This is a genomic window from Streptomyces erythrochromogenes (genome assembly GCF_040684695.1).
GTDB lineage: Bacteria > Actinomycetota > Actinomycetes > Streptomycetales > Streptomycetaceae > Streptomyces > Streptomyces erythrochromogenes_C.
This window is the reverse complement of the sequence record NZ_JBFBGM010000023.1, coordinates 56,562-109,223: the sequence shown is the minus strand read 5'-3', so window position 1 is coordinate 109,223 and position 52,662 is coordinate 56,562. Positions and strand designations below refer to the sequence as shown.

Here is a 52,662-nt window from a genome sequence, read left to right as displayed (position 1 = left end):
GTTCCGCGATCAGTCGCGGGTAGCCCGAGGGGTCGGTCAGGCCGGTCGGGCGGGGGCCGGGCGGCTCGGTGCCGAAGGCCGCGCCGAGTCCGACGCCCTGCGGGCCCGCGACCGCCCGTACGTGGTCCAGGTGGTCGGCCACCGCGTGCAGGGAGTCCCCGGTGCGCGCGGTGTCGAAGGTGACCATCGCCAGGCCGTTCGCCTCGCGCAGCGCGACCAGGACCTCGTCGGTCACGTTCCCCGGATGCGGGTTCAGCGCGGCGGCCGCCGTGTTCGAGAGGATCACCGGAGCCTTCGACGCGCCCGCGAGCCGGCGGGCGACCTCCGGCTCGCAGCCCGCGAGGTCCAGCAGGATCCCCAGCCGGTTCGCCTCCTGCACCACCTCGTGGCCGAAGGCCGTCAGCGTCCCCTGCACCCAGGGCGCTCCCGCGGGCGCGAGGACCCGTACGCCCAGCGCGTGGAAGGCGCGCAGCGCGCCCAGCGAATCGGTCAGCGTCCGGCCCGGCACGGGGCCGAGGAACGAGGCGATCCGGCCGCGGTTGCGGGCGTCCGCCATGTCGTCGGCGCTGAGCGCGAGGCGGAGGCTGTCGGGGTAGCGGCGCACCAGGGTCAGGGCCGCGTCGATCTGGTCCAGGGTGTCCGAGACCACCCGGTCGCCCGCCGCTTCCTCGTGGGACCGGACCCCCGGCGGCACGAGCAGGGACCAGAACTGGGCCCCCACTCCCCCGGCGCGCAGGCGCGGGATGTCGGTGTCGACGCCCGCCTCGGGGGTTTCGATGTCGTGGTACGGGCTCTGGCGCAGGGTCCAGACCAGGGTGTTGCACCCGTCGGCGACGGGGTGGACGGACAGCAGCGCGGCGGCCCGGTCGAGGGCGCTCGCCTTCGTCTCGGGTCCGGCGGGGGCCTGGAGGTCCTGGGCCCCGACGCCCACGGAGTGGGGTTCGTCCTGCAGGTCGGCCATGGCGTTCGCTCCGGTCTCGGCGGCAGCAGGGAGAGCTGCTGTCACCGTGACACGTGCCGCGGCGCGGCCGCCCGGCAGGTGCGGCGTTCGAGTGAACCGTGGTCACACCGCGTCACCGCACCCGCCGGACCGGCGCCCGCGCCGTGCCGTCCTGCCTAGATCACCGCGTTCGACGGGCCCCGGGTCGCCGACAGGTCGCGTGCCACCGCTTCCGCGTCGCGCAGCACCCGGACCGCGTTGGACCAGGTCAGCTTGGCCAGGTCCGCCTTGGACCAGCCGCGCGCCAGCAGCTCCGCGACCAGGTTCGGGTAGCCCGCCACGTCGTCCAGGCCGGACGGGGTGAAGGCCGTGCCGTCGTAGTCCCCGCCGATGCCGATGTGGTCGACCCCGGCCACCTCGCGCATGTGGTCCAGGTGGTCGGCCACCGTGGCGGCCGTGGCCACCGGCCGCGGGCGGTCCGCCTCGAACGCGCGGTGCAGGGCCATCGCCTCGGGGGTGGTGTCGAGGTGGTGGAAGCCGTGCGCCCGCAGGTTCTCGTCGGCGGCCAGGGTCCACTCCACCGCCGCCGGCAGGATGAACTTCGGCACGAAGGTGGCCATCGCCACCCCGCCGTTGGCCGGCAGCAGCGCCAGCACGTCGTCGGGGACGTTGCGCGGATGGTCGCAGACCGCCCGCGCCGAGGAGTGCGAGAAGACCACCGGCGCGACCGAGGCGTCGATGGCGTCCCGCATCGTCGTCGCGGCGACGTGGCTGAGGTCCACCAGCATGCCGACGCGGTTCATCTCGCGGACGACCTCGCGGCCGAAGTCGGTCAGACCGCCGTGCCGGGGCTCGTCGGTCGCCGAGTCCGCCCAGTCGATGTTGTCGTTGTGCGTGAGCGTCATGTACCGCACGCCCAGCAGGTGCAGGGCGCGCAGCGTGGCGAGCGAGTTGTTGATGGAGTGGCCGCCCTCGGCGCCCATCAGCGAGGCGATCCGGCCGGTGGCGCGGGCCTGCTCCATGTCGTCCGCCGTGAGCGCCCGCACGAGGTCGCCGGGGTAGCGGTCGATGAGCTGGGCGACGGCGTCGATCTGCTCCAGGGTGGCGCTGACCGCCTCGTCGCCCGCGAAGTCGGAGCGCACGTACACGGACCAGAACTGGGCCCCGACACCCCCGGCGCGCAGCCGGGGGATGTCGGTGTGCAGGTGCGCGGACTGGTCGCCCGCGATGTCCCGCTGCGCCAGGTCGTAGCGCACCTGCTGGCGCAGCGCCCAGGGCAGGTCGTTGTGACCGTCCACGACGGGGTGCTCGGCCAGCAGCTCGCGCGCCTCCGCCAGACGCTGCGCCGCGCTCACTTGCCGAACCCGAAGGACTCCGCGTTCGCGACCTTCGTGCGCAGCCGCTTGCCCTTCTCGGTGGCCTGGTCGTTGAGCTCCTGCTGGAAGTCGCGCATCCGGGCCAGCAGCTCCGTGTCGTGGGCGGCCAGCATCCGTACGGCCAGCAGGCCGGCGTTGCGCGCCCCGGCGACCGAGACGGTGGCGACGGGAACCCCGGCGGGCATCTGGACGATCGACAGCAGGGAGTCCATGCCGTCGAGGTACTTCAGCGGCACCGGCACGCCGATGACCGGCAGCGGGGTGACCGAGGCGAGCATGCCGGGCAGGTGGGCGGCTCCGCCCGCGCCCGCGATGATCGCCTTCAGGCCGCGCCCGGCGGCCTGCTCCCCGTACTCGATCATCTCGCGCGGCATCCGGTGGGCGGAGACGACGTCGACCTCGTAGGGGATCTCGAACTCGTCGAGGGCCTGGGCGGCGGCCTCCATCACGGGCCAGTCCGAGTCGGACCCCATGACGATGCCGATGACAGGTCCTGCGGCGGTGGTGCTCATTCCGTGACCGTTCCTCTGAGGTAGTCGGCGGCGTGGCGTGCGCGCTCCAGCACATCGTCCAGGTCGTCGCCGTAGGTGTTGACGTGGCCGACCTTGCGACCGTGTTTCACGTCCTTGCCGTACATGTGGATCTTGAGCTGGGGGTCGTGGGCCATGCAGTGCAGGTAGGCCGCGTACATGTCGGGGAAGTCCCCGCCCAGCACGTTCGCCATGACGGTCCACTTGGCGCGGGGGCGCGGGTCGCCCAGCGGAAGGTCCAGGACCGCGCGCACGTGGTTGGCGAACTGGGAGGTCACGGCCCCGTCCTGGGTCCAGTGACCGCTGTTGTGCGGACGCATCGCCAGTTCGTTGACGAGGATCCGGCCGTCGGTGGTCTCGAACAGCTCCACGGCCAGGTGGCCGGTCACGCCGAGTTCCTGCGCGATGCGCAGGGCGAGGGCCTGGGCCTCGCCCGCCAGCTCCTCGGAGAGGTCCGGGGCGGGTGCGATCACCGTGTCGCAGACCCCGTCCACCTGGCGGGACTCCACGACGGGGTAGGCGACCGCCTGCCCGTGCGGGGAGCGGACGATGTTCGCCGCGAGTTCGCGGACGAAGTCCACCTTCTCCTCGGCGAGGACCGGGACGCCCGCCTTGAAGGGGGCCCCGGCGTCCTGCGGGGTGCGGACGAACCACACCCCCTTGCCGTCGTAGCCGCCGCGCACGGTCTTGAGGATGACGGGGAACCCGCCCACCTCGTCCGCGAAGGCGCTCACGTCGTCCGGATCGCTCACGATCCGGTGGCGGGGGCTGGGTGCGCCGATCTCGTCGAGCTTGGCGCGCATCACCCCCTTGTCCTGGGCGTGTACCAAAGCGTCGGGCCCCGGGCGGACGGGGATGCCGTCCGCTTCCAGGGCCCGCAGGTGCTCCGTGGGTACATGCTCGTGGTCGAAGGTGATCACGTCACAGCCGCGCGCGAAGGCGCGCAACGTCTCCAGGTCGCGATAGTCGCCGATGACGACGTCGCTCACGACCTGGGCCGCCGAGTCCTGTGGTGTGTCACTGAGGAGCTTGAATCTGATGCCGAGGGGGATACCCGCCTCGTGGGTCATGCGGGCGAGCTGACCGCCGCCGACCATGCCGACTACCGGGAACGTCACCTCTCCAGGGTATCCGCCGGTATTCCGCCATCCGGACGTGACCCTGGGAGGCGCGTGGCGCGATCCCGCGGTGTGCCGTGTGTCGCAGGGTGCCGGAAGGCACAGACGGAGCACAGGGGGGAGACTTAGCATGGGTGGGTTGACGGAGAACACCGGACGCCCCGTGCGGGGGCGGTGACCGACGGGACTGGCCTACTGATGACCACGCAGCGCGGATCGGTCCTCGAACGCGTACGCGGCCTCGTGCGCGAGGTGGCCAAGTTCGGGGCGGTCGGCGGACTGGGGGTCCTGGTCAACCTGGGTGTCTTCAACCTGATCCGGCACACCACCGATCTCCAGGTGGTCCGGGCGAGCGTGATAGCCACCGTCGTGGCGATCGCCACGAACTACCTGGGCTTCCGCTACTTCGCCTACCGGGACCGCGCCCAGAGCGGCCGCACCCGCGAGATGGCCCTCTTCGCCGGCTTCAGCGCGATCGGGCTGGTCATCGAGAACGGCGTGCTCTACACCGCCACCTACGGCTTCGGCTGGGACGGCCCGCTCGCGAGCAACGTCTTCAAGTTCATCGGCATCGGCACGGCCACCGTCTTCCGCTTCTGGTCCTACCGGACCTGGGTCTTCAAGGCCCTGCCGCCGGTGACCGCGCCCGCGGCCGCCGAACCGGCGGCGGAGCAGCCGGCGCCGGTGCCCCGGCCGGAGCGCAGGACCGAGCCGCTGCCGGAGCCTGAGCCCGCGAACAACTAGCGCGGACGCGGCCCGGACGGCCTAGCGGACGGTCTTCTCCCGCTCGGCCGGCTCGGGGGCCGTACGGCTGAGGAACAGCGCGAACACCGGGGGCTGCGTCTGGAGCAGCTCCAGACGGCCGCCGTCCGCCTCGGCGAGGTCGCGGGCGACCGCGAGGCCGATCCCGGTGGAGTTGCGGCCGCTGATGGCCCGCTCGAAGATCCGGTTGCCGAGGTCGGGCGGGACGCCCGGTCCCTCGTCCGTGACCTCCAGCACCGCCTGGTTGCCGATCACCCTGGTGCGCAGGGCGACGGTGCCGCCGCCGTGCATCAGGGCGTTCTCCACGAGGGTGGCCAGGACCTGGGAGACCGCGCCGGGGGTGCCGACGGCCCGTACGCCCTGCTTCCCGGAGCGCACGATGGCCCGGCCCGCGCTGCGGTAGGCCGGCCGCCACTCCTCCACCTGCTGTTTGACGACCTCGTCGAGGTCGAAGGGGACCGCGGAGCCCGTGCGCGGGTCGCGCGAGTTCGTGAGCAGCCGCTGTACGACGTCCGTGAGCCGCTCCACCTGGGTCAGGGCGATCGTCGCTTCTTCCCGCACGGTCTCCAGGTCGTCGGTGACCGTGATCTCCTCCAGCCGCATCGACAGCGCCGTGAGCGGGGTGCGCAGCTGGTGGGAGGCGTCGGCGGCGAGGCGCCGCTCGGCGGTGAGCATCCGGCCGATCCGTTCGGCGCTGGAGTCCAGCACGTCCGCGACCCGGTCCAGCTCGGGAACCCCGTACCGCTTGTGCCGGGGCCGCGGGTCGCCCGAGCCGAGCCGCTCGGCGGTCTCGGCGAGGTCGGTGAGCGGGGAGGCCAGCCGGTTGGCCTGCCGTACGGCGAGCAGGACGGCCGCGACGACGGCCAGCAGGGCGACCGCGCCGACCACGGCCAGGGTCCGTACGACCTCCCTGGTCACGGTGGAGCGGGCCTCCTCCACGACGACGATCTCGCCCTGCTCGCCGCGGGCGGTGCCGCGTACGACGCTGTCAGGGATCGACGCGCCCACCTCCACGGCCGCCTGCCCGGGGACGGTGATCCGCGCGTAGTGCCCGGCGTCGAGCAGTTCGGCGAGGTCGGAGGGGTCGGTCGGCTTCTTCTCCAGGACGTTCGCCTCGACGACGCTCACCAGCCGCAGCGCCTCGGACTCGACCCGGTCCTGGGCGCTGCTGGTGATGGTGCGGGTCTCCACGATGACGAGGGAGACCCCGAAGACGGCGATCACCACGAGCACCACGGCGAGCGTGGACTGGATGAGGCGGCGGCGCATGGGCTGGGGCCGGCCTTTCTTGCCCTGGGGGTCAGCTCTTCTCGAAGCGGAAGCCGACGCCGCGGACGGTGGCGATGTAGCGGGGGTTGGCGGCGTCGTCGCCCAGCTTCTTGCGCAGCCAGGAGATGTGCATGTCGAGGGTCTTGGTGGAGGACCACCAGGTGGTGTCCCAGACCTCGCGCATGAGCTGGTCGCGGGTGACGACCCGGCCGGCGTCGCGCACCAGGACGCGCAGCAGGTCGAACTCCTTGGCGGTGAGCTGGAGCTCCTCCTCGCCCATCCAGGCGCGGTGCGACTCGACGTCGATCCGCACGCCGTGGGTGGCGGGGGGCTGGGCGGTCTCGGTGGCGCCGCGCCGGAGCAGGGCCCGGACCCGGGCCAGGAGTTCGGCCAGGCGGAAGGGCTTGGTCACGTAGTCGTCGGCGCCCGCGTCCAGGCCGACGACCGTGTCGACCTCGTCCGCACGGGCGGTGAGGACGAGGATCGGGAAGCCGTGGCCCTCGGCGCGCAGCCGGCGGGCCACCTCCAGGCCGTCCATGCCCGGCAGTCCCAGGTCGAGGACGACGAGGTCGACGCCCCCCTGGAGTCCCGCGTCCAGGGCGGTGGGGCCGTCCTCCCGGACCTCGACCTCGTACCCCTCCCGGCGCAGGGCGCGGGCCAGGGGTTCCGAGATGGATGCGTCGTCCTCGGCGAGCAGTACACGCGTCATGTGGGTGATGGTAGTCCGCGGCGACTGAATCGAGAGGCCTGCCCGCAGACCCCTTCCGATCTGGGTTTATCGACTACTAAGCGCCTTCGAATATGGTCGAACGGTTCCCGACTCGCCTTGTGATCCATCTCTCAAGTCCTTTCATATGCCGCAGTGTCGTGTCGTATGGTGGCGAGACGCCTGATGCAATACCTCAGGGACCTTTGTGCCGAAAAACAGCACATAGGTCTCTCTTTCTGTCCTGAACCGGATGGGCGGTCTTATCGAGGACCGACCCGGCCGGCCATGACGACAGTGAATGACCTGTTGGCCGGGCCCCTCGCGTGATGGTGCGCGGGCGGGCGTGGATCCCGGTTGCGGATTCCCTTCACCCCCTCTTCGACGGGGCGAGACCCCGAGGCGTGGGGCGGGACTCCGTTCGCCGGTGCCGGCCACCCCCCACCGGGCGCGGATGAGCTCACGAAGCCGAAGCGTCCCGAGCAAGCAAGGATCGACCATGGCTTCCAGCCTGACGACGGCTTCACCGAGCCCCGCTCACGAGAAGACCGTCCTCGGCCACCCGATCGGCCTGGCCACGCTGTTCATGACCGAGATGTGGGAGCGCTTCTCCTACTACGGCATGCGTGCGCTTCTCGTTCTGTACTTGGTCTCCGGCGGCGTCGACGCCGCGACCGGCAGCCAGGGCGGTGGCCTCGGCTTCACCGCGGCGACGGCCACGGCGATCTACTCCGTGTACGTGGCCATGGTCTACCTGATGGCCATGCCCGGCGGCTGGTTCGGTGACCGTGTCTGGGGCGCCCGCAAGACGGTCGCCATCGCCAGCTTCGTCATCATGGCGGGCCACGTCGCGCTCGCCGTCCCCGGCCAGCTCGCGTTCTTCGTCGGTCTGCTGCTGGTCGCGGTGGGCTCCGGTCTGCTGAAGGCCAACATCTCCACGATGGTCGGCCACCTGTACAAGGACGCGGACGACCCGCGCCGTGACAGTGGCTTCACGATCTTCTACATCGGCATCAACGTGGGTGCCTTCGCGGCGCCGATCGCCATCGGCACCATCGGCGAGACGATCAACTGGCACCTGGGCTTCTTCCTCGCCGCCGTCGGCATGGGCATCGGCCTGGTCATCTTCCTGCTGGCCGGCCGCACGCTGAGCCCGAAGAGCAGCATCGTCCCGAACCCGCTGAGCCCGGCCGAGCGCAAGGCCGTGATCACCAAGGCCCTCGCCGTCCTCGCCGTCGTCGCCGTCTTCTACGGCGCCGTGGTCGCGGCCGACATGTTCACCATCAAGTGGGCGCTGTACCCGATCACCATCGCCGGTCTGATCATCCCGGTCGCCGTCCTCACCCGCATCAAGCGGGACAAGGACCTCACCGCCGGCGAGCAGACCCGGATGAGCGCCTACATCTGGTTCTTCGTGGCCGCCGCCGTCTTCTGGATGATCTACGACCAGGGCGGTTCGACCCTCTCGCTGTTCGGTGACAAGAACTCCGAGCGCGCGCTGTTCGGCTGGGAAGTCCCGACCACCATCTTCCAGTCGCTGAACCCGCTCTTCGTGGTGGCCCTGGCCCCGGTCTTCGCCGCCGCGTGGGTGGCCCTGGCCCGCCGCAACCGCGAGCCCAGCACCATCGTGAAGTTCTCGGTGGCCCTGGTCATCGTCGGTGCCTCGTTCTTCGTCTTCGCCATCCCGCTGAGCCAGACCGCGGGCAACGACACCAAGGTCACCATGTGGTGGCTGGTGCTCATCTTCCTGATGCACACGCTCGCCGAGCTGTGCCTCTCCCCGGTCGGCCTGTCGGTCACCACGAAGATGGCGCCGCAGAAGTACGCCTCCCAGATGATGGGCGTCTGGTTCCTGGCCGTCACCGCCGGTGACTGCATCACCGGTCTGCTCGGCCTGGCCGAGGTCCAGATGAACGGTGTCGGCGTGATCCTCTTCCAGGCGTTCGCCGCAGTGCTCGCCGGTGTCGCGATCTTCATGTACCGCAAGAAGGTCAACGCGCTGATGGGCGGCATGAACTGACCCGTTCCGCTCCGGCGGAGCAACGGCCCGGCACACCGCGAGGTGTGCCGGGCCGTTCCCGTGTCAGCGGGTGCCGCGCAGGCGGCGCCACGGGGTGAAGGTGAACACCGCGCCGCCGAGCAGGATCACCGTGCCGGCGACGAGGGCGAGGGCCTTGATGCCGCCCTCGTCCTCCGCGCCGGTCTCGGCGAGGCCGCCGCCCGCGGCGGCGGCGCCGCCGGTGCTGGTCGAGGAGCCGGAGCCGCCCGGCTGGGCGGTGGTGTCCAGCTCCAGCGAGACGCCGCTGCTCGTCGCCTTGCAGGGCACGTTGATCGGCGTGGAGCCGGGGGCCATCGTGACGTCGATCGTCAGCCGGTCCGGGCTGAGCGTCACCTTGCCGGACTTGCCGGGCTTGTAGGTACCGGTCATGTCGCTGAGGCTGACCGGTGCCTTGTCCGGGATCGGTTCGGCGTTGGCCGGGCCGGAGACCTTGACCGTGCCGCTGTCCGCCCCGCCGAGCTTGACGTCCATGGAGGGCTTGAGGGCGCCGGCGGGCAGGGCCATGGGCGCCGCCATCGCGCCCTTGGCGGTCTTGACGGTGAGGTCGTAGCTGCCGCCGTTCTTCTTGGCGTTGATCGTGACCGGTGTCTTGATGCCGCCCGGGACGACCGCTCCGCAGTCGAAGGCCACCTCGACCGCCTTGCCCGGGAAGTCGGTCTGGCCGCCCCCGCCGCCGCTGCCGCCCGAGGCGGTGGTGCCGCCGGTGGTGGTGCCGCCGGTCGTCGTGCCACCCGTGGTGGTGCCGCCCGTGGTCGTGCCGCCGGTCGTCGTACCGCCCGTGGTCGTACCGCCGCTGGAGCCGCCCGAGACGTCGATGGTGGCCCCGCCCTTGACCTCGCCGACCGGCGCGCACTTGGTGACGAAGGTGCCGAAGGAGAAGCTGACGGCCACGTCGTACTTGCCCGGGGTCAGGGTGATCTTGCCGGCCTTGGTGAGCTTCAGCTTGCCCTTCATCGTGGACATCTGCATGGGGGCCTTCTTGGGGATCGGCGGGTTCTTCTTCTCCCCGACGACCTTCAGCTCCCCGCCACCGCCGCCCACGGTGATCCAGCCCGTGGGCTGGACGGAGTCCTGCGGGATGTCCATCAGGTCCGTGTTGTTCGAGGCCGGCTTGACCGTCTCCCAGGACACGTCGACCTCGTCGCCGACCTTGGCCGTGGCCGGCGCGGTGACCTTGGCCGTGGTCTCGCCCTCCACCGGGGAGCCGCCGCCGGCCGGCGGTACGCACTTGACCTTGAACGTGGCCTCGGCGGCCTGGGCGGTAGGAGCCGTGATGGCGAGGCCCGCGCCGCCGAGCAGCAGCGCGACCAGGGCCGCGCTCACCCTCCGTCGGTTCTTCACGATGGTCCCTTCGTCGTCGAACGGTTCTCAGACGGTGCGGACGTCTGTGGTGCTGTCTCCGGCGCGCTGTCCGGGGTGAACCACGGCAGGACCGCCGTGGTGGTCGCAGGGGGCTCCGCGGGCCGCTCCGTACGCGCGGCCGTACGCGGGACCGGGCGGGCCGGGAGTCCGGGCAGCCGGGGCAGCCGGGCGGTGACGGCCGTCGCGGCCTCGGCGGGCCGTACCCCACGGTGGCGTCCGGCGCCGCCCCCGGTGCGCGGCCGGATCCTGTCGACGACGGCCATGCCGACGCGGAAGACCGCGGCGGGGATCACCACGAGGAGCAGGCCCCAGAAGAGCAGGACCCCGTACGGGCGGGCCACGCCCCAGGGCTGGGTGGCCACGACCGTCTCGCCGTACTTCAGGGAGATCGTGTAGTCGCCGTGGGCGCCCGCGGGGAGGGTGACGTCGAGGGTGACCTCCGCCTTGCCGCCGGGCGGGACGGTCCCCTTCCAGCGGGCCTCCTCCCACACCGGCGCGAACACGCCGTGGGCGGTGCCGAGCTGGAAGACGGGGTCCTTGACCGGGGCCGTGCCGAGGTTGCCGACGGTGACCTTGAACTTCCGGGCGGCCGGGGCGCCGAACCAGGTCAGGACCCCGTCCTCGCCCTCCAGTCGGACCCCGGTGAGCATGGCGAGGCGGCCGGTGCCGGATTCGGCGGGCAGCTCGGCCACCGGATGGTCGGTGATCTTCAGGGGCGCGGCGACGGTGGACCGGTCCCCGTTGACGGAGGTGACGTTGACGACGCAGGGGCAGGGCTTCGGCGGCGCCGCCACCGGCAGCCGGGCCGTGAAGCGCCCGTCCTCGCCGACGGAGACGGCCGCCCCGTCGGCGTTGGCGCAGCTGTTGGTGCCGCCGATCATGTTCTGCCCGCAGACGAGCAGCATCACCAGGGTCTTGGGCCCCCAGCCGGTGCCCGTGACGGTGATCTCGGTTCCCTTGGCGGCCTCCTGGAGGGAGAGGGCCGCGGTGGGTTCGGCCTGGGCCGCACCGGACGGGGCCGCGGGCAGGAGTGCGAGGGCGCACGCCGCCAGCCCCACCAGGAGGGACCGGGCGCTACCGCCGGCCTTGCCGCCGACCTTGGCTCTCACCTGGAGGCTCCCGTCAGTTCGTGTTCCGGTGCGGGGTTCGTCTCCGCGGGCTTCCCGGACGGTCCGCCGTCGGCCCCGCCGGTCCGGTCGGTCCCGCCGGTCGCGCCGTCCGCCGGTTCCCGTCGCGGGCGCCGCCGGCCGCGTACGAGGAACAGCGCGGCGAGCGCCGTCCCGCCGAGGCCGAGCAGGCCGGCGCCCGTCCAGCCGGCGGCCCGCCACGGCACGAACCAGGCGGTGGCCGAGGCCGCGGCCTCGGCGCCGTCGGGAACGGCCACGGTGACGGTGACGCGGACCCGGTCGAGGACCGGCGCTCCGGGCCAGGGTTCGGTCAGCTCGACCCGCCCGCCGGGGAGCAGTTCGACCGGCTCGGCCCGCCGGCCGCCGACCGGGACCTCGCCGAAGGCGCCCTCGGCGCGCAGGGCCGGCCGGGGGGCGAGGGCGACGTTGCCGCGGTTGACCAGGGTGTACGCGACGACCGCGGACGCGCCCCGGCCCCGTACGGCGACGTCCTCGACGGTGAGGGCGGTCAGGGTGGGGCCGCTGACCCGCAGGTGGACCCGTACGCCGGCCTCCCGGCCCGCTTCGGTGGCGATCACGGCGGCGGGATGGTCGCCGGGCGGTGCCGCGGGCGGCACGGTGACGGTGAAGGGGACCACCGCGCGGGTGCGCGGCGGGATCGTCACGGTGGCTGCGGCGCCGAAGCTGAACCAGGAACCGGCGTCGCCCGCGCCGGGGCCGGGAGCGGCCGGGCGCACCGCGACGGCCCCGTCGGCGGTGTTGCCCGCGGCGGCCCCGCGCAGGGTGACGGTGCGTTCCCGATCGGTGGTGTTGGTCAGGGCGAGGCGGTCCTCCAGCACGGCGGCGGGGGCGCCCTCCAGGTAGAAGTACGGTCGGGCGCCGCCGGGTCGGGCCGCGGCCGTTCCGGCGGCGGGCTCGGCGGTCCAGCCCGGTTCGTCGGCGGCTGCGGGGGCGGCGGGCACCGTGTGCAGCGCGGCCGTCGCGAGCAGGACCAGGAGGAGGCGGGCGTCCCGCCCGGTGGTGTGGAGCAGGGGCATGGCCGGGGGCGCTCCGTTCAGGACCCGGCCTGCCGGCCGCGCCGGGTCAGCCAGAGCACGCCGGCCGCGCCCGCGAGCATCACGGTGCCGCCGAGGGTGCCGAGGGCGAGGGCGGAGTCGGTGGGTCCGGTCTGCGGGAGGGTGTCGGGAGGGGAGTCGCCGCCGGAGGGCGTGCCGCTCCCGCCGCCGCCCGCGGCGGTGACGTCCAGTTCCAGGGAGGGGCCGGGGCCGTTGCCGGGGGTGCAGGTGGTCGTGGTGCCCATCGCCTTGATGGTGAGCACGCCCGCGGTGAAGGTGACCTTGCCGCTCTTCTTCGGGGTGTAGGTGCCCGAGAGGTCGGTGATCTTGATGGGGGTGTCCGGGGGCACGGCCTCGGGGTTGGACGGGCCGGAGACCGGTACGGACGCCTTCTCGGCCCCGCCGACGACGATGACGGCGCTGGGGCTCATGGCGCCCTTGCCGAGCTCGATGGGGCTGGACGAGACGCCCTTCTGGAAGGACATCGTCAGCTTGTAGCCGTCGCCCTCCTTGACGGCCTTGATGTCGATGGGCGACACCGCCGACTTGTCCCCGATCGGGGTCTTGCAGTCGTAGGCCACGTCGACGACCGCGGCGTGGGCGGTGGGGGCGGTGAGCAGCACCGCCGATCCGGCCAGCGCGGAGGCCAGCGCGAGCGCGGTGGAGCGTTTGCGGTCGGACACCTTCGTCTTCCCCTCGGGCCACAAATACCTGACGGAACATCAGATCGGTGGCTCAAGGTACGCCCGGGGCCTTACGGAGGGAAGACAAAGGACAGGCCCGAATTGACCGTTCGTCAGTAGGCGCGGACGCCCTTCTGCCACACCGCGGAAACGAGCGGTACACCCGGCCGGTAGGCCAGGTGGACGTGGCTGGGGGCGTCCAGCAGGGCCAGGTCGGCGCGGGCTCCCGGGGCCAGGACGCCGATGTCGCGGCGGCGCAGGGCGCGGGCGCCGCCTGCGGTGGCCGACCACAGGGCCTCGTCGGGGGTCATCCGCATGTCGCGGACGGCGAGCGCGATGCAGAACGGCATGGAACTGGTGTAGGAGGAGCCGGGGTTGCAGTCCGTGGACAGTGCGACGGTCGCGCCCGCGTCGATCAGGCGTCGGGCGTCGGGCCACTGGGCGCGGGTGGAGAACTCGGCGCCGGGCAGCAGGGTGGCGACCGTGGTGTCCGCCGCCTGGGCGAGGGCGTCGACGTCGGCGTCGGTGAGGTGGGTGCAGTGGTCGGCGGAGGCGGCCTCCAGTTCGACGGCGAGCTGCACGCCGGGGCCGTACGAGAGCTGGTTGGCGTGGACGCGCGGGATCAGGCCTGCGGCGGCGCCGGCGGTGAGGATCGCGCGGGCCTGGTCGCCGTCGAAGGCGCCCTTCTCGCAGAAGACGTCGACCCAGCGGGCGTACGGGGCGCAGGCCGCCAGCATCTCGCCGGTGACGAGGTCGACGTAGCCGGCCGGGTCCTCGGCGTAGTCCGGGGAGACGATGTGCGCGCCGAGGTAGGTGACCTCGTCGGTGTGGGCGGCGGCGATGCGCAGGGCGCGGGCCTCGTCGGCGACGGTGAGGCCGTAGCCGGACTTCGTCTCGAAGGTGGTGGTGCCCTGGCGGCGGGCCTCGTCGAGGTGGCGGACGAGGTTCGCCTCCAGCTCGGCGTCGGAGGCGGCGCGGGTGGCGGCGACGGTGGTGCGGATGCCGCCGGCGGAGTAGGCGCGGCCCGACATGCGGGCGTTGAACTCCTGGGTGCGGTCGCCGGCGAAGACGAGGTGGGAGTGCGAGTCGACGAAGCCGGGGATGACGGCCCGGCCCTGCGCGTCGAAGACCTCGTCCGCGGCCGGGGCCTGTGCCGTCGGGCCGACCCAGGCGATGCGGTCGCCGTCGATGACGACGGCGGCGTTCTCGATGAGGCCGAGGGGGCTGCCGTCGCCGACGGCGGGGTCGTTGGTGACGAGGCTGCCGATGTTTGTGATGGCGGTGGTGGTCATGGGGTCCTCTCAGGGCTTGCTCGTCCCCCACCCCGCCCCTTCCCGAAACCGGGCTCCGCCCGGACCCGGTCCTCAAGCGCCGGACGGGCTGGTAAATCCAGCCCCGCCGGCGATTGAGGCGCGGGGTCCGGGGCGGAGCCCCGGGAAACGGAGAAAGGGCGGGGTGGGGGAAAGGCCCGCCGCAGGCGGCACGGTCAGGAGCGGAGGGCGGCGATCGAATCGGCCAAGGCGGACGGGACGTCCCCGACCAGGGTGTGGTGGCCGTCGCGGACGACGTGGCGGCCGGCGACCACCGTGTGGCGGACGTCGGAGGCGGTGGCGGCGAAGACGGCCGTCTCGGCGCCGAGCCGCGGCAGCGGGCCGGCCGTGCGGACGGAGTCCAGGGCGACCGTGGTGAAGTCCGCGAGCGCACCCGCTTCCAGGCGGCCCGCGTCCGGCAGTCCGAGGGCGGCGTGGCCGTCGCCGGTGGCGGCGGTCAGCAGGGCGTTCGCCGTCCAGTGGCCCCGGGTGCGGCTGCGCAGGCGCTCGTTCAGCTCCATCGCGCGCGCCTCTTCGAGCAGGTCGATCACCGCGTGGCTGTCGCTGCCGAGGGAGAGCGGGCTGCCCGCCCGCTGCAGGCGGGTGGCCGGGCCGATGCCGTCGGCGAGGTCGCGTTCGGTGGTGGGGCACATGCAGGTGCCGGTGCCGGTGCCGCCGAGCAGCGCGATGTCCGCGTCCGTGAGGTGCGTGTTGTGGACGCCGGTGGTGCGCGGGCCGAGCACCCCGTGGTCGGCGAGGAGCTGCGTGGGGGTGCGGCCGTGGGCGGCCTGGCAGGCGTCGTTCTCGGCGGTCTGCTCCGAGAGGTGGACGTGCAGGGGCGCCCGGCGCTCCTCGGCCCAGCGGGCCACGGTGGCGAGCTGGTCGGCGGGCACCGCGCGGACCGAGTGGACCGCCGCGCCGATCAGGGCGTGCGGGCGGGGCTTGAGGGCGCTTACGCGTTCGGCCCAGGCCTCGGCGGTGCCGTCCGAGAAGCGCTGCTGGTGGGCGTTGGGGGCTTCCCCGAACCCGGACGAGAGGTAGGCGGTGTCCAGCAGCGTGATCCGGATGCCGGCCGCGGCGGCGGCCTCGATCAGGGCCTCGCCCATGGCGTTGGGGTCGGCGTACGGGGTGCCGCCGGGCGCGTGGTGGACGTAGTGGAACTCGCCGACGTTGGTGATGCCGGCCAGGGCCATCTCGGCGTACACGGCGCGGGCGAGCGCGAAGTAGGTGTCCGGGGTGAGGTTCTGCGAGGCCCGGTACATCAGCTCGCGCCAGGTCCAGAAGGTGCCCGAGCCGACCTGGACGGCCCCGCGCAGGGCCCGGTGGAAGGCGTGGCTGTGGGCGTTGGCCAGACCGGGCAGGGTCAGGCCGCGCAGCACCTCGGCGCCCGGCGGCGGGGTCTCCACCCCGGTGCGCAGGGCGCCGATCCGCCCGTCCTCGGTGACCGGGAGGGCCACGCCCGGCTCGACGTGGGTGCCGAGCCAGGCGTGCTCCAGCCAGTACGTCGTCAGCGACATGCCAGGCCTTCCAGTACGTCGGCGAGGGCGAGGACGCCGGCCACGCAGTCGTCCTCGGCGGCGAACTCCCGCGGCGAGTGGGAGACGCCGGTGGGGTTCCGCACGAACAGCATGGCGGTCGGCACGGCCGCGGAGAGGATCCCGGCGTCGTGTCCCGCCCCGGTGCCCAGGACGGGGACGGACCCGCCCAGGATCCGGTTCATCTCGTCGCGCAGGGCGTGCTCGAACTCGACGACCGGGGTGAAGGACTCCCGGACGATGTCGAGGTCGATGCCGTCCTGCTCGGCGCGCTCGCGGGCGGCCTTCTCGATGGCCGTGACGACGGTGTCGAGGGTGGCCTGGTCGGCGGCGCGGGAGTCGAGCCAGCCGCGCACCAGCGACGGGATGGCGTTGACGCCGTTGGGCTCGACGGAGATCTTCCCGAAGGTGGCGACGGCCCCGGCGAGGGCCGCCTCGCTGCGGGCGGCCAGCACGGTCGCCGCGTACGTCAGCATCGGGTCGCGCCGGTCCACGAGGCGGGTGGTGCCGGCGTGGTTGGCCTCGCCGCGGAAGTCGAACCGCCAGCGGCCGTGCGGCCAGATCGCGGAGGCGATGCCGACGCGGTCGCCGGACAGGTCCAGGGCGCGGCCCTGTTCGACGTGCAGCTCGACGAAGGCGCCGATCCGTCCGAGGCGTTCGGGGTCGGCCCCGATGGCCTCGGGGTCGTATCCGGCGGCCTCCATGGCCTGGGGCAGGGAGATGCCCTCGGCGTCGCGCAGCTCGTAGGCCTTCTCCTTGGTCAGCTGCCCGGCCGCGAGCCGGGAGCCGACGCAGGCGAGCCCGAAGCGGGCGCCCTCCTCGTCACCGAAGTTGGTGATGGCCAGCGGCCTGGAGAACTCCGCGCCCCTGCTGCGGAGTTCGTCCAGGGCCGCGAAGGAGGACACCACGCCGAGGGGGCCGTCGAAGGCCCCGCCGTCGGGGACGGAGTCCAGGTGCGAGCCGGTGACCACGGCGTCCCCGGCGAGGGGGTCGCCGAGCCAGGCCCACTGGTTGCCGTTGCGGTCGGTCTCGTACGTGAGCCCGCGCGCCTCGGCCTGCTCCTGGAACCAGGTCCGGCAGTCGGCGTCGGCCCCGCTCCAGGCGTAGCGGCGGTAGCCGCCGGTGTCGGCGTTGCGGCCGATGGGCGCGAGCTCGGCCCACATCCGGTGGAAGGTCACGCGTCGTCGCCCTCACGCATGGGGACGCGGACGCCGCGCTCGTCGGCGACCGTCTCGGCGATGTCGTAGCCGGCGTCGACGTGGCGGATGACGCCCATGCCCGGGTCGTTGGTGAGGACGCGGCGGATCTTCTCGCCGGCCAGCGCGGTGCCGTCGGCGACGGTGACCTGGCCCGCGTGGATGGAGCGGCCCATGCCGACGCCGCCGCCGTGGTGGATGGAGACCCAGGAGGCGCCGGAGGCGACGTTGACCATGGCGTTGAGCAGCGGCCAGTCGGCGATGGCGTCGGAGCCGTCGAGCATGGCCTCGGTCTCGCGGTACGGGGAGGCCACCGAGCCGCAGTCGAGGTGGTCGCGGCCGATCGCGAGCGGCGCGGCGAGGGTGCCGTCGGCGACCATCTCGTTGAAGCGCTCGCCGGCCTTGTCGCGCTCGCCGTAGCCGAGCCAGCAGATGCGCGCGGGCAGGCCCTGGAAGTGGACGCGCTCGCCGGCCATCTTGATCCAGCGGTGCAGGGACTCGTTCTCCGGGAAGAGCTCCAGCATCGCCTTGTCGGTCTTGTGGATGTCGGAGGCCTGGCCGGACAGGGCGGCCCAGCGGAAGGGGCCCTTGCCCTCGCAGAACAGCGGGCGGATGTAGGCCGGGACGAAGCCGGGGAAGGCGAAGGCGCGGTCGTAGCCGGCCAGCTGGGCCTCGCCGCGGATGGAGTTGCCGTAGTCGAAGACCTCGGCGCCGGCGTCCATGAAGCCGACCATGGCCTCGACGTGCTTGGCCATGGACTCGCGGGCCCGGGTGGTGAAGCCGGCCGGGTCCTTGGCCGCGTAGGAGGCCATGTCGTCGAAGTCGACGCCGACGGGCAGGTACGACAGCGGGTCGTGGGCGGAGGTCTGGTCCGTCACGATGTCGATCGGGGCACCCTCGGCGAGCATCTGCGGGAGCAGCTCGGCGGCGTTGCCGAGCAGGCCGATGGAGAGCGGCTTGCGGGCGTCGCGGGCCTCGGTGGCCAGCTGGAGGGCGTGGCGCAGGTTGTCGGCCTTGACGTCCAGGTAGCGGTGCTCGATGCGGCGGTCGATGGCGCGCGGGTCGACGTCGATGCAGATCGCGACGCCGTCGTTCATCGTGACGGCCAGCGGCTGGGCGCCGCCCATGCCGCCGAGGCCGGCGGTGAGGGTGATGGTGCCCGCGAGGGTGCCGCCGAACTTCTTCGCGGCGACGGCGGCGAAGGTCTCGTAGGTGCCCTGGAGGATGCCCTGCGTGCCGATGTAGATCCACGAGCCGGCGGTCATCTGGCCGTACATGGTCAGGCCGAGGTGCTCCAGGCGGCGGAACTCCTCCCAGTTGGCCCAGTCGCCGACGAGGTTGGAGTTGGCGAGCAGGACGCGCGGCGCCCACTCGTGGGTCTGCATCACGCCGACGGGGCGGCCGGACTGGACGAGCATCGTCTCGTCCTGCTTGAGGGTCTGCAGGGTGCGGACCATCGCGTCGTACGAACGCCAGTCGCGGGCGGCCTTGCCGGTGCCGCCGTAGACGACGAGCTTGTCGGGGTGCTCGGCGACCTCGGGGTCGAGGTTGTTCTGGAGCATCCGCAGAGCGGCCTCCTGCTGCCATCCCAGGGTGCTGAGCTCGGTGCCGCGCGCGGCGCGTACGGGGCGGGGTCCTGACATGGCGGGTGCCTCCTCCGATGTTGTTAATTCCATTCACATACTCGCCCGCTGAATAGATTCAGTCAACAGCTGCGGGCGGCCCCGTCGGATGATGGGATGGCGGACATGGCCGCAACCACGCAGGGCGAGGGCGCCGCCGAGCGCCGGGACCGGGTCGTACGGGCCGCCGTCGAGCAGGGGCTGGTGGGCGGGACGGACCCCTCGCAGCCCCTGGTCTGCCTGCTGGACACCGACGGGATCCGGGCCTCCGCCGCGGCCCTGACCGCCGCCTTCGCCGGCGCCCTGGCGCCCGGCACGCCCGTCCTGCACGCCTTCGCCGTGAAGGCCGCCCCGCTCGTGCCGGTGCTGCGGCTGCTCGCGGACGCCGGGCTGGGCTGCGAGGTCGCGAGCCCCGGCGAGCTGGCGCTGGCCCGCGCCGCCGGGGTGCCCGCGGCCCGGACCGTCCTGGACTCCCCCGCCAAGACGACCGCCGAACTGCGCGGGGCGCTGGCGCTGGGCATCGCCGTCAACGCCGACAACCGCCAGGAGCTGGAGCGCCTCGACGCCCTCGTCGCCGCGGCGCCCACCACCTCCCCGATCGGGATGCGGATCAACCCGCAGACCGGCGCGGGCGCCATCGACGCGCTGTCCACGGCGACGTCCACCTCGAAGTTCGGCGTCGCCCTGCGCGATCCCGGGGCGCGCGAGTGGCTCGTACGGGCCTTCCTGGACCGGCCGTGGCTGACCCGGCTGCACATCCACTCGGGCTCGCAGGGCGTCCCCCTGGAGCTGATCGCGCAGGGTGTGCGGGAGCTGCACGCGCTGGCCGAGGAGATCAACACCGCGGCCGGGCGGCGCCGCGTCGACACCCTCGACATCGGCGGCGGGCTGCCGGTCGACTTCACCTCCGACGTGGCGGCCCCGACGTACGCCCAGTACGTGTCCGCCCTGCGCGAGGCGGTCCCGGCACTCTTCGACGGCTCGTACGGGCTGGTCACCGAGTTCGGCCGGTCCCTGCTGGCCAAGCACGGCCTGGTGCTGGCCCGGGTCGAGTACACCAAGTCCAGCGGCTCCCGGCCGATCGCGCTCACCCACGCGGGCGTCCAGCTGGCGACCCGCACCGCCTACGCGCCGGCGGCCTGGCCGGTGCGGATCCTGCCGTACGACGCGAAGGGCGCCCCGAAGACCGGCGACCCGGCGGCCCAGGACGTCGCGGGGCCGGCCTGCTTCGCGGGGGACCTGCTGGCGACGGCCCGGGAGCTGCCGCTGCTCGCTCCCGGCGACCTGATCGGGGTGCCGGACACCGGCGCGTACTTCTTCACCGCCCACTACGGCTACAACAGCCTGCCGCGCCCGGCGGTCCACGGCTTCACGGTGACCCCGCAGGGCCGCGTCCGCTTCCGCCTGGCCAGGCCCGCGCAGTCCGCGGCGGACATCGTGACGGAGGCGGGCGGCGACCTGCGGGACGCCCTGCTGTGACGGCCCGGGGCTCCGGATCCACCACCGCGTCGCCGACCCCTACCGCGCCGCCCGGCGGCGGATGACCCCGGTCGCGACCACCCGCAGCCGGGCCCTGCGCGCCGTGCGCAACGCCCTGCTGCCCGTCCTCGCGCGCATCCCGGCGCTGCGCACGCGCCTGGCCACCGGGCCGGCGGAGCTCAGGTACCGCTGAGGCTCACTCCACGAACAGCCCGCGGGCGGCCGCACGGGTGTCGAAGGCCTCCAGGCGGGCCTGTGCGTCCGGCAGGGCGTCCGCCATCGCCTCCAGCAGCACCCGGCCGAGCAGCATCGGCGCGCACGCCGTGTCGAAGGCCAGGCCGGTGCCGACCGGGGCGGGGATCAGCAGGTCCGAGTGGCGGGCCACCGGCGCGAAGGCCGAGTCGGCGACCGTCACCACGGTCAGGCCGGCCTTCCGCGCGCGTTCCAGCGTGTCCACGACCTCCCGCGGGTGCCGGGGCAGCGCGAAGCACAGCAGCGCCGTGGCCCCTTCGTAGAGGGCCGCGTCGATGCGGTCCTCCATCATCGAGCCGCCCTCGTCGAGGAGCCGTACGTCCGGATGCACCTTGGCGGCGAAGTACGCGAAGCCGCGGGCCTGCGAGGACGCCGCCCGAAGGCCGAGCACGGGCAGCGGGGTCGAGGCGGCGAGGATCCGCCCCGCCTCCTCGACCGGCGCGGGGTCGGCGAGCATCTCCGCGAGCCGGCGCAGGTTCTCGATCTCGCCCAGGACGGCCTGCTGGTACTCGTTGGACGAGTCCTGCCCCGGTGCGGCGGCCCGCTCGGCCGGAGCCACCTCGCGCAGGTGCTTGCGCAGGGCGGGATAGCCGTCGAAGCCGAGCGCCACGGCGAACCGGGTCACCGACGGCTGGCTCACCCCGGCCAGCTCGGCGAGTTCGACGCTCGACAGGAACGGCACCTCCGCCGCCCCGCGCACCATGCAGTGCGCGATCCGCCGCTGGGTCGGCGTCAGCCGGTGTCCCTCGAACAGCGCCTGGAGCCGCGCCGCCGGGCTGTCGCTCATGCCGTCCCCCTCCGTCCCGGTGGTTTATTCAGTCACGGAGCACTCTGCATGCGGTTATGCAGCGGGGCAAGCCGGTGCCCGCGATGCGGATACGGGGGCTAGCCCCAGTGCCGGGGCCTGCGGCGCTTCCTACGGTGAGGGCATGGACGCCCACGCCCAAGAGCTGAAGAAGGAACTCGACGCGACGCTGAAGGCCCGGCGGGACCTGGGCCCGGAGTACGAGGCCGCGCTGGTGGACTCGTTCGTCGAGAAGGTCGACACCCAGGTCCGGCGCCGACTCGCCGAGGAACGCCTGGCCGCGGCCCGCGGCGAGGGCCCGTGCGCCGGCCCGGCGGACGGGAACTTCGGCGAACGCTTCGGCTTCGCGATCATCACCCTGGTCCTGGCGGTCCCGCTGTCGGCCATCGCCGCCGTGCAGACGGGCTTCAAGGGACTGGTGGTCACCTGGGTGGGCATCGTGGGGGTGAACTTCATCCACGCCACCCGCCTGCGGCGCGCCCGGCCGGACGACATGGGCTGACCGCCCCCGCTCGGGAATCCGCGCCCGTGCCGCGCCTGATCTGTGAACCGAGCCCCAAATAGGGACTGTTTGCGCGGGGACCGCCGCACCCTCGCGGGCGAGGGGCGGGACGACGGCGGTCCCCGCGGTGGACACGGCCGGGTCAGGGCCGTCCGCGTCCATGGTGTCCGCGTGTCCGGGAGCCGCTCCGGAGGTGTGCGAACACCGTCGGTGGTGCCGGCCTGGTCCGGTTTCCCGGGCTCCCTGCCGACAACCACCACTGTGCCGGAGCCGTGTTAAGGCCGTGCTGCTGTCACGTGTCCGGCCCGTACCGTTTGCGCGACGGCCGGAAAACGCCGGTGCCCCGGGCGGGCGTCGGGCCAGGGGCCCGCGCGCCCCGTCCCCGGGCGGGCAGCGGGCTACTTCGCGGACTTCGCCAGGAAGGCGAGGAGGTCCTGGCGGCTCACCACACCGGTGGGCTTGCCCTCGACCAGCACGATCGCCGCGTCGGCCTCGCCGAGCACCGACATCAGCTCGGAGACCGGCTCGCCGGAGCCGACCTGCGGCAGCGGGGAGCTCATGTGCTTCTCCAGCGGGTCGGTCAGGGAGGCGCGCTGCGCGAACAGTGCCGCGAGCAGCTCCTTCTCGACGACGGAGCCGATGACCTCGGCGGCCATCACGTCGGGGTGGCCGGCGCCCGGCTTGACGATCGGCATCTGGGAGACGCCGTACTCGCGCAGGACCTCGATGGCCTCGCCGACGGTCTCCTCGGGGTGCATGTGGACGAGGGAGGGGATGCCGCCCTCCTTGTCGTTCAGCACGTCGCCGATGCGGGCGGCGGGGCCCGCCTCCTCCAGGAAGCCGTGCCCGGCCATCCACTCGTCGCTGAAGATCTTGCTCAGGTAGCCGCGGCCGCTGTCCGGCAGCAGGACGACGACCACGTCGTCCGGGCCGAGGCCCTCGGCGGCCTTGAGCGCGGCCACGACGGCCATGCCGCAGGAACCGCCGACGAGGAGGCCCTCCTCCTTCGCCAGCCGGCGCGTCATCTGGAAGGAGTCCTTGTCGGACACCGCGATGATCTCGTCGGTGACGTTCGGGTCGTAGGCGGTCGGCCAGAAGTCCTCGCCGACACCCTCGACGAGGTAGGGGCGGCCGGAGCCGCCGGAGTAGACCGAGCCCTCGGGGTCGGCGCCGATGACCTTGACTTTCCCGCCGCTGACCTCCTTGAGGTAGTTGCCGGTACCGGAGATCGTGCCGCCCGTGCCGACGCCGGCGACGAAGTGGGTGATCTTCCCCTCCGTCTGCTCCCACAGCTCGGGACCGGTGGTCTCGTAGTGCGAACGGGGGTTGTTCGGGTTGCTGTACTGGTCGGGCTTCCAGGCGCCGGGCTCGCGCGCGAGGCGGTCGGACACGTTGTAGTACGAGTCCGGGTGCTCGGGGTCGACGGCGGTCGGGCAGACCACGACCTCCGCGCCGTACGCGCGCATGACGTTGATCTTGTCCATGGACACCTTGTCAGGGCAGACGAAGATGCACTTGTAGCCCTTCTGCTGGGCCACGATGGCGAGTCCTACACCCGTGTTGCCGCTGGTCGGCTCCACGATGGTGCCACCGGGCTTGAGGGCTCCGCTCTGCTCGGCGGCCTCGATCATCCGTACGGCGATCCGGTCCTTCACGGATCCGCCGGGATTGAAGTACTCGACCTTCGCAAGGACGGTGGCCTGCAGGCCTTCGGTCACACGGTTGAGCTTCACCAGCGGGGTGTTGCCGACGAGGCTGATCATCGAGTCGTGGAATTGCACCATGTTCTCCAAGGAGTGGACTCCACGGGTTCTCCGGGAGGTCCGGCCAGGGTATGCGGAAAGGGATTGACCGACCGCTCGTACGGGGCAGGTAGGGGTCAACGAGACGCGAGGAGGTGGCCTGAAGGATGTCCAGGGCGAGAACAGCCCGCCGGATCGCGGCGGGGGCAGCGTACGGCGGAGGCGGCCTCGGACTCGTCGGGGCCGCCGCGGTCGGGCTGGTACTGGCGGAGGTGCAGTTCGCCAAGCGCACGGTGGGCACCGGGCTGGGCGAGCCGCCGCGCGCGGACGGGCTGTACGGGAGCGAGTTCGGCGGCCCGGAGCAGAGCCCGGGCCCGCTGCGGCTGGGCATGCTGGGCGACTCCACGGCCGCGGGGCTCGGCGTGCGGCGGGCCCGGCAGACCCCCGCGGCGCTGATGGCCTCGGGGCTCGCGGCGGTCGCGGAGCGGCCGGTGGAGCTGCGCAACGTGGCCCTGTCGGGTGCCATGTCGGACGACCTGGACCGCCAGGTGGGGCTGCTCCTGGACCGGGACGGGCCCCCGCCCGACGTCTGCGTGATCATGATCGGCGCGAACGACGTGACGCGCCGGATGCCGCCGACCCAGTCGGTGCGGCTGCTGACGTCGGCCGTGCGCCGGCTGCGCCTGGCGGGCGCCGAGGTCGTCGTGGGCACCTGCCCGGACCTGGGCACGATCGAGCCGGTGTACCAGCCGCTGCGCTGGCTCGCGCGCCGCGTGTCCCGGCAGCTGGCCGCCGCGCAGACCATAGGGGTGGTCGCGCTGGGCGCCCGTACGGTCTCGATGGGCGACCTGCTGGGCCCCGAGTTCGCCGCGAACCCGCGCGAGATGTTCGGCCCCGACTCCTACCACCCGTCGGCGGAGGGGTACGCGACGGCGGCGATGGCCGTGCTGCCGACGCTGTGCGCCGCGCTCGGCCTGTGGCCGGAGTCGGACCGGCTGGACGTGTCGCGGGACGAGGACATGATGCCGGTGGCCAAGGCGGCGTCCGCCGCGGCGGGCCAGGCCGGTACGGAGGTCACGGCGGCCCGCGGCCCCTGGGTCCTGCTCAAGCACCGCCGGCGGCGGCGGGTGCCGGGCGAGGACCCGGCCCCCGCGGCCCCGGACGCCGCGGGGCTCGCTCCGTAGCCGCCCGGGTCGCGCTGTTCCCGCGGTTCCCGCGGTTCGCGGCCGGGGAGGAGCACCCTTGGGGGTGCGGCCCCGGCCGGCCGGGCCGGTGGGAGCGACCGGCATCACACCCCCGGGCCGGTGACCTCGACCGTACGGGGCGGTAACTTCGCATCCGGTCCCGCAACGACGCACCCCTTGGAGTCCCGATGCCCGAAGCCGTCATCGTTTCCACCGCCCGCTCTCCCATCGGGCGCGCCTTCAAGGGATCCCTCAAGGACGTCCGCCCGGACGACCTGACCGCGACGATCATCCAGACCGCCCTCGCCAAGGTCCCCGAGCTGGACCCGCGCGAGATCGACGACCTGATGCTGGGCTGCGGCCTGCCGGGCGGCGAGCAGGGCAACAACCTGGCCCGCATCGTGGCCGTGCAGATGGGCATGGACTTCCTGCCGGGCACGACCATCACCCGGTACTGCTCCTCCTCGCTGCAGACCTCCCGCATGGCCCTGCACGCCATCAAGGCGGGCGAGGGCGACGTGTTCATCTCCGCGGGCGTGGAGACGGTGTCGCGCTTCGCGCGGGGCAACTCGGACTCCTGGCCCGACACCCACAACCCGCTGTTCGGCGACGCGGAGGCCCGTACGGCCGCCGTCGCCGAGAGCGAGGGTTCGTCCTGGCACGACCCGCGCGAGGACGGCCTCGTCCCCGACGCGTACATCTCGATGGGCCAGACCGCGGAGAACCTGGCCCGCCTCAAGGGCGTGACCCGCCAGGACATGGACGAGTTCGGCGTCCGCTCCCAGAACCTGGCCGAGGAAGCCATCAAGAACGGCTTCTGGGCCCGCGAGATCACCCCGATCACCACCCCGGACGGCACGGTCGTCTCCACCGACGACGGCCCGCGCGCCGGCGTGACCCTGGAGGGCGTGCAGGGCCTCAAGCCCGTCTTCCGCCCCGACGGCCTGGTGACGGCCGGCAACTGCTGTCCGCTGAACGACGGCGCCGCCGCGCTGGTCATCATGAGCGACACCAAGGCCCGCGAGCTGGGCCTGACCCCGCTGGCCCGGATCGTCTCCACCGGCGTCACCGGCCTCTCCCCCGAGATCATGGGCCTGGGCCCGGTCGAGGCGTCGAAGCAGGCCCTGAAGCGGGCCGGCCTGACGGTCGGCGACATCGACCTGTTCGAGATCAACGAGGCCTTCGCGGCCCAGGTCATCCCGTCGTACCGGGACCTGGAGATCCCCCTGGAGAAGCTGAACGTCAACGGCGGGGCCATCGCCGTGGGTCACCCCTTCGGGATGACCGGCGCCCGCCTGACCGGCACCCTGATCAACAGCCTGCAGTTCCACGACAAGCAGTTCGGCCTGGAGACGATGTGCGTGGGCGGCGGCCAGGGCATGGCGATGGTCATCGAGCGGCTGAGCTAAGAAGTAAGGGCTCTTGAGCCGAGACGGTTCGCAGCCCTCGAAACCCCGCCCGCACGTAGCCGAAAGTAGGGTTCCGGTTACTGGATCATGGGCGGGGCCAGGCGCCCCATGGATCCCGCCGGATCCCTTGGCCCGTACTGACGCCGGTTCTAACCCCGTCGCGGCCGACCTGTGACCGAATCTCCCCCAGGATGTGACCTATGTCCTGGGGGATCGGTGTTTACGCAGGTCAGAACCTGCACAGGGGTGCAGGGTGTGACGAAAGCCCTGTCCATTTCGTGACGTAATGCACTGCACGCCATTCCCAGGCCGGGACACTCTGATGTAGGAAGTCGGGGGATCGAATCACCTCAGGAGTTAGTCAGTGAGCGCCATGTCTCTTGCCCTGCTGCTGACCACGGCCGCTGCCACGGCCGTGGGCGCTGCTGCTCTGCACGCCGTCCACGGTCTGCGCAAGCAGGTCGCCGCCCTCCGCAGTGAGCTGGCGGTGCCGGTCCACGCCCGCGGCACGACCGTCCCGCACGCCCGCAACGCCGCCGAGTCCCCCGCGGCGGAGATACGAGCCGCCGTCGCCGAGGCCCTGGCCGAGGAGCGCGAGCGGGAGCTGGCCGAGGCGCGCGCCTTCTGGGCCGCGCAGGAGGCCCGCGACGCCGCCGACGCCCCGTCGCTGCTGGGCGGTCTGCCCGGGCTCGGCGAGGACAGCCCGGTCTTCCTGCCCCGGCAGGCCGACCTGGTGGGCCTGGAGCCGGTCATGGGCGAGGAGGCTCTGGACGAGCTCCCCGGGTACCCGGAGGACTCGCCCGAGCTGGCCGCCGCCCGCCGGCGCCACCCCTCGCACCCCGACTTCGTACCGGTCCAGGCCGCGCACCCCGGCGCCGACCACGAGCGCACCGTGAACCGCCTGGAGGAGCTCGCCGAGGCCCGTACGGCCCTCGCGGACGTCCGTCCCGGCCCGCTGGGCACGCTCGACGTGTACGTCTTCACCGACGGCACGACGCTGTGCATGACCCCGGGGCACCGGGAGACCGCGGAGCGCCTCGCCGAGGCCCTGCGCTCGGGCACCGCCCCGGTCCTGCTGGGCGGCTCGGGGATCTCCGGCGCCTACGCGCTGACCTTCTCCTGCGGCGACTCCGAGGATCCCGACAGCAACGTCTACATCCTCGCGGACCGCGTCATCGCGTCGCTCTGACCTCCGCCTGCTCCACCAGCGCCACGGCCTCGTCCAGGATCTCGGACGGGGCCTTCGCGCTTTCCCGGGCGCCCGGCCGCTCGCGCAGGGCCTCGGCCAGGTCCCGCCCGGCCACCGCCACTTGGTCCCCGACGACGAAGATGCCCGCGTCCGGCATCTCCCGCGGCGCCGTGCCGGGCGCCTCCAGCCCCTGCGCCCGTACGGACAGCTCGCGGGCCAGCTCCAGCGCCACGGCGGCCGCCCCCTGTTGGAGGCGGCTCTGCGGGGCGGCCCGCAGCCGGTCGGCGAAACGTTCCACGGCGGCGCTCAGAGGCGAAGTGTCAAGCACCCGGCCGACCCTACGCGCCGCCCGGGCACCATTGCCAACGGGCGAACTCTCCGGCACGGTGGCGTGAAGAGAACAGCACGGCAAAACCTCCGGAGGCGCCCATGTCCGTAGAGTTCTCCGAGCAGACCCACCGCAACATGATCGACAGAATCCCCCTGACCACCGGTCGTGAGGTTTCCGACTGGCTCCGCACCGTCGACGAAGGCCCCTCCCTCGTCCGGTTCGAGGAGAAGGTCAGCTGGCTGCGCGGCGCGCACGAGCTGTCGTACGGCCAGGCCAAGGCGATCATCCACGAGTACGACCTGCGCAGAGCCGCCCGCCGGTTCGGCTGACCCCTCCCCCGACCCCGCATCTCCCTCCACATGCGGGAAGGCCCCGCGAGCTGTCGCTCGCGGGGCCTTCCCCGTGCTGTGGTGCGCGCCCTGCGGGCCGGACGGCCCGCGGGTGCTGCTAGTCGTCGCCCGAGAGGATCGAGAAGATGCGCAGCATCTCGACGTAGATCCACACCAGGGTCATGGTGAGGGCGAAGGCCGCCAGCCAGGACTCCTCGCGGGGGGCACCGTAGGTGATGCCGTCCTCGACCTGCTTGAAGTCCAGGGCGAGGAAGCAGGCGCCGAGGATGACACCGATGGCGCCGAACAGGAGGCCGAGGCCGCCGCTGCGGAAGCCGAGGCCGTCACCGCCGCCGAAGACCGCGAACAGCGTGTTCACGAGCATCAGCAGGATGAAGCCCAGCGTCGCCGCCATCACGAAGCCGTAGAAGCGGCGGGTGACGCGGATCCAGCGCATCTTGTACGCGAAGAGCACGGCGGCGAAGACGCACATCGTGCCCATCACGGCCTGCATGACCACGCCGGGGCCGAGGTAGGTGCTGACCGCCGCGCTGATGACGCCGAGGAACACGCCCTCGAACGCCGAGTAGGCCAGGATCAGGCCCGGGACGGGCTTGCTCTTGAAGGACTGGATCATCGCGAAGACGAACGCGACCAGGGCGGCGCCGATGCCGATGGCGTACGACGTGCCGAGGTTCTCCGGGTCGACCGGCAGCAGTACCCAGGAGAGCGTCGCCGTCACGATGAGCGTGCCGAGCGTCATGGCCGTACGGCTCACGACGTCGTCCATGGTCATCGCGTTGGTGCGCGCCGGCGCCTGCGGCATACCCGTGGCCGGGTCGGTCGCGTAGGGGTTCGTCGCGTACGGGTTGGTCCCGGCCTGCTGGTGCTGCTGCGCGTCAAAGCCCGCGTAGCCACCGTTGTCGCGGCTGAACCCCCGTCGCGAGAAGACCGGGTTACTGCTCCTCATCTCACTCCTCCGTGGCCACCGAGCGCGGCCTTGCAACAAGAGTAATGCGCTCGCAAAGAAAGCACCCTACTGCTGGAGGAGGATCTTAGGAGAAGGCATGGCGAAGCGCAGGGGATAAACGGCGAAGCCCTGCCGCAACCGCGAGGAGGACCTCGCCAGAGCTGCGGAGTGCCCGGAGCCGGACTTGAACCCGACCCGTTAGGGCCTCTGACCTGGGCGTATGCGATGACCTGCACGTCTCGGCCCGTCTCAGCCCGCCCCGTCCCGCCCTGCCCCGCCTGCACCCGCCTCTGTGTTCCCGCGGGAACACCGGCGGGAACACGCCGTGACACCCGGTCAGCTGGCCTTGCGCCCGTGCTGCACGCCGGGCGGCAGCTGCTCGCCGAGGCGCCGCAGCACTTCTTCACGAACGCGAGCGGGCAGGCCGTCGAGGATGGTGAGGATCGCCTCGACCTGAGGATCCGAGGACGGGGCGAGCGCCGGCTCGGGCGCCGCAGGGATGGGCGCCTCGGCCACGACTGCAGGCTCTCCGCCGGCCTCGGCCACCTCGAACGCCCCGGTCTCCCACTGCAACGCGCGCTCGAGGCCGCGGCGAGTGAGATCACTTCCGGCCTGCTCGCCCTTGCGGATCGCTCGGAGGGTCTCGTACGAGATGCCCGCCTGCTCTGCGAGCTCACGCCAGGTAAGCCCGCGGGCTTGCCTCCGCCTGTTCATCGCGCCATCGAGCCCCGACAGCTCCGGCATCCCTACACCCTTCCACCCGACAGATTCAACGCAGATTAGCGCAGGCGCCTGCGGCCCGTATCAGTACCCGTAAGGGCTCCCGCTGAATCTCCACAGATGCACCTGCACAGATCTGCGCAGATCTGTTGCCACCCCTCTGGAATCTGCGTTAATCTGCGTCGCATGCCACAGAAAGCCGCAGGGGCAACCGCCCTCCGACGTCTCGGCCCGGGGCCGACGCTTCGGCGCCGGCGCCTCAAGCTCGGCCTGACCCTGGTGGAGCTCGCCGACCAGTGCGCCCAGGCCGAAGCGCCGGTTTCCCACTCCCACCTCAGCAAGCTCGAGCGCGGTATGTACGCGCCCCGGCCGCGCCTGCGGTCCGTCCTCATCCGGCTCCTGGCCCTGGACGAGGACCACTTCGAAGCCGACTCCGACACCCCGGAAGGGACCACGGGATGAGCCTTCGGCCGTACAGCATCGAGCACCTGCAGAACTACTCGCTGGAGCAGACGGCCGAGATCCTCGGGTGCCTGCCGCGCTTCCTCGAGGACAACCTCAAGCGCCTCCCGCACCAGAAGATCGGCGCCGCGAAGCCGGTGTTCGCGGCCGAGGACATCCTCGAGATCAAGGCGATGCACCGCGTTCAGCCGGCCCTCGTCGCGGGTGCGCCCGCGCCCACCGCCGGGTCCCTCGCGCAGATCCGGCCCAAGGGCCGACGCCGCGTGAGCTGACCGCCCCGCCTCTCAGCACCTACCCCATGCAAAGGGGCCGCTCCGACTTCCCGGCCCGAGCGACCCCCCGGCATTCCTCAACCCATCGAACCGAGGAACACCATGAGCAACGACAGTACCCTCCCCACCACCGCCGGCCCGCCCCGTACGGCGCAGTCCGCGGTCCTGCTGAACAGGCTGGTCCTGCGCGCCGAGCGCGACCGCGACCTGGCCGTCCTCTTCACCGCTCTGTACTGGACCATCTCGCCGGTGGGCCCGTGGGCCCTGAGCGGCACCCTGTACCCGTACTCGCCGACCCCGAGCGAGGACCACGGCCGGCGCCTCCTGGACCTGGCCGCCGGGCTCTTCGGCGGGACCGCCGCGGAGGAGAGCGAGCGGTACGACGACAAGTACGCATGGCACCAGCTGGAGTTCACGTACGGCGGGCAGCTGGTCAAGCTCCGCGCGGCGGTGCACGTCGAGTCCGTCGAGCAGCAGCTGCGGGCGCGCATCGCCGAGCTGGAGGCGGCCGCCGCCGCAGGCCCGGCGGCATCCCAGTGAGCGGCGTGCTGCGGGTCCGGCACGCGGCCGGCAGGCTGCGCGCCGCGATGGAGCAGGGACTCATCACTCCCGAGGACTTGGCCCAGGCGCTGGAGGACTGCGGGCTGCTGCAGTCCCCGGAGACCGTGCGCGTCGGGGCCCGTGTGGTGCGGCCCGCGACCCTCGTGGAGCGCCACATCGTCGCCTCGGGCGTCGGCGGGGACTCGCCGGCCGCCGCCCTGGCGCGGCGGCTGCGCGAGTCGCAGCCGGACGTCATCGGCACCAACGTGCTGACCGCGTCGGACGTGCAGGTCACCGTCCGCCCGCAGTCGGGGGACTGCCTGCTCTGGTGGCTCGGGCGCTTCAAGGCGGACCCCGAGACCGGGACCGACCAGGGCGGCAACGTGTACGCCGTGCGTGGTCACCACGAAGACGTAACGGTCCACCTGGTGATCATCGGTGACGCCGTCGCCGCCTGGGACGGGACGGTGCGCCGTGCCTCGTGAGCTGCCCTTACTGCTGTTCGCCCTGATCTGCCTCGCCGTGCTGCGCCAGGTGTACCGCGCGACCCGGCGGCTGGAGCGGCAGGAGCCCGGGCGGTTCCCGCCGGTGCCCCTGCCGGCCACCGACTGGTCCAACCCCGGCAGCGGACGACACCGCCGCAACGGCCCGGACGCCTGGGTCGCCTGCCACACCCTCCGCTGCGCCCACCTCACCACCCGCCACACCCACACCCCGGCCGGCCTCGTCTGCGACGAGTGCGGCACCACCAACACCGGAGGGCCCATGGACGACGACTACACCGAGTACGCCGACGGGGTGGACTACCCCACCCGCGAGGAGGAGAAGGCGGCCGAGATCGCGTTGGACGTCGCCGACGAGGAGCGCTGGGCGGCCGAGGAGAAGGAGGCCGAGATCGCTCGTATCAACGCGGAGGAGTGCGGCGCCGAGTTCATCGACGGGTCGTGGACGTACTGCGGGTGTGAGGACTGCGTCGAGCGCAAGGAGCGAGAGGAGTCGGACCTGTGAACGGGTGGTTCGCGTCGCGACGACGCCTGCAGACCGAAGTTGCCTACCTCCGTGCGCAGTTGGAGGAGGAGAGGGCCAAGCCGCGGCTCACCGTCCGGCCCGGGCCGCCCCCGGTGCCCGTCGAGACCACGACCCCGGACGCCATGGAGACCCTGCTGCGCCGGCAGATCCGCATCCTGCGGCAGATGACCACGGTCCCCGGGGCCACGGAGCTGGCCGTCGAGCTGCGGACGTGGCGGGAGCGGGCGGGCAGGCTGGACGCTCTGCTCCTCGCGGCGCAGGCCGCCAACGAGTCGCTGACGCGGGAGCTCGCCGCCGCGCGGGCGCCCGTGGCGCCGTTGCCGGCCCAGAGAGAGCCCGGGCTGGGATGAGCGGCTACCTGCCCGCTCTGGTCCTCCTGGTCCTGCTGTTCACGGGCGTCCTGGCCTGGGCCGTCGGCCTCCTGCTGCTCCTGGTGGTCACGGCCCGCGCCGTGGTGGCCGGGTGGCGGGCGGCCGTGGCCCTGGCGGCCCGCCGCCTGTGACCCGGCGGCCCCCGGCCTGTGAGGCAGCGCTTCTGCCTCACAGCCTGCAGCCCGCCCGCCTGTACCCGTGCGGGTGGCGCTGCGCCCGGCACACCCCCAACGCCCTGGCCGGGCGGCCCGAGACGCCGCCCGGCCCGGGCTGGCCCGCCGGCTCCTACCTCAACCTCCAGACCCCCGCTCCCGACCCGCACCCGCCTGCCCCTCCGGAGGACTGACCATGCCCGCGCCCACCCCGGCCGACCTCGCCGCCTGGATCGTCCGCCCCCCTGTCCTCGCCGGGAGCCACAGGCGGTTCCGCGGCCACTACCTGCAGGCCATCCGCGACGCCCGACTCATCCCTCACACCAAGCTCGTCGGCCTGGTCCTCGGGGCGTACGCGAGCCCCGACGGGCTGATCCCGCCCGGCCGCCAGCCCGGGGTCGCCGGCCTCGTTACGGCCACCGGCCTCACGCCGGGTCTGGTCGTCCTGCAGCTGGGCCTGCTGGAGCAGCGCCAGTGGCTCCAGCGCATCCCCGGCGGCCGGTACGAGACGGAGCCGCTGCGCCTGTCGATCCCGGCCGTCGCAATGGCCCGGATCCGTAGCCGCCAGTGACCCCGCGCCCGCCCGTACTGCAGCACCACCCCAACCCCGAGAGGCTCCCGTGTCCGACGACGAGCAGCCCGACCACAAGAGCGGAGGCGTTCCGCATGCGTACCGGAACGCCATCTTCTGGCGGTGGACGCGCTCGATGCCTCGCACGCTGAAGGGCCCGTTCCTCACCCTGCTCTACGCGTTGGGGGCGGCCGCGAGCACCGATGGCTACATGCGCTTCCGTGACGGCAAGAGGATCCGTATCCAGGACATCGCCGCTGGCGTGGGCTCGAACGAGAAGGACTGCCGCCGGTACCTGAACGCTGCGATCGCGGCCGGTGTGGTGGTGGTGGAGGGCGAGCGCGGCCACGGCCGGCAGGCCCTCTACCGGATCTTCATCCATCCGAACCCCGACTGGTCCGCAGCCGTGGCATCCCTCGCCGAGTCGCAGCCCAAGCCCCGCAAGACGCCCCGCAAGCCAGCGCCCTGGCAGGACCAGGAGAACGGGTCCCCGACACCCGAACCTGAGGCCGCAAGTTCGGGTGACCGACACCCGAACTCGGCTGGCGAAAGTTCGGGTGACCGACACCCGACCGAGTTCGGGCCCCCGACACCCGAACGGTTCGGGTGCCCGACACCCGAACACCCCAGGGTTAGCCAGGTACTACCCCAGGAATCGGCCGCTGTTGGTGACCACCTGACCCTGGGGGGCGCTCCCGACGAGCTCGGCGAACCGCCCGAGTACGACGACCCCGACCCCCCGCCGGCCGAGGCCGATCCCTTCGACGTCGACCCGCCGGCGCCCGCACCACCGCAGTTGACCCTCACGACCCAGCAGCGACGCGACGCGCGAGCCGCTGAGGTCAAGACGAAAAGCGCCGCCAGCAGAGGCCAGATGCCGCTCCTGCTGTCGGTACGCGAACCCGAGCACGTGGCCACGGTCGCCGACGTACGCGCGGCCGCCGAGACCGACCCCGAGGCCGTACGGCGGGCGATCCGCACGCTCGGCCGGACCGAGGCCATCAAGGTCTACGGCTGGCGCCTGGTCTCCCCGCACCTCCGCAACGACAACCCCGACACCGACACCGCCTGAGAGGCCACCCGCCATGCTGACCGCCCTCAACGCCCTGGAGCTCGGCCCGGAGTGGGCCGACGACGCCCACCCGGTGCCCTACGCGGCCCCCGACCCGGTCCCGGCCGCCCGCAGGGCCGCCGACGCCCTGGCCGCCGAGGGCAAGCACGTCCACCTCGTCTCCAACCACCAGGTGGAGTGCCTCAACCACCGCAACTGCGTCCCGCTCCCGGGCATCTGAGGAGGCATCCCGATGCCCAGTGACCACGGTGTCGTCGCCTGCACCAGCTGCCTGCAGGCGATCCGGTGGGCCATCACCGTTGCCGGCCGCCGCCAGGCCGTGAACGCCGAGCCGAACCCGCTCGGCAACGTGGCCGCCTACCGCGACGGCGTCGGCACCCTGCGCGCCCGCACCCTGACCACCGACCGGCCCGATGTCGAGTCGTACGAGCGCCGCTACATGCCGCACGCCGCCACCTGCAGCGCGCCGCCCCGGCCCGGGCGCAGCGGCCGCGGTGCGCCCCGGGAGCGGTCCGGTGTCCGGCCGGTGCGCTGGCAGGGGTGGACGCGGTGAGGCGCCGGCGGATGGGCGTGGTCGCCGAGGCGGTCGCCGCGGTCATCGCCGCGCAGCTGCAGCAGGACCTCGACCACCTCGGCCACCCGGTCCCCGACTCGGTCGCCGCGCTCCTCGCCCGGAACGCCACCGCCGCCGTCCGCGAGGACGGCTGGCACATCTCCCCCGCCCCGCTCGACTCCACCACGACCAGGAGCCCGAAGTGATCATCAACCTGACCGGCAAGCCCGTCCGCGTGTACGGGCCGGACGCCCCCGACGTCATCGCCGACGACCAGCTGGACGGATGCACGGTGTTCCCCGCCGAGGTCCCGCCGGCCCGTATGGCCATCGAGGTCCTCGACGCCGGACAGGAGGCCCTGCACGGGATCCGCACCGTGCCGCTCTACCTGGTCCGTCACAACGTCGCCGGCCTGCCGCCCCGCCGCCCGAACACCCACCTGATCGTCGAGCCGATCGTCGGGGTCGTCAGCCACGGGCGGGCCGACCTCCTCATCCCCCTCGACGAGGTGCACGACGCCACCGGCGCGGCCGTCGGCCACCGCTTCCTCGGCAGCCCCTGCTGACCGTGAGCAGCATCAGCCACGACCACGTCGACGTACTCGCCTCCGCGCTGGAGGAATACCGGGTCCTGGTCCCACCGGACCGGCAGACTCCCGCCGCGGCGGCCGACGTCATCGTCGACTACCTCGCCGACCAGCGTCTGGCCATCCACCCGCCCGGCGACCACACCCGCCTGATCGCCGCCTCGCTGGAGGACTTCCGGGTCCTGGTCCCGCCCGGCCGCCAGACGCCCTCGGCGGCGGCCGCCTTCGTCGCCGAGTACCTGATCGGCTCCAGCCTCACCATCCACCCCGACCCCGCCGACGCCGGCGCTTGAGGAGGTCCCGATGTCCACACTCGTCAGCAACCCCCGCAGCCGCCCCCACGCCGACACGGAGCCCGCCGCCCACTGGGCGGAGCTCGCCCGGTGCCTCAACCGGCGCGCTGACTTCGAGGCGAGCGAGGTCCGTGCCCGGGCCATGTGCGCGGCCTGCCCCGTCAAGATCCAGTGCCTGGACGAGGCCCTGCAGGAGGAAGGCACGTCCGCCCCGGGGTACCGCTCGGAGATCCGGGGCGGCCGCACCCCCCTGGAGCGCGCCGTCCTCGCCGGGTACGTGAGGCCCGCGGCCGCCCCCTCCGGACGGATCGCCGGCGACATGGACAAGGCCGAGCAGTTGCTGCGCGCAGGCCGCAGCGACCGAGAAGTCTCCGATGCCACCGGCGTGGGCCGCCGCTCCGTCAGCAAGCTGCGCAACAAGCTGGGCGTGCCCCCCATCGTCGACCACCGGGGCGCCACCCCGGCGGAGCGGCTCGCCGAGCGCACCCGCCCCGGCCCGGATGGCCACCAGCTGTGGCACGGCAGCGAACACACCCACATCGCCGGGCACAAGATCCGGGGCATCCGCCTCGCCTTCGAGGTGGGCCACGGCCGGCCCGCCGTGGGGGCCGTGAAGCGGCTTTGCGGCACCGAACTGTGCGTGGCCTGGCAGCACCTCGCCGACCGGCCCATGCGTGACGCCCTGGCCGCCCGCAGCGGCGCCCACGCTGTCCCCGCCGGGGCGCGGCCGTGAGCGCGGGAACGCCCCGCATTGGCTCCTGGTGCACCGGCTACGAAGGCCTCGACATGGCCGTCCAGGCCGTATACGGCGGCGAACTCGCCTGGGTCTCCGACATCGACCCCGGCGCCTCCAAGATCCTCGCCCACCACCACCCGACCGTCCCCAACCACGGCGACCTCACCACCACCGACTGGGCCGCCGTCGAACCCGTCGACATCGTCTGCGGCGGCTACCCCTGCCAGCCCTTCTCCACCGCCGGCAAACGGAAAGGAACTGCGGATGAGCGCCACATCTGGCCCCACATCGCGAGCGCCCTTCGCGTACTACGACCCCGAATCGCGATCTTTGAGAACGTCGCAGGGCACCTTCGACTTGGATTTGCCGACGTCCTTGCCGACCTTGCCGGCCTCGGGTTCGATGTCGAGTGGGCGTGTGTACGCGCGTCGGAGGTCGGCGCTCCCCACCAGCGGAACCGCCTCTTCGTCCTCGCCGTCAATCCCGACGCCCCGGGCTCGGGACGCCCGGGGCAAGGGCTTCGAGGACGCCCTGCCGAACGTCGTGGCGCTGCTACCGACACCCCGCACCTCGGACATGAAGGGCGCGGGCGCGCACGGGACCGGGGGGCTGGACCTGCGGACCACGGTGACCCTGCTGCCGACGCCCACCGCCACGCCCTACGGGAACAACCAGTCCGACAGCCCAGGGGCGGCGGTACGGCCGTCACTGAACTCGCTGGCCCCCACCCTGCTGCCGACGCCGAGGGCATCGGACGGCGCGAAGGGCGGCCCGAACCAGCGCGGTTCGAAGGGGGACTTGGCGCTGTCGGCGGCAGTGGTGCGGCTCCTTCCGACACCGACCGTGGCCGACTCGCGGGGCACCCGGAACGCGACTGCCGGCCGGAGGACGCACAACCCGAACGTGCACCTGGGCTGGACCCTCACGGACGTGACCCACTCGGGACAGCTGGATGGGGCCGCTACACCCCCGCCGTGCAGCGTTGGGAGTCCGTCACCGGACGACGTGCCCCCTGGGCAACTGACGATCGGAATCGGCTGAGCCCCGCGTTCGTCGAATGGCTCATGGGGCTCCCCGCCGGCCACGTCACCGCTGTCCCCGGCCTCACCCGCACCCAGCAGCTCCACGCCCTCGGCAACGGCGTCGTACCCCAGCAGGCCGAGGCGGCCATCCGGCTCCTCGCCGAACGGGCCACGGCCGACGCCGCGTTCTGACCGCCCACACCGCCTACCAGCAGGCCCGCAACCGCGCGGGCATCTGACACCACCCAGGAGACCCCATGGCCACCGAGCCCACGCCCGGCACCGTCTACCTCGCCCCGTTCGGCGACACCGTCCTCGTCGCCGGGACCACGCTCACCCACATCACGGCCGTGCCCGTCACGACGCCGCTCAACGCCCTCCGCAGGCGGCCGGCGCAGCCCGCCGGTGACGTCCGCGTGAGCGTGCCGCGGGGCGGAACGGCCGCTGTGTCGATCCCCCGCCGCGCCTTCGCCCTGTACCAGCCCGTCGGCATCGCCCGGCCCGCCTGACCTCGCCGCCGGTCGTCCCGCAACCCGGGACGGCTGGCCCCATCCGCACCGAAGGAGCACCCACCGTGTACGAGTACCGCGACGAGAACGGCACCCGGCTCACCGCCAGCCCGATCGTCTCCTCCGACAGCGACCGATACGTCCGCCTCACCATCACCGAGTGCTGCGCCGCCAGCGTGGACATCAACGTCGACCACATTGAGGAGGCCATCGCCGGGCAGCGCGACGCGGCCCGCCAGACCGGGCCCCGCGCCTCGGAAGAGCAGGCCGCCGCGCAGGAACCCGACTTCGGGCCCTCGCCCCGCCGCTTCCACATGTACCGCCACACCGACGTCTCCGGCGTCTCCGGGACGGGCGTGGTCGCCGACGGCGTGCTGTGGCCCGACGGGACCGCCTCGGTCCGCTGGCGCGGCGACCACCCCAGCGTCGTCTTCTGGGACCGCGGCCAGGTCAGCGTCGACCACGTCCACGGGCACGGCGGCGCCACCGAAATCGTGTGGCTCGACGGGGCGCAGGCCTCCAAGCCCGCCGCCTACACGCTCCACTTCGACACCGCCCCGCTCGCCGACACGATCCGCAACATCGCCCGGCGCGGGCCCGGCGAAGCAGGGATGACGCTGTGACCGACCTCCTCGCCCCCTTCATCGTCTGGTGCGCCATCAGCGCCCTCGCCGGCCTCGTCCTCGGCTGCCTCGGCTACCGCGCCAACCGCCACAAGGACGCTGCCACGGCCCCCGATAGGGGCGGACGCCACACCGCCAGCACCATCACCGACGACGCCCTCGACGCCCTGTACGACCGCATCGACTACCTCGCCGGGTCCACAGCCGCCCTGGAGACCTACGCCGCCGAGCAGCGCGAGCGCGCCGAGCAGGCCGGGGCCGAGCTCGCCGCGTTCCACGAGGGCGAGGAGCCGCAGCCTGACTGGCGCGCCACGTCCACGCCGGCGCAGTGGATCTGGCTTTGGAACCGAGCCACGCTGGAGCAGCGCCTCGACGTCGCTGCCCGGTTCGCGGCCAACGGTGCGACGGCCCAGGAGTGCGTCCTCATGAACCACAGGGCGACCGTTGAGGAAGTCCGCCGGATTCGGGCCGCCGTCGCCCGCGTCCGCGCCGCGCATCCGGAGACCGCTGACGGCCGGTGCGGCGACTGCCTCGTTCCCTGGCCCTGCCCGGACATCTGTCGCCTCGACGGCCCGCCCGGCTGCCGCAACTGCGGCGAGTACCACACCCCGATCACCGACCGCCCCCAGGGGCTCTGACGTCCCCTCCCTGCCCAGCTGAACGGAGATCCCTCATGACCCAGCCCGCCACGTCGATGGTCGCCGTCGACGGCACCGACGCCCTTGCCTTCGTCATCATCCGGCCCGGCTCCACCGAGGGCGGGGTGTCCATCGAGGCCGCCGCCAAGGGCATGGGCAAGGCCGCGGCCGCCTACGTCCTGCGCCACGTCGCCGACTGCTTCGAGAAGGAAGCCGCCGCCGAGGACGCCATCCGCAGCACCCAGCCGAACGGGAACAACCGATGACCACCTGCCTGTGCCGTACCGAGCTGCGAGACGGCTTCCTGTGCGCGCGCTGCCGCAGTGCCACCGCGGGCCGCCTGCGCCGGCTGCCCGTCCTCTACCGGCTCCTGCAGCCCGAGCTGCAGCCCGCGGCCGGAGCTCCCTCGTACGGCAGGGTCCGCCTCGTCGAAGCCCCGATGCCCGCCATGGGCCTCGTCCTGAGCCTGCGTGGCCCGGGCGGCATCGTCAGCGTCCTCGAGGACTGGTGGAGCGCGATGCAGGCCTCACGCAGCGGCTCGGCGCCCGTCATCACCGGCACGTACGACGAGCGCGCCATCCGGGCCGCCAAGCAGCTGACCTTCCACCTCGACTACCTGGCCAACGACTGGGACCAGGGCACCCAGTTCGCCAAGGAGATCCGCTCACTCGACGAGACGGCCATGGACATCGTCTGCCCGCACGACACCCTCGAGCGCGGCACCCTGCTCGGCCCGTGCCCGGCCGAGCAGGCCGACGGCACCGTGTGCGGGGCCACCCTGCGGCACTACCGCAGCAGCATGAGCCGGGTCACCTGCCCGTGGTGCAGCTCGGTGTACCCCACGCACTCCTGGGCCCGCCTCAAGGCCTGGATCGACCACGACCGCGAAGACCGCGAGCAGGAGGACCAGGAGCTGCTCGCCGGATAGCCCGCGCCCCACCCCGGCCGGGCCTTCCGCGACCGCGACAGGCCCGGCCCCGACCGCGACAGGAACACCCATGACCCGCCCCACCGCCGCAGCTGTCGCGCAGCGTCGCGCACGTGTCGCGGAGCTGACCCGCGACAACAGCCGCACCATCCGCGACATCGCCGCCGAGCTCGGTGTCCACAAGGACGTCGTCTACCGCGACAGGCTCGTCAACGCCGCGACAGCGGCCGCGACAGCCACCACCCCTGACCGCGACACCCCCGCCAGCACCGCGACACGGCGCGCCCTCTACCGCGACAAGGCAGGTCAGGCCGCCGACGCCATGGCGGCGCTGCGCGCGGCAGTGACCGCGACAGCAGCCGCCCGGCCGGCCTACCAGATCCTCGTCGACGACGAGACCGCCGCGCACTGGATCGCCCAGCTCCGCGAGGACGTTGCGACACTCGCCGCTGTCGCGGACAGCTTCCGCGACTATTACCCCTACCTGACCGACCCGACCGCGACACCACCCAGCAGCCAGACGACAGGATGACGACATGGCTCTCGTGCAGTTCCTCCGCGCACGCCTCGACGAGGACGAGCAGATCGCGCTGTCCCACCGCCAGTGGTCCCCGGACTGGTACTTCGACGACACGGCAGGCGAGATCCGTGACTCCGTGAACAGGGGAACCGTGGCGTTCGTTCCAGCTGAGCTGGACGCAACCCACATCGCCCGCCATGATCCGGCGCGCGCTCTCGCCGAGGTCGAAGCCAAGCGGCGCATCATCGCCGACTACGAGCGCTACGTTGCCGAGCGCCGCCGCGCCATGGGCGGTTGGGATTCCTACCCTGGCGAGTCACCCATCCTGGCCGCACTGGCTGCCGTATACGCCGACCATCCGGACTACCGCGACGACTGGCGGCCCAGCACCTGACCGCGGTACCCGGGCATGTCAGACCCCGCCCGTACCGTCGAGGCATCCCATACGCGCGTGCGTGGCTGCTGGCGCTACTCGGGACCGAGGCCCCGCCCGACCACCATCGGGCGGGGCTTCCTGCTGCACCTTGGCCACGTCCGCCGGCCGCTCGGCGAGACTGGTCCGCATGGAGTACCTAGCCCTTCCGCCCGGACTGGTCACCACGACGACTGCCGCCCTCGCCTGCGGGGTGCGGCCAGCCACCATCCGCGACTGGGTGCGCCGCGGCCTCCTCACCCGGGTCGGCGGCACGCCCAAGCGCCCCATCTACCGCCTGGCCGACGTCCTCGCCGCCCATGCCGCGCCCAAGCCCAGCAGGCCCGGACAGCGGGCCGTTGATCATGTCGCTTGACACTCGAACATTGGCGCGCCACGATTTGCGCGTACAGCCATGCCCAGATGCAGGCTGACCAGGACACACACGAGGCCTCGACCACGCAATGCGGTCGGGGCCTTTGCCATGCCCTAGGAGGCTGGGATGCACGCTGGCTACCCGGATCGTGACCGCGCACTGCGACACGTTCACCGCACGCGCGCCACATACCTGTACGCGCGCTTCCCTCAGCGGCACATCCTCGGCATGCCGTGCTGCGATCGCGGCTTCCTGACGCTGGGCAACGACCACGACAACACCTGCTTTGCGGCCGTCAAGCGCCTACAGGGAGCTGTCGAGCAGATGGCCGGCAGGATCCGCATGGCCTATGAGGGCCACGGCGTTCCCCATACCTACCGCGTATGAGGAAGGCCATGCAGGTATGCCCAACGCCTGGCTGTCCCACCCTCACCCCCCAGGGTCGTTGCCCCTCATGCCGAGCCAAGGCCGAGGCAGCCAGGCCAGCGCACAAGGATGCAGGACGTAACACGCGGTGGCGCAACGCCAGCGCGCTGTACCTCGTCGACCATCCGTACTGCGAGTGCCCGGCCTGCTCTCTACTCCCTCCCTTGCAGCGCGACATCGCGACCGAGGTGGATCACATCGACGGACTCGGTCCGCTCGGTCCGCGTGGCTTCGACCCCGAGAACTGGCAGGCCATGAGCAAGAGCCATCACAGCAGGAAGACCGCTTATGAAACTTGGGGATTCTGATCACAATTTGTGACCGACCCAGGGGGGTGACTCCGGCCGGCCCCGGGGGGCCCAGACGCGGGGGAGGGCGCCGGGTGGTCCGTCAGGTTCAAAGGGTCCCCAGCCGTCACGCAATGTGACGTCGATCGGTGCCGTGCAACGCGGCCGAGGAGTGATCAACATGCCCCGTGGTGGAGCTCGCGCCGTGTCCGGCCCGGCACCCGACCCGAACGCGCTGCGGCGCGACCGGAAGACCGACGCCGCCGGCTGGCGGACCCTGCCCGCCGACGGCCGGGTGGCCGAGGTGCCGGACTGGCCCCTGACCGAGGCCACCGACCGGGAACACGAGGTGTGGCTGGACCTGTGGGAGAAGCCGCAGGCCCTGATGTGGGAGGAGCTCGGCCAGGCCCTCGAGGTGGCGCTGTTCGTCCGGACCCTGGCGGAGGCCGAGCAGCCGGACGCGCGGGTCGACGTCAAGAAGATGGTGCGCGGCTACCTCGACAGCCTCGGGCTGAGCGTGCAGGGCATGCTCCGCAACCGGTGGAAGATCGCCCCGGCCGTCCCGGTGCCCGTCGAGAGCAGCGACGCTCCCGCCGTACGGCGGCCGTCGGCCCGCGACCGCCTCAAGGTCGTGCCCAGTGGCCCGGGCGGCTGACGCGGCCGCCGAGTTCGTCGTCGACTTCCCCACCCTGTGGGTCGTTGCGGACTGGATCGAGGAGCACTGCCCCGTCCCGGACGGGTTCCGCCGCGGCGAGCGCATGGAGATGTACCCGTGGCAGCTGTGGTGCACCGTCAATCACTACCGGGTCAAGCCGCGGGCCCGTGTGGGTCAGCTGGCGCCGGCGTTCCACTACCGCCGCTCGCAGGTCGTCGCGCCGCAGAAGACGGGCAAGGGTCCGTGGTCGGCGGCCCTGGTCCTGGCCGAGGCTGCGGGCCCGGTGGTGTTCGCCGGGTGGGCCAAGGGCGGGGAGCGGTACGAGTGCGCGGATCACGGCTGTGACTGCGGCTGGTGGTACGTGTACGGCGCGGGCGAGCCGATGGGTACGCCGTGGCCGACGCCGCTGATCCAGCTGACGGCTACCTCCGAGGACCAGGTCGCGAACGTCTACCGGCCGCTGCAGTCGATGGTGAAGCTCGGCGCGCTGGCGGGGCGGATGCGGGTGGGCGAGGAGTTCACCCGCGTCGGCGACGAGGGCCGCATCGACGTCGTGACGTCCTCGGCGCTGTCCCGGCTCGGCAACCCGATCATCTTCGCCCTGCAGGACGAGACCGGCCTGTACAACACGGCGAACAAGCTGCGCCGCGTCGCCGAGACTCAGCGCCGCGGCTGCGCCGGCATGGGCGGCCGGTCCATGGAGACGACGAACGGCTGGGACCCGTCGGAGAACTCCGTCGCCCAGACGACGTCGGAGGCGAAGGCCCGGGACATCTTCCGGTATCACCCGCAGGCCCCCAAGTCCCTGTCGTACAGGGACAAGCGGCAGCGTCGGAAGATCCACAGCATCGTCTACGCCGGGTCCACGCACGTCGACCTCGACGCGATCGAGGCCGAGGCCGCCGAGATCATGGAGAAGGACGAGGCGCAGGCCGAGCGGTTCTTCGGCAACCGGTGCGTGGCCGGGTCGGCGTCGTGGCTGGACGTCGCGAAGTGGGCGGCGAAGGAGAAGCGCCGGCGGGTCCGGCCGACGACCCGCATCGTGCTCGGTTTCGACGGCTCGGACTCGGACGACTGGACGGCGATCCGGGCCGAGACGATGGACGGCTATCAGTTCACCCCGCTGTACGGGCCGGAGGACGAGCCGACCATCTGGAACCCGGCTGACTACGGCGGCCAGGTCCCGCGCGCCGAGGTCCGCGCCGCGATGGACCAGCTGATGAACCGCTACGACGTGGTCCGCCTGTACGCGGATCCGCCGTACTGGGACACCGAGATCGACGAGTGGGTCGACCTGTACGGGGAGGAGCGCGTCATCCGCTGGCACACCCGCCGCATCGTGCAGATGCACTCCGCCTGCGAGCGGCTCAAGACCGACGTGATCAAACGCAACAGCGCCGGGGCCTCGTTCACGCATGACGGGTGCGAGATCACCGCCGGGCACCTGGCGAACGCGCGCGCGGCCGCCCGCCCGATGGACCGGTACGTGCTTCGCAAGGCGTCACCGCCCCAGAAGATCGACGCGGTGATCCCGTCCGTCCTGGCGCACGAGGCCCTCGGCGACGTGATCGCGGCGGGCCTGGCCGAGCGCGAAGAGTCCTACTACTACGGCAGCTGAGGAGGGCCAGGTGGCCACAGAACAGGAAGCCCTCCGGCTGGTCGCGCTGCTGGAGAGCGAGCTCATCCGGCGGCGCGGCGCGATCGACATGCACAACGGCTACTACCGCGGGGACGGCCGGCTGAAGTTCGCCTCGAAGGAGTTCGCCAAGTTCCACGGCGAGCGCTACAAGGACTTCTCCGACAACTGGGTGCAGGTCGTCGCCGACGCCCCGGTGGAGCGGCTGGTCGTCACCGGGTTCGTCGCCGACGGGGAGCTGTCGGCGGACAAGGACCTGTGGAAGGTGTGGCAGGTCAACGGGTTGGACGCCGACTCGCAGCTGGGGTTCCTCGGCGCGATCACCGGCGCCCGCACGTTCGTCCTGGTCTGGGGCGACCCGGACAACCCCGACATGCCGGTGGTCACCTTCGAGGACGCCTCACAGTGCGTCATCGCCTACGAGGCCGGGTCGCGCCGCAACCGGCGGGCCGCGCTCAAGCGCTGGCAGGACGGCGGCGACGACTTCGCGACGCTGTACCTGCCGGACCAGGTGTGGAAGTTCCGCCGGCCCCTGCAGCGGCAGGACAAGTCGCCGCAGATGGCCGACGTCGACGAGGAGCTCAAGCGGTGGCAGCCGCGGGAGATGAGGGACGAGCCGAACCCGCAGCCGAACCCCATGGGCGTGGTACCGATGGTGGAGCTCCCCAACAAGCCGATGCTGGTGGAAGACCCGATCTCCGACGTCGCCGGCGTGATCGCCATGCAGGACGCCATCAACCTGGTGTGGGCGCAGCTGTTCACCGCCTCCGACGCGGCGTCCTGGCCGCAGCGCGTCATCATGGGCGCCGAGCGGCCGACCATTCCCAAGCTGAACGCGGCCGGGGAGATCGTGGGCAAGCAGCCCGTCGACCTGGAGAAGTTCCAGATCGACCGCGTCGCGTGGATCACCGGCAAGGACGCCCGGATCGCCGAGTGGCAGGCCGCGAACCTGGCGATGTACACCGGGATCATCGAGGTCGCCGTCGGCCACGTCGCCGCCCAGTCCCGGACCCCGCAGCACTACCTGATCGGGAAGATGGCGAACATCGGGGAGGGGACGCTCCTCGCCGCCGAGACCGGTCTGGTCAAGCGGTGCGACGAGAAGACGCTGTGGTTCGGGCAGGGCCTGCGGGAGATGGCCCGGCTGATCGCCCTGGCCAAGGGCGAGGACGCCAAGGCCGAAGCGATGCGCTCGGGCCGGGTGCTGTGGGCGGAGACCGAGTCCCGCAGTCACGCGCAGCTCGCGGACGCGCTGCTGAAGTTGAAGCAGCTGGGGTTCCCCTTCGAGTGGCTGGCCCTGCGCTACGGCCTCACGCCGACCGAGGTCGCGGCCGTGATCGGCATGAAGGCGCAGGAGCTGGAGGCGGACCCGGTCGCGGAGATCACCCGCATGATGACCGGGCAGCCCGGCCCGGCCGCGGCCGCCGAGCCGGCCGACGAGGAGGAGCAGGAGCAGGACGAGGAGGACGACCGTGCCCCCGTCGGCTGAGTCCGCCGCGCACATGGAGGCCCGGGCGAGGCTGGCCGCCGCGACGTCGCGGGGCGTGCGCGCGCTGTGGGGCCGGGTGGACCGCGACAACATTCACGCCTCCTGGCTGGAGCTGCTCCTGAATGTGGTGTCGGTCGTCTCGGGCGGGCAGCTGGCCGCGGCCTCGACGACCGAGCCGTGGCTGCAGTCCCTCCTCGGCGACGACCCGGACCGCGCGAGCTCCGACCGGCTGGTGCCGTCCTCCCTCGTCGGCGTCACCGGCAACGGGCTGCCGCTGGCCGACGTCCTGATGTCCCCGATGTGGTCGGCGCTGCGGCTGGTCACCGCCGGCGTTCCCGTCGTCCACGCGCTGGCCCGCGGGCAGGCCCTCCTCGACCTGATCGTCCGGACGACGATCGCGGACACCGGGCGGGCCGCCGACTCGGTCGGCATGATCTCCCGCCCGGCTGTCACCTCCTACGTGCGGGTCGTCGAGGCCGGCGCCTGCAACCGGTGTGTGATCCTCGCCGGCCGCGAGTACGGCGTCTCCTCCGCGTTCGCCCGCCACCCGCGCTGTCACTGCAGCATGGAGCCGGTCACGCGCGAGCACCGGCCGACACCGACCAGCCCCGCCGACGTCTACGCCAAGATGACCGACGCCCAGCGCCGCAAGACGTTCGGCGAGGCCGCGGTGAAGGCCATCGCCGCCGGCGCCGACATCGCCCAGGTCGTCAACGCCCGCCGCGGCATGACCTCCGCGACCGTGTACGGGCGCACCGTGCAGGCCACCACCGAGGGCACCACCCGCCGCGGCCTGGCCGGCCAGCGTCGGAAGAACTTCGAGAAGCTGCCCGGCAACCGGTACCGCACCGCCAGGACGCCTCGGCTCATGCCCGAGGAGATCTACCGCCAGGCCCGTGGCGATCGCGAGCACGCGATTCGGCTGCTGCGGCGCAACGGCTACCTCACCTGACCCGCGCCCGCGCGCAACGCGCACGCGCAAACCCCCGCAACGGGAGCTCCCATGCAGCGATCCACCCTGCCCCGCCACGCCCGCGCGCACGCGCCCGGCTGGGCCCACCCCTACGCGCCCGGCCTGTTCTCCCCCGTGTTCTACGCCGACGGCGACGAGGACGGCGACGGTCAGGAGGGCGGCGGCCAGGACGGCGAGGAGACCGACGACGGCGACGGCGGCCAGGACGGCGACGATGGCGGGCAGGACGCCGATGACGCGGACCCGGCCGGCGCCGACGCGCTCGGCGACAAGGGCAAGCGCGCGCTGGCCTCCATGAAGGGGAAGTGGCGCGCCGAGCGGGACCGGGCCCGGGAGCTGGAGCAGCGCCTGGCGGAGAAGGACGGCGCCGACGAGGCCGCGGCCGTGCGCCGGCAGGCCGAGCAGGACGCCGTCGCCAAGGCCAACACGCGGATCATCCGGTCCGAGGTGAAGGCCGCGGCCAAGGGCGTACTGGCCGACCCGGCCGACGCCTTCAAGTTCCTCGACCTCGAGCAGTTCGAGGTCGACGAGGACGGCAACCTCGACGAGGACGAGGTCGCCGAAGCGATCCAGGACCTCATCAAGACCAAGCCCTACCTGGCAGCCGCACCGGCCAAGAGGTTCCAGGGCACTGGCGACGGCGGAGCGGCGCGCAAGGCGTCCCGGCCGAAGCAGCTCACCCGAGCAGACCTCAAATCCATGTCCCCCGAGGCCATCGACCGTGCCCGCGAAGAGGGCCGGCTCGACGACCTCATGGACGGCAAGTAGGCCAGGAGGCCACCATGAGCACACGGAACTTCGTTCCCGAAATCTGGAGCAGCAAGCTCCTCGTCGCCACCCGCAAGGCCCTCGTCTACGCGGCGCCGAACGTCGTCAACCGCGACTGGGAGGGCGAGATCGGCGACGCGGGCGACACCGTCCGCATCACCTCCGTGTCGCGTCCGGCTATCGGCAACTACGTGCCCGGGTCCACCGTGATCACGCCGGAGAAGCTGACCACCGGGCAGCGCACCCTCGTCGTCGACCAGGCCAAGTACTGGGCGTTCTCCGTCGACGACGTCGACAAGCGGCAGATGAAGGGCGCCCTGGTCCCGCAGGCCATGAGCGAGGCCGCCTACGGGCTGTCCGACGTGATGGACCAGTACGTCGCCGGCCTGTACACGCAGATCCAGGCATCGAACTTCCTCAACGTGGTCGGCTCCCCGATCGACACGTACACCAACCCGACGCACTTCTACGACAAGATCCTGGTGCCGCTGCGGACCAAGCTGACCAAGGCCGACGTGCCCAAGGCCGGCCGGTACGTCATCGTCCCGCCCGAGGGCTACGCCTCGCTGCTCCTCGACGAGCGGTTCATCAAGGCCGACAACGCCGGCACCGACGCGGGCCTGCGCAACGGCCTCGTCGGGCGGGCCGCCGGGTTCGACATCTACGAGTCGAACAACTGCCCCGTGCCGACCGGGGACACCACCGTCGTCATGGCTGGCGTGAAGGAGGCCATCACCTTCGCCGAGCAGCTGAACAAGACCGAGGCCTACCGGCCCGAGTCCTCGTTCTCGGACGCGGTCAAGGGCCTGGCCCTGTACGGCGCGAAGGTCATCCGGCCCGACCACCTGGCCGCCGCGTTCATCAACCCCGCCGCCTGATCGGAGACATGAGTCATGGCGACAACACAGCTCAGCTACTCCAACCTCGCCCCCAACAGCAGCCTCGCGCAGCCCGCGGGGACGGCGCTGGTGGCGGCGCCGACGAACAACATGCAGCTGGCGAACGCGTTCCCCGAGCTGACCGTGCTGCGCGTGTCCAACACCGACGACGACACCAACCTGACGCTGACGGTGAAGGCCGGCGACAACCCGCCCGCGCTCGCCGCCGGGCAGGGCGACCTCGCCGTCACGGTCGCGTTCGGCACCGTGCAGCTGATCGGCCCGTTCGAGTCCGGCCGGTTCGTCCAGTCGGACGGCTCGATGATGATCGAGTCCTCGACGACCACGGGCACGATCACCGCCCTCAAGGTCCCGAGGAACACCTGACATGGCCGAGACCATCTACGTCCGCGGGGAGGGCGGGGCCATCATCGCGATGGACCTCCCCCTTCCCGAGGGCATCGCCGAACGCTACGAGCGCGGGCAGCTGCCCCGCGTCCACTCCGACGGATCCCCGTACACGCCCCCGGCACCGCGCGCGCCCGCGCCCACCCCGCAGGCGCCCGGCCCGGGCGGTGACGGACCGCCGGACCCGGACCCGGGCACGGGCACGGAGCCTGCGGCGCCGCCGACTGCACCGCCGGCTGCACCGCGGGGTGCGGACCGCCCGGCCGTCAACGCGCCCAAGGCGGAGTGGATCGCGTACGTCGTCGCGTCCGGGCTGCACTCCGCCGAGGACGCGGCGAACTACACCAAGGCCGACCTGATCGACATGGTCAGCTGAAAGCCGGGAGGCCCCCATGGCACTGACCCTTCTCGCCGGTATCGAGGATCTGTCCAAGCGGGGCCTGGCCATCGAGCCGGAAGAGACCGCCATCGTCGAGGTCTACCTCGACGTCGCGTCCACGGCCGTACGGGAGGCGGCCGGGACGCCGATCAGCGCGGCCACCTCGACGATCACCGTCGAGGGGGAGGCGGGCCCGTGGCTGCGGCTGCCGGGCCTGCCCGTCGCCTCCGTCGCCACGGTCAAGGTCGACGGCACCGCGGTGACGGACTGGCGCCTGCGGTCGGGGATGCTGTGGCGGGCCGTGGGCTGGACCGGGAGCGACGGCCCGGCCGAGGTGGAGGTGACCTACAGCCACGGCCTGGCCGTCGTCCCCGCCGACATCATCGACCTCGTCTGCAGGATGGCGGCCGCCGCCCTGGTCTCCTACCGGGCGCAGGAGGACGGCAGCGGCCTGGCCGCCGGGAAGATCATCACCTCCGAGCGGCTCGGCGACTGGGCCGTCACCTACGCCGCCGACGGCCGGCTGACCGAGATGGAACTCTCCCCGGCCTGGACCGAGCGGCTCGCCGCCCGGTTCGGCGGCGGGATCTCCCTGGCCCGGTCCCGGTGATCAGCCCCGGCCGGCACCTCAACCGGCGCCTGCAGGTGTGGCGGCCGGTCACCGCCGACGACGGTGCCGGCGGCCAGGACACCAGCCTCGCCCTGCAGGGCACCGTCCGCGCCAAGGTCGACCAGCCCTCCAACGCCGACCGGATGCTCGCCGCGCAGGCGGGCAGCCGCCACGACCACACCGTGTTCCTCATGCCCGGCGCCGACGTGCGCCGCGGCGACGAGCTGCGCGGAACCGACCAGCTCGGCCAGGACCAGCGGCTGCGGGTGCTGTCCGTGGTCGCCCCCTCCACCCCCGTCTACCGCCGGGCAGCCTGCGAGCTGGTCCAGCGGGAAGGAGCCTGACGTGGCCGCACTCGGCCTCACCACCATCCCCGTGGCCGGAGGCGCCACCCTGGACACCAGCGCCGTCGCCGCGGCCGGAGGCGGCGACAGCGCCCCCTGCGGCCCGGGACGGTTCCTGTACGTCTTCAACGGCGACGCCTCCCCGCACACCGTCACCATCGCCACCCCGGGCACCGTCAACGGCGTCGCGATCGCGGACGTCACCGTGACCGTCGCCGCGGGCAAGACCGCGGCCATCCCCCTGTCGAACATGTTCCGGGGCGCCACCGGCCGCGCCGCGATCACCTATGACGGCGTCACCTCCGTCAAGGTCGGCGCGTTCGAGCTGGGCACCTGATGAGCGCCCCGCCGGAGAAGCCGGCCGATGACGCCCAGGTCTGCCTCGCCCGCGCCGAATACCAGATTCACGCCGGCGACAGTGCGGCGGCCGCGGCCTGGGCGTTGATTGCGGTGGCTCGGGAACTGGCCTCGATCCGGCGCGACCTGCGCAAGAGGAGGTAGCCGTGGCCGTGACCGTGAGGGTGACCGGCATCGAGGAGCTCGCCCGGCGGCTGGACGAACTCCCGGAGGAGATCAAGGAGGCGCTGCGGCGCGCGGTGAAGGACTCGGCGGAGGCGGTGAAGAAGGACACGCAGCAGGCCGTCCGCGTCGACACCGGCAACCTCCGGGAGAAGGTGGACATCACCTACTCCGAGTCCGGGCTCACTGCCCAGGTCGGATGGACCGACCCGGACACCGCCGCCTACGCCGCCCTGCACGAGCACGGCACCCGCAAGATCACCGCCCAGCCGGCGCTCGGCCCGTCGCTGGAGATCGAGCGGACCCGCATCGTGACCCGGATCACCGACGAGGTCCGGCGCGCAACCGGGGGCGGCGGGCGGTGACCGCGCCCACCGCCCTCGGCCCCGTCCAGCAGGCCGTGTACGCCCGCCTCACGGGCGACGCCGAGCTCAAGGCGCTGATCACCGGGGTCTACGACTACGTCCCCGAGGACGTCGTATTCGACTACGTGACGATCGGCGAGGCCACCGAGATCCCCGACAACCGCCACGGCGGATTCGGCCGGCAGACCACCATCACCCTGCACGTGTGGACCCGGTACCGCGGGCACTCGCGCGGCCACCGCATTACGGCCCGCATCGTCGAGCTCCTCGACCACCAGCCGCTGACGATCGCCGGCCTGCACCACGTCAGCACACGGTTCGAGTTCGCGCAGACCCTCACCGACCCGGAACCGCCCGGGGACATCCGGCACACCCCGATGCGGTTCCGCATCGAGACCGAACAGGAGTAGACCCATGGCAGGACTTGACGGATTCGGCACCCAGTTCCAGCGCGGTGACGGCGCCGGCCCGGAAGTTTTCACCGCCCTGGCCGACGTCACCAACGTCTCCGGTCCGGGCCTCTCCCGGGAAACGATCGACGTCACCAGCCACGGGTCCCCGGACGCGTGGATGGAGTTCATCGGCGCCCTCAAGGACGGCGGTGAGGTGAGCCTCGACGTCAACTATGACCCGGGCAACCACGACGCGCTGATCGACGACTTCGACGACGACGCGCCCCGCAACTACCGGATCGTCTTCCCCGACCCGGACACCACGACCTGGGCGTTCAAGGCCGTGATGACCGGCTTCGAGCCGGAGGCCCCGTACGACGACAAGCTGGCCGCGACGATCAGCTTCAAGGTCAGCGGCAAGCCCACCATCTCCTGACCCCCCACACCTCCACCCCGCCAGAGAAGGGCTCACACCGTGGCTCTGCTGACCCGCGCACAGATCGACGCCGCCGAAGACCGGATCTACGAGGACGTCGAGGTCCCCGAGTGGAAGGGCACCGTCCGCCTCCTGGCCCTGTCCGGCACCGAACGCGACGCCTACGAGGCCTCCATGGTCCGCGTCGGCACGACCGGCAAGGTGGCCGGCGTGAACCTCCTGGACGCCTCCGCCCGCCTCCTCGCCAAGTGCATCGTCGACGAGGATTTCCAGCGGCTGTACACCGACAAGGAGGTGCAGGCCCTCGGCGCCCGGAACGGCAAGGTCATCAAGCGCCTTTACGGGCAGGCACAGAAGCTGTCGGGGCTGGGCAAGCAGGCCGCCGAGGACGCGGCGGGAAACTCCGAAGCCGCCCCGAGCGGCAGTTCTACTTCCGACTAGCCCTCGCCAAGGGGATGTCCGTGGCCGAGCTCCTGGCCACGCACTCCTCGGCGGAGCTCACCGAGTGGATCGCCTACGAGCAGATCACCGGCACGATCGGCCAGGCCCGGGACGACCTCCTCATGGCCATCCTCGCGGCCACGGTCAGCAACGCCAACCGCGGCAAGGGCCGCAAGGCGAAGATCACCGACTTCCTGCCCAAGTGGGACCGCGCCGGCGGGCGCCCGCGCATGGACTGGACCGAGATGCTCGCCGCCGTCAAGACCATGAACCGCCGCATGGGCGGCCGCGACCTCACCAGGGAGGGCCAGCCCGATGGCGCAGACACTGGCCGAGCTCCTCGTCGAGCTCGGGATCAACAGCGATGAACTGACCCAGGGCGCGCAGGGCGCCGCCGATCAGGTCGACCAGTCCCTCGCCGGGATCGGC

At 72.4% G+C, this 52,662-nt stretch carries 72 protein-coding genes and 1 pseudogene (2 of these 73 running past the window's edge); 54 read left to right on the top strand and 19 right to left on the bottom strand.

Annotation, left to right across the window (positions count from 1 at the left end; all coding sequences use genetic code 11):
• The 4 genes from AB0O53_RS28580 to AB0O53_RS28565 form a co-directional block, all read right to left on the bottom strand.
• Positions 1–961, bottom strand: the 5' portion of a protein-coding gene (locus AB0O53_RS28580; RefSeq protein ID WP_365199380.1) for a membrane dipeptidase. It extends 119 nt beyond the left edge of the window; 961 of the gene's 1,080 nt are visible here — the first part of the coding sequence; the start codon lies at positions 959–961; its stop codon lies off the left edge, out of view.
• 155 nt (positions 962–1,116) lie between these two features.
• Positions 1,117–2,295 (bottom strand): dipeptidase, encoded by a 1,179-nt coding sequence (locus AB0O53_RS28575; RefSeq protein WP_351001674.1) that lies wholly within the window; start codon positions 2,293–2,295, stop codon positions 1,117–1,119.
• The gene (purE, locus tag AB0O53_RS28570) at positions 2,292–2,828 is read right to left on the bottom strand and encodes a 5-(carboxyamino)imidazole ribonucleotide mutase (RefSeq protein WP_183069179.1); all 537 of its coding nucleotides are present in this window, start codon (positions 2,826–2,828) and stop codon (positions 2,292–2,294) included. Before purE ends, AB0O53_RS28575 begins: the two co-directional genes overlap by 4 nt.
• Positions 2,825–4,096 (bottom strand): 5-(carboxyamino)imidazole ribonucleotide synthase, encoded by a 1,272-nt coding sequence (locus AB0O53_RS28565; protein WP_403138359.1) that lies wholly within the window; start codon positions 4,094–4,096, stop codon positions 2,825–2,827. The genes purE and AB0O53_RS28565 overlap by 4 nt, the downstream gene beginning before the upstream one ends.
• Positions 4,097–4,162: 66 nt before the next feature.
• On the opposite strand from AB0O53_RS28565, the gene AB0O53_RS28560 reads away from it, so the two are divergent.
• Positions 4,163–4,708, top strand: a complete 546-nt coding sequence (locus AB0O53_RS28560) for a GtrA family protein (RefSeq protein WP_351001670.1) — start codon at positions 4,163–4,165, stop codon at positions 4,706–4,708.
• Positions 4,709–4,729: 21 nt separating this feature from the next.
• Here the strand turns inward: AB0O53_RS28560 and AB0O53_RS28555 are convergent, their stop codons facing one another.
• The gene (locus tag AB0O53_RS28555) at positions 4,730–5,995 is read right to left on the bottom strand and encodes a sensor histidine kinase (protein WP_351001668.1); all 1,266 of its coding nucleotides are present in this window, start codon (positions 5,993–5,995) and stop codon (positions 4,730–4,732) included.
• Between the two features lie 31 nt (positions 5,996–6,026).
• Positions 6,027–6,704, bottom strand: a complete 678-nt coding sequence (locus AB0O53_RS28550; protein WP_136232295.1) for a response regulator transcription factor — start codon at positions 6,702–6,704, stop codon at positions 6,027–6,029.
• Positions 6,705–7,200: 496 nt separating this feature from the next.
• Here AB0O53_RS28550 and AB0O53_RS28545 point away from each other — a divergent pair, with 496 nt between their 5' ends.
• The gene (locus tag AB0O53_RS28545; protein WP_365199375.1) at positions 7,201–8,721 is read left to right on the top strand and encodes a peptide MFS transporter; all 1,521 of its coding nucleotides are present in this window, start codon (positions 7,201–7,203) and stop codon (positions 8,719–8,721) included.
• 63 nt (positions 8,722–8,784) lie between these two features.
• Here AB0O53_RS28545 and AB0O53_RS28540 read toward each other — a convergent pair whose 3' ends face one another.
• The 8 genes from AB0O53_RS28540 to hutU all read right to left on the bottom strand — a co-directional run bounded on the left by AB0O53_RS28540 (position 8,785) and on the right by hutU (position 18,671).
• The gene (locus AB0O53_RS28540; RefSeq protein WP_351001664.1) at positions 8,785–10,101 is read right to left on the bottom strand and encodes a hypothetical protein; all 1,317 of its coding nucleotides are present in this window, start codon (positions 10,099–10,101) and stop codon (positions 8,785–8,787) included.
• On the bottom strand, positions 10,098–11,231 hold the full coding sequence (locus AB0O53_RS28535; RefSeq protein ID WP_351001662.1) for a neocarzinostatin apoprotein domain-containing protein: 1,134 nt from the start codon (positions 11,229–11,231) through the stop codon (positions 10,098–10,100). The genes AB0O53_RS28540 and AB0O53_RS28535 overlap by 4 nt, the downstream gene beginning before the upstream one ends.
• Positions 11,228–12,286 (bottom strand): COG1470 family protein, encoded by a 1,059-nt coding sequence (locus AB0O53_RS28530; protein WP_351001661.1) that lies wholly within the window; start codon positions 12,284–12,286, stop codon positions 11,228–11,230. Before AB0O53_RS28530 ends, AB0O53_RS28535 begins: the two co-directional genes overlap by 4 nt.
• A gap of 17 nt (positions 12,287–12,303) precedes the next feature.
• Positions 12,304–12,987, bottom strand: coding sequence for an LPXTG cell wall anchor domain-containing protein (locus tag AB0O53_RS28525; protein ID WP_351001659.1), 684 nt, complete (start codon positions 12,985–12,987; stop codon positions 12,304–12,306).
• 113 nt (positions 12,988–13,100) lie between these two features.
• On the bottom strand, positions 13,101–14,279 hold the full coding sequence (gene hutI, locus AB0O53_RS28520) for an imidazolonepropionase (protein WP_365199370.1): 1,179 nt from the start codon (positions 14,277–14,279) through the stop codon (positions 13,101–13,103).
• A 194-nt stretch (positions 14,280–14,473) separates the two neighbouring features.
• Complete coding sequence (locus AB0O53_RS28515; protein WP_365199367.1) at positions 14,474–15,814, bottom strand: formimidoylglutamate deiminase; 1,341 nt, start codon at positions 15,812–15,814, stop codon at positions 14,474–14,476.
• Positions 15,805–16,995 (bottom strand): allantoate amidohydrolase, encoded by a 1,191-nt coding sequence (locus AB0O53_RS28510; RefSeq protein ID WP_350994623.1) that lies wholly within the window; start codon positions 16,993–16,995, stop codon positions 15,805–15,807. The genes AB0O53_RS28515 and AB0O53_RS28510 overlap by 10 nt, the downstream gene beginning before the upstream one ends.
• An 11-nt stretch (positions 16,996–17,006) precedes the next feature.
• Positions 17,007–18,671 (bottom strand): urocanate hydratase, encoded by a 1,665-nt coding sequence (hutU, locus tag AB0O53_RS28505; RefSeq protein ID WP_350994184.1) that lies wholly within the window; start codon positions 18,669–18,671, stop codon positions 17,007–17,009.
• 105 nt (positions 18,672–18,776) lie between these two features.
• On the opposite strand from hutU, the gene AB0O53_RS28500 reads away from it, so the two are divergent.
• Both AB0O53_RS28500 and AB0O53_RS28495 read left to right on the top strand, forming a co-directional pair.
• Positions 18,777–20,129: a type III PLP-dependent enzyme domain-containing protein gene (locus AB0O53_RS28500; RefSeq protein WP_365199364.1), complete on the top strand. Its 1,353-nt coding sequence runs from the start codon at positions 18,777–18,779 to the stop codon at positions 20,127–20,129.
• A 61-nt stretch (positions 20,130–20,190) separates the two neighbouring features.
• Positions 20,191–20,322, top strand: a complete 132-nt coding sequence (locus tag AB0O53_RS28495; RefSeq protein WP_365199361.1) for a hypothetical protein — start codon at positions 20,191–20,193, stop codon at positions 20,320–20,322.
• Positions 20,323–20,325: 3 nt separating this feature from the next.
• On the opposite strand, the gene AB0O53_RS28490 is transcribed toward AB0O53_RS28495, so the two are convergent.
• Positions 20,326–21,168: a MurR/RpiR family transcriptional regulator gene (locus AB0O53_RS28490; RefSeq protein ID WP_350994192.1), complete on the bottom strand. Its 843-nt coding sequence runs from the start codon at positions 21,166–21,168 to the stop codon at positions 20,326–20,328.
• 142 nt (positions 21,169–21,310) lie between these two features.
• On the opposite strand from AB0O53_RS28490, the gene AB0O53_RS28485 reads away from it, so the two are divergent.
• On the top strand, positions 21,311–21,688 hold the full coding sequence (locus tag AB0O53_RS28485; RefSeq protein ID WP_350994194.1) for a hypothetical protein: 378 nt from the start codon (positions 21,311–21,313) through the stop codon (positions 21,686–21,688).
• A gap of 398 nt (positions 21,689–22,086) precedes the next feature.
• On the opposite strand, the gene AB0O53_RS28480 is transcribed toward AB0O53_RS28485, so the two are convergent.
• Complete coding sequence (locus tag AB0O53_RS28480) at positions 22,087–23,469, bottom strand: cystathionine beta-synthase (RefSeq protein ID WP_350994625.1); 1,383 nt, start codon at positions 23,467–23,469, stop codon at positions 22,087–22,089.
• A 128-nt stretch (positions 23,470–23,597) separates the two neighbouring features.
• On the opposite strand from AB0O53_RS28480, the gene AB0O53_RS28475 reads away from it, so the two are divergent.
• The 3 genes from AB0O53_RS28475 (at position 23,598) to AB0O53_RS28465 (ending at position 27,212) form a co-directional block, all read left to right on the top strand.
• Positions 23,598–24,614, top strand: a complete 1,017-nt coding sequence (locus tag AB0O53_RS28475; RefSeq protein ID WP_350994196.1) for an SGNH/GDSL hydrolase family protein — start codon at positions 23,598–23,600, stop codon at positions 24,612–24,614.
• Between the two features lie 188 nt (positions 24,615–24,802).
• Positions 24,803–26,023 carry an acetyl-CoA C-acetyltransferase gene (locus AB0O53_RS28470; RefSeq protein ID WP_350994198.1) on the top strand — a complete coding sequence of 407 codons (1,221 nt, stop codon included), beginning with the start codon at positions 24,803–24,805 and terminating at the stop codon, positions 26,021–26,023.
• 373 nt (positions 26,024–26,396) lie between these two features.
• Positions 26,397–27,212, top strand: a complete 816-nt coding sequence (locus AB0O53_RS28465; protein ID WP_350994627.1) for a hypothetical protein — start codon at positions 26,397–26,399, stop codon at positions 27,210–27,212.
• Here the strand turns inward: AB0O53_RS28465 and AB0O53_RS28460 are convergent.
• Positions 27,196–27,540, bottom strand: a complete 345-nt coding sequence (locus AB0O53_RS28460; protein ID WP_365199357.1) for a hypothetical protein — start codon at positions 27,538–27,540, stop codon at positions 27,196–27,198. The genes AB0O53_RS28465 and AB0O53_RS28460 overlap by 17 nt on opposite strands.
• Before the next feature lie 101 nt (positions 27,541–27,641).
• Between AB0O53_RS28460 and AB0O53_RS28455 the strand changes: the two genes are divergently transcribed.
• Entirely contained in the window at positions 27,642–27,872 is a 231-nt protein-coding gene (locus AB0O53_RS28455) for a DUF4287 domain-containing protein (RefSeq protein ID WP_030036969.1), read from the top strand.
• A 118-nt stretch (positions 27,873–27,990) separates the two neighbouring features.
• Here AB0O53_RS28455 and AB0O53_RS28450 read toward each other — a convergent pair whose 3' ends face one another.
• Both AB0O53_RS28450 and AB0O53_RS28445 read right to left on the bottom strand, forming a co-directional pair.
• Complete coding sequence (locus AB0O53_RS28450; protein WP_350994201.1) at positions 27,991–28,842, bottom strand: Bax inhibitor-1/YccA family protein; 852 nt, start codon at positions 28,840–28,842, stop codon at positions 27,991–27,993.
• A gap of 336 nt (positions 28,843–29,178) precedes the next feature.
• Positions 29,179–29,586: a helix-turn-helix domain-containing protein gene (locus AB0O53_RS28445; protein ID WP_365199354.1), complete on the bottom strand. Its 408-nt coding sequence runs from the start codon at positions 29,584–29,586 to the stop codon at positions 29,179–29,181.
• A gap of 162 nt (positions 29,587–29,748) precedes the next feature.
• Here AB0O53_RS28445 and AB0O53_RS28440 point away from each other — a divergent pair, with 162 nt between their 5' ends.
• From AB0O53_RS28440 to AB0O53_RS28220, 45 genes and pseudogenes are all read left to right on the top strand, one after another.
• Positions 29,749–30,024, top strand: coding sequence for a helix-turn-helix domain-containing protein (locus tag AB0O53_RS28440; protein WP_365199351.1), 276 nt, complete (start codon positions 29,749–29,751; stop codon positions 30,022–30,024).
• Positions 30,021–30,296, top strand: a complete 276-nt coding sequence (locus tag AB0O53_RS28435) for a hypothetical protein (RefSeq protein ID WP_365199348.1) — start codon at positions 30,021–30,023, stop codon at positions 30,294–30,296. The genes AB0O53_RS28440 and AB0O53_RS28435 overlap by 4 nt, the downstream gene beginning before the upstream one ends.
• A gap of 102 nt (positions 30,297–30,398) precedes the next feature.
• A complete protein-coding gene (locus AB0O53_RS28430; protein WP_365199346.1) occupies positions 30,399–30,836 on the top strand; it encodes a hypothetical protein in 438 nt (145 codons plus the stop codon).
• On the top strand, positions 30,833–31,321 hold the full coding sequence (locus tag AB0O53_RS28425; RefSeq protein ID WP_365199343.1) for a hypothetical protein: 489 nt from the start codon (positions 30,833–30,835) through the stop codon (positions 31,319–31,321). Before AB0O53_RS28430 ends, AB0O53_RS28425 begins: the two co-directional genes overlap by 4 nt.
• On the top strand, positions 31,311–31,844 hold the full coding sequence (locus AB0O53_RS28420) for a hypothetical protein (RefSeq protein WP_365199340.1): 534 nt from the start codon (positions 31,311–31,313) through the stop codon (positions 31,842–31,844). The genes AB0O53_RS28425 and AB0O53_RS28420 overlap by 11 nt, the downstream gene beginning before the upstream one ends.
• A complete protein-coding gene (locus AB0O53_RS28415) occupies positions 31,841–32,215 on the top strand; it encodes a hypothetical protein (RefSeq protein ID WP_365199337.1) in 375 nt (124 codons plus the stop codon). Before AB0O53_RS28420 ends, AB0O53_RS28415 begins: the two co-directional genes overlap by 4 nt.
• Positions 32,212–32,367, top strand: coding sequence for a hypothetical protein (locus AB0O53_RS28410; protein ID WP_365199334.1), 156 nt, complete (start codon positions 32,212–32,214; stop codon positions 32,365–32,367). The genes AB0O53_RS28415 and AB0O53_RS28410 overlap by 4 nt, the downstream gene beginning before the upstream one ends.
• Before the next feature lie 217 nt (positions 32,368–32,584).
• The gene (locus tag AB0O53_RS28405; protein ID WP_365199331.1) at positions 32,585–32,959 is read left to right on the top strand and encodes a hypothetical protein; all 375 of its coding nucleotides are present in this window, start codon (positions 32,585–32,587) and stop codon (positions 32,957–32,959) included.
• A gap of 136 nt (positions 32,960–33,095) precedes the next feature.
• On the top strand, positions 33,096–34,031 hold the full coding sequence (locus tag AB0O53_RS28400) for a hypothetical protein (RefSeq protein WP_365199328.1): 936 nt from the start codon (positions 33,096–33,098) through the stop codon (positions 34,029–34,031).
• Positions 34,032–34,044: 13 nt separating this feature from the next.
• A complete protein-coding gene (locus tag AB0O53_RS28395; RefSeq protein WP_365199325.1) occupies positions 34,045–34,251 on the top strand; it encodes a hypothetical protein in 207 nt (68 codons plus the stop codon).
• A gap of 12 nt (positions 34,252–34,263) precedes the next feature.
• The gene (locus AB0O53_RS28390) at positions 34,264–34,584 is read left to right on the top strand and encodes a hypothetical protein (RefSeq protein ID WP_365199322.1); all 321 of its coding nucleotides are present in this window, start codon (positions 34,264–34,266) and stop codon (positions 34,582–34,584) included.
• On the top strand, positions 34,572–34,790 hold the full coding sequence (locus AB0O53_RS28385; RefSeq protein WP_365199320.1) for a hypothetical protein: 219 nt from the start codon (positions 34,572–34,574) through the stop codon (positions 34,788–34,790). Before AB0O53_RS28390 ends, AB0O53_RS28385 begins: the two co-directional genes overlap by 13 nt.
• Positions 34,787–35,149, top strand: coding sequence for a hypothetical protein (locus AB0O53_RS28380; protein ID WP_365199318.1), 363 nt, complete (start codon positions 34,787–34,789; stop codon positions 35,147–35,149). The genes AB0O53_RS28385 and AB0O53_RS28380 overlap by 4 nt, the downstream gene beginning before the upstream one ends.
• Before the next feature lie 2 nt (positions 35,150–35,151).
• Entirely contained in the window at positions 35,152–35,463 is a 312-nt protein-coding gene (locus AB0O53_RS28375; protein ID WP_365199315.1) for a hypothetical protein, read from the top strand.
• A 10-nt stretch (positions 35,464–35,473) separates the two neighbouring features.
• On the top strand, positions 35,474–36,196 hold the full coding sequence (locus AB0O53_RS28370) for a WhiB family transcriptional regulator (protein WP_365199313.1): 723 nt from the start codon (positions 35,474–35,476) through the stop codon (positions 36,194–36,196).
• Positions 36,193–36,675, top strand: a pseudogene (locus tag AB0O53_RS28365) (DNA cytosine methyltransferase); the annotation flags it as partial. The gene AB0O53_RS28370 and the pseudogene AB0O53_RS28365, both read left to right, overlap by 4 nt.
• A gap of 588 nt (positions 36,676–37,263) precedes the next feature.
• Positions 37,264–37,413 (top strand): hypothetical protein, encoded by a 150-nt coding sequence (locus AB0O53_RS28360; protein WP_365199413.1) that lies wholly within the window; start codon positions 37,264–37,266, stop codon positions 37,411–37,413.
• A gap of 65 nt (positions 37,414–37,478) precedes the next feature.
• On the top strand, positions 37,479–37,730 hold the full coding sequence (locus AB0O53_RS28355; protein WP_365199312.1) for a hypothetical protein: 252 nt from the start codon (positions 37,479–37,481) through the stop codon (positions 37,728–37,730).
• Positions 37,731–37,795: 65 nt separating this feature from the next.
• Positions 37,796–38,353: a hypothetical protein gene (locus tag AB0O53_RS28350; protein ID WP_365199309.1), complete on the top strand. Its 558-nt coding sequence runs from the start codon at positions 37,796–37,798 to the stop codon at positions 38,351–38,353.
• Entirely contained in the window at positions 38,350–38,991 is a 642-nt protein-coding gene (locus AB0O53_RS28345) for a hypothetical protein (protein WP_365199308.1), read from the top strand. Before AB0O53_RS28350 ends, AB0O53_RS28345 begins: the two co-directional genes overlap by 4 nt.
• Before the next feature lie 35 nt (positions 38,992–39,026).
• A complete protein-coding gene (locus AB0O53_RS28340) occupies positions 39,027–39,257 on the top strand; it encodes a hypothetical protein (RefSeq protein ID WP_365199305.1) in 231 nt (76 codons plus the stop codon).
• Positions 39,254–39,919, top strand: coding sequence for a hypothetical protein (locus AB0O53_RS28335; RefSeq protein WP_365199303.1), 666 nt, complete (start codon positions 39,254–39,256; stop codon positions 39,917–39,919). Before AB0O53_RS28340 ends, AB0O53_RS28335 begins: the two co-directional genes overlap by 4 nt.
• 70 nt (positions 39,920–39,989) lie before the next feature.
• The gene (locus AB0O53_RS28330) at positions 39,990–40,451 is read left to right on the top strand and encodes a hypothetical protein (RefSeq protein WP_365199300.1); all 462 of its coding nucleotides are present in this window, start codon (positions 39,990–39,992) and stop codon (positions 40,449–40,451) included.
• Between the two features lie 4 nt (positions 40,452–40,455).
• Positions 40,456–40,833: a DUF6221 family protein gene (locus AB0O53_RS28325; protein ID WP_365199298.1), complete on the top strand. Its 378-nt coding sequence runs from the start codon at positions 40,456–40,458 to the stop codon at positions 40,831–40,833.
• 169 nt (positions 40,834–41,002) lie between these two features.
• Positions 41,003–41,227, top strand: coding sequence for a MerR family transcriptional regulator (locus AB0O53_RS28320; RefSeq protein ID WP_365199294.1), 225 nt, complete (start codon positions 41,003–41,005; stop codon positions 41,225–41,227).
• Positions 41,228–41,353: 126 nt separating this feature from the next.
• A complete protein-coding gene (locus AB0O53_RS28315; RefSeq protein ID WP_365199292.1) occupies positions 41,354–41,614 on the top strand; it encodes a hypothetical protein in 261 nt (86 codons plus the stop codon).
• Between the two features lie 203 nt (positions 41,615–41,817).
• On the top strand, positions 41,818–41,961 hold the full coding sequence (locus AB0O53_RS28310) for an HNH endonuclease signature motif containing protein (RefSeq protein ID WP_365199290.1): 144 nt from the start codon (positions 41,818–41,820) through the stop codon (positions 41,959–41,961).
• Between the two features lie 184 nt (positions 41,962–42,145).
• Positions 42,146–42,595, top strand: coding sequence for a hypothetical protein (locus AB0O53_RS28305; protein ID WP_365199287.1), 450 nt, complete (start codon positions 42,146–42,148; stop codon positions 42,593–42,595).
• Positions 42,579–44,213: a hypothetical protein gene (locus AB0O53_RS28300; protein ID WP_365199284.1), complete on the top strand. Its 1,635-nt coding sequence runs from the start codon at positions 42,579–42,581 to the stop codon at positions 44,211–44,213. The genes AB0O53_RS28305 and AB0O53_RS28300 overlap by 17 nt, the downstream gene beginning before the upstream one ends.
• A gap of 10 nt (positions 44,214–44,223) precedes the next feature.
• Positions 44,224–45,720 carry a phage portal protein gene (locus AB0O53_RS28295; protein WP_365199281.1) on the top strand — a complete coding sequence of 499 codons (1,497 nt, stop codon included), beginning with the start codon at positions 44,224–44,226 and terminating at the stop codon, positions 45,718–45,720.
• Positions 45,704–46,672, top strand: coding sequence for a hypothetical protein (locus AB0O53_RS28290; protein ID WP_365199278.1), 969 nt, complete (start codon positions 45,704–45,706; stop codon positions 46,670–46,672). The genes AB0O53_RS28295 and AB0O53_RS28290 overlap by 17 nt, the downstream gene beginning before the upstream one ends.
• Before the next feature lie 51 nt (positions 46,673–46,723).
• Entirely contained in the window at positions 46,724–47,461 is a 738-nt protein-coding gene (locus tag AB0O53_RS28285; protein WP_365199276.1) for a hypothetical protein, read from the top strand.
• A gap of 14 nt (positions 47,462–47,475) precedes the next feature.
• On the top strand, positions 47,476–48,339 hold the full coding sequence (locus tag AB0O53_RS28280; protein ID WP_365199274.1) for a phage major capsid protein: 864 nt from the start codon (positions 47,476–47,478) through the stop codon (positions 48,337–48,339).
• 15 nt (positions 48,340–48,354) lie between these two features.
• The gene (locus tag AB0O53_RS28275) at positions 48,355–48,726 is read left to right on the top strand and encodes a hypothetical protein (protein WP_365199271.1); all 372 of its coding nucleotides are present in this window, start codon (positions 48,355–48,357) and stop codon (positions 48,724–48,726) included.
• Position 48,727: 1 nt separating this feature from the next.
• Positions 48,728–49,123, top strand: a complete 396-nt coding sequence (locus AB0O53_RS28270; protein ID WP_365199268.1) for a hypothetical protein — start codon at positions 48,728–48,730, stop codon at positions 49,121–49,123.
• A 16-nt stretch (positions 49,124–49,139) separates the two neighbouring features.
• Positions 49,140–49,736, top strand: coding sequence for a head-tail connector protein (locus AB0O53_RS28265; protein WP_365199265.1), 597 nt, complete (start codon positions 49,140–49,142; stop codon positions 49,734–49,736).
• Complete coding sequence (locus tag AB0O53_RS28260) at positions 49,733–50,080, top strand: phage head completion protein (protein WP_365199263.1); 348 nt, start codon at positions 49,733–49,735, stop codon at positions 50,078–50,080. The genes AB0O53_RS28265 and AB0O53_RS28260 overlap by 4 nt, the downstream gene beginning before the upstream one ends.
• A 1-nt stretch (position 50,081) precedes the next feature.
• Complete coding sequence (locus AB0O53_RS28255) at positions 50,082–50,417, top strand: hypothetical protein (protein ID WP_365199261.1); 336 nt, start codon at positions 50,082–50,084, stop codon at positions 50,415–50,417.
• Positions 50,417–50,581 (top strand): hypothetical protein, encoded by a 165-nt coding sequence (locus tag AB0O53_RS28250; protein ID WP_365199259.1) that lies wholly within the window; start codon positions 50,417–50,419, stop codon positions 50,579–50,581. Before AB0O53_RS28255 ends, AB0O53_RS28250 begins: the two co-directional genes overlap by 1 nt.
• A gap of 2 nt (positions 50,582–50,583) precedes the next feature.
• Positions 50,584–50,964 (top strand): HK97-gp10 family putative phage morphogenesis protein, encoded by a 381-nt coding sequence (locus AB0O53_RS28245; RefSeq protein ID WP_365199257.1) that lies wholly within the window; start codon positions 50,584–50,586, stop codon positions 50,962–50,964.
• Positions 50,961–51,374 carry a DUF3168 domain-containing protein gene (locus AB0O53_RS28240; RefSeq protein WP_365199254.1) on the top strand — a complete coding sequence of 138 codons (414 nt, stop codon included), beginning with the start codon at positions 50,961–50,963 and terminating at the stop codon, positions 51,372–51,374. The genes AB0O53_RS28245 and AB0O53_RS28240 overlap by 4 nt, the downstream gene beginning before the upstream one ends.
• A gap of 4 nt (positions 51,375–51,378) precedes the next feature.
• On the top strand, positions 51,379–51,792 hold the full coding sequence (locus tag AB0O53_RS28235; protein ID WP_365199252.1) for a phage tail tube protein: 414 nt from the start codon (positions 51,379–51,381) through the stop codon (positions 51,790–51,792).
• Positions 51,793–51,831: 39 nt separating this feature from the next.
• Complete coding sequence (locus AB0O53_RS28230; RefSeq protein WP_365199249.1) at positions 51,832–52,233, top strand: phage tail assembly chaperone; 402 nt, start codon at positions 51,832–51,834, stop codon at positions 52,231–52,233.
• Between the two features lie 20 nt (positions 52,234–52,253).
• Positions 52,254–52,601, top strand: a complete 348-nt coding sequence (locus tag AB0O53_RS28225) for a phage tail assembly protein T (RefSeq protein WP_365199246.1) — start codon at positions 52,254–52,256, stop codon at positions 52,599–52,601.
• On the top strand, positions 52,549–52,662 hold the beginning of the coding sequence (locus AB0O53_RS28220) for a phage tail tape measure protein (RefSeq protein WP_365199244.1). It continues 1,956 nt past the right edge of the window; the window shows 114 of its 2,070 coding nt (coding positions 1–114); it begins with the start codon at positions 52,549–52,551; the stop codon falls past the right edge of the window. The genes AB0O53_RS28225 and AB0O53_RS28220 overlap by 53 nt, the downstream gene beginning before the upstream one ends.

Coding starts and splice junctions, on each gene's coding strand:
- purE (WP_183069179.1), bottom strand. CDS start 2,828: ATGAGCACCACCGCCGCAGGACCTGTCATCGGCATCGTCATGGGGTCC.
- AB0O53_RS28565 (WP_403138359.1), bottom strand. CDS start 4,096: ATGCTAAGTCTCCCCCCTGTGCTCCGTCTGTGCCTTCCGGCACCCTGC.
- AB0O53_RS28560 (WP_351001670.1), top strand. CDS start 4,163: ATGACCACGCAGCGCGGATCGGTCCTCGAACGCGTACGCGGCCTCGTG.
- AB0O53_RS28555 (WP_351001668.1), bottom strand. CDS start 5,995: ATGCGCCGCCGCCTCATCCAGTCCACGCTCGCCGTGGTGCTCGTGGTG.
- AB0O53_RS28550 (WP_136232295.1), bottom strand. CDS start 6,704: ATGACGCGTGTACTGCTCGCCGAGGACGACGCATCCATCTCGGAACCC.
- AB0O53_RS28545 (WP_365199375.1), top strand. CDS start 7,201: ATGGCTTCCAGCCTGACGACGGCTTCACCGAGCCCCGCTCACGAGAAG.
- AB0O53_RS28530 (WP_351001661.1), bottom strand. CDS start 12,286: ATGCCCCTGCTCCACACCACCGGGCGGGACGCCCGCCTCCTCCTGGTC.
- hutI (WP_365199370.1), bottom strand. CDS start 14,279: ATGACCACCACCGCCATCACAAACATCGGCAGCCTCGTCACCAACGAC.
- AB0O53_RS28515 (WP_365199367.1), bottom strand. CDS start 15,814: ATGTCGCTGACGACGTACTGGCTGGAGCACGCCTGGCTCGGCACCCAC.
- AB0O53_RS28510 (WP_350994623.1), bottom strand. CDS start 16,995: ATGTGGGCCGAGCTCGCGCCCATCGGCCGCAACGCCGACACCGGCGGC.
- hutU (WP_350994184.1), bottom strand. CDS start 18,671: ATGTCAGGACCCCGCCCCGTACGCGCCGCGCGCGGCACCGAGCTCAGC.
- AB0O53_RS28500 (WP_365199364.1), top strand. CDS start 18,777: ATGGCCGCAACCACGCAGGGCGAGGGCGCCGCCGAGCGCCGGGACCGG.
- AB0O53_RS28495 (WP_365199361.1), top strand. CDS start 20,191: ATGACCCCGGTCGCGACCACCCGCAGCCGGGCCCTGCGCGCCGTGCGC.
- AB0O53_RS28490 (WP_350994192.1), bottom strand. CDS start 21,168: ATGAGCGACAGCCCGGCGGCGCGGCTCCAGGCGCTGTTCGAGGGACAC.
- AB0O53_RS28485 (WP_350994194.1), top strand. CDS start 21,311: ATGGACGCCCACGCCCAAGAGCTGAAGAAGGAACTCGACGCGACGCTG.
- AB0O53_RS28475 (WP_350994196.1), top strand. CDS start 23,598: ATGTCCAGGGCGAGAACAGCCCGCCGGATCGCGGCGGGGGCAGCGTAC.
- AB0O53_RS28470 (WP_350994198.1), top strand. CDS start 24,803: ATGCCCGAAGCCGTCATCGTTTCCACCGCCCGCTCTCCCATCGGGCGC.
- AB0O53_RS28465 (WP_350994627.1), top strand. CDS start 26,397: ATGTCTCTTGCCCTGCTGCTGACCACGGCCGCTGCCACGGCCGTGGGC.
- AB0O53_RS28455 (WP_030036969.1), top strand. CDS start 27,642: ATGTCCGTAGAGTTCTCCGAGCAGACCCACCGCAACATGATCGACAGA.
- AB0O53_RS28450 (WP_350994201.1), bottom strand. CDS start 28,842: ATGAGGAGCAGTAACCCGGTCTTCTCGCGACGGGGGTTCAGCCGCGAC.
- AB0O53_RS28445 (WP_365199354.1), bottom strand. CDS start 29,586: ATGCCGGAGCTGTCGGGGCTCGATGGCGCGATGAACAGGCGGAGGCAA.
- AB0O53_RS28440 (WP_365199351.1), top strand. CDS start 29,749: ATGCCACAGAAAGCCGCAGGGGCAACCGCCCTCCGACGTCTCGGCCCG.
- AB0O53_RS28435 (WP_365199348.1), top strand. CDS start 30,021: ATGAGCCTTCGGCCGTACAGCATCGAGCACCTGCAGAACTACTCGCTG.
- AB0O53_RS28430 (WP_365199346.1), top strand. CDS start 30,399: ATGAGCAACGACAGTACCCTCCCCACCACCGCCGGCCCGCCCCGTACG.
- AB0O53_RS28410 (WP_365199334.1), top strand. CDS start 32,212: ATGAGCGGCTACCTGCCCGCTCTGGTCCTCCTGGTCCTGCTGTTCACG.
- AB0O53_RS28405 (WP_365199331.1), top strand. CDS start 32,585: ATGCCCGCGCCCACCCCGGCCGACCTCGCCGCCTGGATCGTCCGCCCC.
- AB0O53_RS28400 (WP_365199328.1), top strand. CDS start 33,096: ATGCCTCGCACGCTGAAGGGCCCGTTCCTCACCCTGCTCTACGCGTTG.
- AB0O53_RS28395 (WP_365199325.1), top strand. CDS start 34,045: ATGCTGACCGCCCTCAACGCCCTGGAGCTCGGCCCGGAGTGGGCCGAC.
- AB0O53_RS28390 (WP_365199322.1), top strand. CDS start 34,264: ATGCCCAGTGACCACGGTGTCGTCGCCTGCACCAGCTGCCTGCAGGCG.
- AB0O53_RS28370 (WP_365199313.1), top strand. CDS start 35,474: ATGTCCACACTCGTCAGCAACCCCCGCAGCCGCCCCCACGCCGACACG.
- AB0O53_RS28360 (WP_365199413.1), top strand. CDS start 37,264: ATGGGGCTCCCCGCCGGCCACGTCACCGCTGTCCCCGGCCTCACCCGC.
- AB0O53_RS28355 (WP_365199312.1), top strand. CDS start 37,479: ATGGCCACCGAGCCCACGCCCGGCACCGTCTACCTCGCCCCGTTCGGC.
- AB0O53_RS28340 (WP_365199305.1), top strand. CDS start 39,027: ATGACCCAGCCCGCCACGTCGATGGTCGCCGTCGACGGCACCGACGCC.
- AB0O53_RS28335 (WP_365199303.1), top strand. CDS start 39,254: ATGACCACCTGCCTGTGCCGTACCGAGCTGCGAGACGGCTTCCTGTGC.
- AB0O53_RS28330 (WP_365199300.1), top strand. CDS start 39,990: ATGACCCGCCCCACCGCCGCAGCTGTCGCGCAGCGTCGCGCACGTGTC.
- AB0O53_RS28325 (WP_365199298.1), top strand. CDS start 40,456: ATGGCTCTCGTGCAGTTCCTCCGCGCACGCCTCGACGAGGACGAGCAG.
- AB0O53_RS28320 (WP_365199294.1), top strand. CDS start 41,003: ATGGAGTACCTAGCCCTTCCGCCCGGACTGGTCACCACGACGACTGCC.
- AB0O53_RS28315 (WP_365199292.1), top strand. CDS start 41,354: ATGCACGCTGGCTACCCGGATCGTGACCGCGCACTGCGACACGTTCAC.
- AB0O53_RS28285 (WP_365199276.1), top strand. CDS start 46,724: ATGCAGCGATCCACCCTGCCCCGCCACGCCCGCGCGCACGCGCCCGGC.
- AB0O53_RS28280 (WP_365199274.1), top strand. CDS start 47,476: ATGAGCACACGGAACTTCGTTCCCGAAATCTGGAGCAGCAAGCTCCTC.
- AB0O53_RS28275 (WP_365199271.1), top strand. CDS start 48,355: ATGGCGACAACACAGCTCAGCTACTCCAACCTCGCCCCCAACAGCAGC.
- AB0O53_RS28270 (WP_365199268.1), top strand. CDS start 48,728: ATGGCCGAGACCATCTACGTCCGCGGGGAGGGCGGGGCCATCATCGCG.
- AB0O53_RS28265 (WP_365199265.1), top strand. CDS start 49,140: ATGGCACTGACCCTTCTCGCCGGTATCGAGGATCTGTCCAAGCGGGGC.
- AB0O53_RS28250 (WP_365199259.1), top strand. CDS start 50,417: ATGAGCGCCCCGCCGGAGAAGCCGGCCGATGACGCCCAGGTCTGCCTC.
- AB0O53_RS28235 (WP_365199252.1), top strand. CDS start 51,379: ATGGCAGGACTTGACGGATTCGGCACCCAGTTCCAGCGCGGTGACGGC.